The sequence below is a fragment of the Streptomyces albireticuli genome (assembly GCF_021228125.1).
GTDB classification, from domain to species: domain Bacteria; phylum Actinomycetota; class Actinomycetes; order Streptomycetales; family Streptomycetaceae; genus Streptomyces; species Streptomyces albireticuli.
Genome location: NZ_JAJQQS010000020.1, coordinates 1 through 56,775 on the forward strand (window position 1 = coordinate 1; position 56,775 = coordinate 56,775).

Annotated in this window: 45 protein-coding genes and 2 pseudogenes (1 of these 47 only partly in view); 28 read left to right on the forward strand and 19 right to left on the reverse strand. The window is 73.3% G+C overall.

Annotation, left to right across the window (positions count from 1 at the left end; genetic code table 11):
* The first annotated feature begins 164 nt into the window (after nt 1-164).
* Complete coding sequence (locus tag LUZ64_RS29530) at nt 165-2,867, forward strand: ATP-binding protein (protein ID WP_095584305.1); 2,703 nt, start codon at nt 165-167, stop codon at nt 2,865-2,867.
* Between the two features lie 27 nt (nt 2,868-2,894).
* Here LUZ64_RS29530 and ku read toward each other — a convergent pair whose 3' ends face one another.
* Entirely contained in the window at nt 2,895-3,890 is a 996-nt protein-coding gene (gene ku / locus LUZ64_RS29535) for a non-homologous end joining protein Ku (RefSeq protein ID WP_308251446.1), read from the reverse strand.
* A gap of 41 nt (nt 3,891-3,931) precedes the next feature.
* On the opposite strand from ku, the gene ligD (LUZ64_RS29540) reads away from it, so the two are divergent.
* Nucleotides 3,932-4,834, forward strand: a complete 903-nt coding sequence (gene ligD, locus LUZ64_RS29540; protein ID WP_095584308.1) for a non-homologous end-joining DNA ligase — start codon at nt 3,932-3,934, stop codon at nt 4,832-4,834.
* Between the two features lie 16 nt (nt 4,835-4,850).
* Here the strand turns inward: ligD (LUZ64_RS29540) and ligD (LUZ64_RS29545) are convergent, their stop codons facing one another.
* On the reverse strand, nt 4,851-5,804 hold the full coding sequence (gene ligD, locus LUZ64_RS29545; protein ID WP_095584310.1) for a non-homologous end-joining DNA ligase: 954 nt from the start codon (nt 5,802-5,804) through the stop codon (nt 4,851-4,853).
* Nucleotides 5,805-5,864: 60 nt separating this feature from the next.
* Entirely contained in the window at nt 5,865-6,887 is a 1,023-nt protein-coding gene (locus LUZ64_RS29550) for a PHP domain-containing protein (protein WP_095584311.1), read from the reverse strand.
* A 300-nt stretch (nt 6,888-7,187) separates the two neighbouring features.
* Between LUZ64_RS29550 and LUZ64_RS29555 the strand changes: the two genes are divergently transcribed.
* Nucleotides 7,188-8,624, forward strand: a complete 1,437-nt coding sequence (locus LUZ64_RS29555) for an FAD-dependent monooxygenase (RefSeq protein WP_095584312.1) — start codon at nt 7,188-7,190, stop codon at nt 8,622-8,624.
* Between the two features lie 3 nt (nt 8,625-8,627).
* On the opposite strand, the gene LUZ64_RS29560 is transcribed toward LUZ64_RS29555, so the two are convergent.
* A complete protein-coding gene (locus LUZ64_RS29560; RefSeq protein ID WP_095578439.1) occupies nt 8,628-10,055 on the reverse strand; it encodes a lipase maturation factor family protein in 1,428 nt (475 codons plus the stop codon).
* A 70-nt stretch (nt 10,056-10,125) separates the two neighbouring features.
* Between LUZ64_RS29560 and LUZ64_RS29565 the strand changes: the two genes are divergently transcribed.
* The 5 genes from LUZ64_RS29565 (at nt 10,126) to meaB (ending at nt 18,689) form a co-directional block, all read left to right on the forward strand.
* The gene (locus LUZ64_RS29565; protein ID WP_095578438.1) at nt 10,126-12,267 is read left to right on the forward strand and encodes a SpoIIE family protein phosphatase; all 2,142 of its coding nucleotides are present in this window, start codon (nt 10,126-10,128) and stop codon (nt 12,265-12,267) included.
* A gap of 161 nt (nt 12,268-12,428) precedes the next feature.
* Nucleotides 12,429-13,457 (forward strand): CinY protein, encoded by a 1,029-nt coding sequence (locus LUZ64_RS29570; RefSeq protein WP_095578437.1) that lies wholly within the window; start codon nt 12,429-12,431, stop codon nt 13,455-13,457.
* A gap of 99 nt (nt 13,458-13,556) precedes the next feature.
* Nucleotides 13,557-15,464 (forward strand): methylmalonyl-CoA mutase small subunit, encoded by a 1,908-nt coding sequence (gene mutA, locus LUZ64_RS29575; protein ID WP_095578436.1) that lies wholly within the window; start codon nt 13,557-13,559, stop codon nt 15,462-15,464.
* Nucleotides 15,464-17,677, forward strand: coding sequence for a methylmalonyl-CoA mutase (gene scpA / locus LUZ64_RS29580; RefSeq protein ID WP_095578435.1), 2,214 nt, complete (start codon nt 15,464-15,466; stop codon nt 17,675-17,677). The genes mutA and scpA overlap by 1 nt, the downstream gene beginning before the upstream one ends.
* Nucleotides 17,678-17,690: 13 nt before the next feature.
* Nucleotides 17,691-18,689 carry a methylmalonyl Co-A mutase-associated GTPase MeaB gene (gene meaB / locus LUZ64_RS29585; RefSeq protein ID WP_095578434.1) on the forward strand — a complete coding sequence of 333 codons (999 nt, stop codon included), beginning with the start codon at nt 17,691-17,693 and terminating at the stop codon, nt 18,687-18,689.
* Here meaB and LUZ64_RS29590 read toward each other — a convergent pair.
* Both LUZ64_RS29590 and LUZ64_RS29595 read right to left on the reverse strand, forming a co-directional pair.
* Nucleotides 18,686-19,909 (reverse strand): cation:proton antiporter, encoded by a 1,224-nt coding sequence (locus LUZ64_RS29590; protein ID WP_095578433.1) that lies wholly within the window; start codon nt 19,907-19,909, stop codon nt 18,686-18,688. The two genes, meaB and LUZ64_RS29590, sit on opposite strands and share 4 nt — an antisense overlap.
* Before the next feature lie 523 nt (nt 19,910-20,432).
* Nucleotides 20,433-20,993 carry a hypothetical protein gene (locus tag LUZ64_RS29595; RefSeq protein WP_143593465.1) on the reverse strand — a complete coding sequence of 187 codons (561 nt, stop codon included), beginning with the start codon at nt 20,991-20,993 and terminating at the stop codon, nt 20,433-20,435.
* Nucleotides 20,994-21,482: 489 nt separating this feature from the next.
* Here LUZ64_RS29595 and LUZ64_RS29600 point away from each other — a divergent pair, with 489 nt between their 5' ends.
* Entirely contained in the window at nt 21,483-22,313 is an 831-nt protein-coding gene (locus LUZ64_RS29600) for a glycoside hydrolase family 16 protein (RefSeq protein WP_095584458.1), read from the forward strand.
* A 12-nt stretch (nt 22,314-22,325) separates the two neighbouring features.
* Here the strand turns inward: LUZ64_RS29600 and LUZ64_RS29605 are convergent, their stop codons facing one another.
* The 3 genes from LUZ64_RS29605 to LUZ64_RS29615 all read right to left on the reverse strand — a co-directional run bounded on the left by LUZ64_RS29605 (nt 22,326) and on the right by LUZ64_RS29615 (nt 24,540).
* Entirely contained in the window at nt 22,326-23,201 is an 876-nt protein-coding gene (locus LUZ64_RS29605) for an undecaprenyl-diphosphate phosphatase (protein ID WP_095584459.1), read from the reverse strand.
* Nucleotides 23,202-23,385: 184 nt separating this feature from the next.
* Nucleotides 23,386-23,706: a hypothetical protein gene (locus LUZ64_RS29610; RefSeq protein ID WP_095584460.1), complete on the reverse strand. Its 321-nt coding sequence runs from the start codon at nt 23,704-23,706 to the stop codon at nt 23,386-23,388.
* Nucleotides 23,707-23,832: 126 nt separating this feature from the next.
* The gene (locus LUZ64_RS29615; protein WP_095584461.1) at nt 23,833-24,540 is read right to left on the reverse strand and encodes a TVP38/TMEM64 family protein; all 708 of its coding nucleotides are present in this window, start codon (nt 24,538-24,540) and stop codon (nt 23,833-23,835) included.
* A gap of 287 nt (nt 24,541-24,827) precedes the next feature.
* On the opposite strand from LUZ64_RS29615, the gene LUZ64_RS29620 reads away from it, so the two are divergent.
* Both LUZ64_RS29620 and LUZ64_RS29625 read left to right on the forward strand, forming a co-directional pair.
* Nucleotides 24,828-25,982, forward strand: a complete 1,155-nt coding sequence (locus LUZ64_RS29620; RefSeq protein WP_095584462.1) for a GTP-binding protein — start codon at nt 24,828-24,830, stop codon at nt 25,980-25,982.
* Between the two features lie 4 nt (nt 25,983-25,986).
* Entirely contained in the window at nt 25,987-26,832 is an 846-nt protein-coding gene (locus LUZ64_RS29625; RefSeq protein WP_095584463.1) for a spermidine synthase, read from the forward strand.
* Nucleotides 26,833-26,913: 81 nt separating this feature from the next.
* Here the strand turns inward: LUZ64_RS29625 and LUZ64_RS29630 are convergent, their stop codons facing one another.
* Nucleotides 26,914-28,017 (reverse strand): DUF8017 domain-containing protein, encoded by a 1,104-nt coding sequence (locus LUZ64_RS29630; RefSeq protein WP_095584464.1) that lies wholly within the window; start codon nt 28,015-28,017, stop codon nt 26,914-26,916.
* An 82-nt stretch (nt 28,018-28,099) separates the two neighbouring features.
* On the opposite strand from LUZ64_RS29630, the gene LUZ64_RS29635 reads away from it, so the two are divergent.
* Together LUZ64_RS29635 and LUZ64_RS29640 are read left to right on the forward strand one after the other, a co-directional pair.
* The gene (locus LUZ64_RS29635) at nt 28,100-28,552 is read left to right on the forward strand and encodes a DUF4442 domain-containing protein (protein WP_095584465.1); all 453 of its coding nucleotides are present in this window, start codon (nt 28,100-28,102) and stop codon (nt 28,550-28,552) included.
* 297 nt (nt 28,553-28,849) lie between these two features.
* Nucleotides 28,850-29,338, forward strand: a complete 489-nt coding sequence (locus tag LUZ64_RS29640; protein WP_095584466.1) for a MoaF-related domain-containing protein — start codon at nt 28,850-28,852, stop codon at nt 29,336-29,338.
* Between the two features lie 25 nt (nt 29,339-29,363).
* Here LUZ64_RS29640 and LUZ64_RS29645 read toward each other — a convergent pair whose 3' ends face one another.
* Both LUZ64_RS29645 and LUZ64_RS29650 read right to left on the reverse strand, forming a co-directional pair.
* Nucleotides 29,364-29,840, reverse strand: coding sequence for an SRPBCC family protein (locus tag LUZ64_RS29645; RefSeq protein ID WP_232390445.1), 477 nt, complete (start codon nt 29,838-29,840; stop codon nt 29,364-29,366).
* Nucleotides 29,841-30,020: 180 nt separating this feature from the next.
* Nucleotides 30,021-30,899 (reverse strand): RICIN domain-containing protein, encoded by an 879-nt coding sequence (locus tag LUZ64_RS29650; protein WP_170116935.1) that lies wholly within the window; start codon nt 30,897-30,899, stop codon nt 30,021-30,023.
* Between the two features lie 308 nt (nt 30,900-31,207).
* Between LUZ64_RS29650 and LUZ64_RS29655 the strand changes: the two genes are divergently transcribed.
* Nucleotides 31,208-31,816 (forward strand): NADPH-dependent F420 reductase, encoded by a 609-nt coding sequence (locus LUZ64_RS29655; protein ID WP_095584473.1) that lies wholly within the window; start codon nt 31,208-31,210, stop codon nt 31,814-31,816.
* A gap of 58 nt (nt 31,817-31,874) precedes the next feature.
* On the opposite strand, the pseudogene LUZ64_RS29660 reads toward LUZ64_RS29655, so the two are convergent.
* Nucleotides 31,875-32,140: pseudogene (locus LUZ64_RS29660) on the reverse strand (NAD(P)/FAD-dependent oxidoreductase); the annotation flags it as partial.
* 45 nt (nt 32,141-32,185) lie between these two features.
* Nucleotides 32,186-32,599 (reverse strand): arsenate reductase ArsC, encoded by a 414-nt coding sequence (locus LUZ64_RS29665; protein ID WP_095584469.1) that lies wholly within the window; start codon nt 32,597-32,599, stop codon nt 32,186-32,188.
* Nucleotides 32,600-32,687: 88 nt separating this feature from the next.
* Here LUZ64_RS29665 and LUZ64_RS29670 point away from each other — a divergent pair, with 88 nt between their 5' ends.
* The 4 genes and pseudogenes from LUZ64_RS29670 to LUZ64_RS29685 all read left to right on the forward strand — a co-directional run.
* Nucleotides 32,688-32,996 carry an ArsR/SmtB family transcription factor gene (locus LUZ64_RS29670; protein ID WP_095584470.1) on the forward strand — a complete coding sequence of 103 codons (309 nt, stop codon included), beginning with the start codon at nt 32,688-32,690 and terminating at the stop codon, nt 32,994-32,996.
* On the forward strand, nt 32,993-34,093 hold the full coding sequence (arsB, locus tag LUZ64_RS29675; RefSeq protein WP_095584471.1) for an ACR3 family arsenite efflux transporter: 1,101 nt from the start codon (nt 32,993-32,995) through the stop codon (nt 34,091-34,093). Before LUZ64_RS29670 ends, arsB begins: the two co-directional genes overlap by 4 nt.
* On the forward strand, nt 34,090-34,284 hold the full coding sequence (locus tag LUZ64_RS29680) for a hypothetical protein (protein ID WP_095584472.1): 195 nt from the start codon (nt 34,090-34,092) through the stop codon (nt 34,282-34,284). The genes arsB and LUZ64_RS29680 overlap by 4 nt, the downstream gene beginning before the upstream one ends.
* Nucleotides 34,285-34,377: 93 nt before the next feature.
* Nucleotides 34,378-34,866, forward strand: a pseudogene (locus LUZ64_RS29685) (hypothetical protein); the annotation flags it as partial.
* A 168-nt stretch (nt 34,867-35,034) separates the two neighbouring features.
* Here the strand turns inward: LUZ64_RS29685 and LUZ64_RS29690 are convergent.
* Entirely contained in the window at nt 35,035-36,072 is a 1,038-nt protein-coding gene (locus tag LUZ64_RS29690) for a helix-turn-helix transcriptional regulator (protein WP_232390442.1), read from the reverse strand.
* A gap of 94 nt (nt 36,073-36,166) precedes the next feature.
* On the opposite strand from LUZ64_RS29690, the gene LUZ64_RS29695 reads away from it, so the two are divergent.
* Together LUZ64_RS29695 and LUZ64_RS29700 are read left to right on the forward strand one after the other, a co-directional pair.
* A complete protein-coding gene (locus tag LUZ64_RS29695; RefSeq protein ID WP_170116684.1) occupies nt 36,167-36,340 on the forward strand; it encodes a VOC family protein in 174 nt (57 codons plus the stop codon).
* Nucleotides 36,341-36,383: 43 nt separating this feature from the next.
* Complete coding sequence (locus LUZ64_RS29700; protein ID WP_095579548.1) at nt 36,384-36,707, forward strand: TfoX/Sxy family protein; 324 nt, start codon at nt 36,384-36,386, stop codon at nt 36,705-36,707.
* A gap of 93 nt (nt 36,708-36,800) precedes the next feature.
* Here LUZ64_RS29700 and LUZ64_RS29705 read toward each other — a convergent pair whose 3' ends face one another.
* Nucleotides 36,801-37,400: a TetR/AcrR family transcriptional regulator gene (locus tag LUZ64_RS29705; RefSeq protein ID WP_095579547.1), complete on the reverse strand. Its 600-nt coding sequence runs from the start codon at nt 37,398-37,400 to the stop codon at nt 36,801-36,803.
* A gap of 330 nt (nt 37,401-37,730) precedes the next feature.
* On the opposite strand from LUZ64_RS29705, the gene LUZ64_RS29710 reads away from it, so the two are divergent.
* The 4 genes from LUZ64_RS29710 to LUZ64_RS29725 all read left to right on the forward strand — a co-directional run bounded on the left by LUZ64_RS29710 (nt 37,731) and on the right by LUZ64_RS29725 (nt 40,162).
* Nucleotides 37,731-38,114, forward strand: a complete 384-nt coding sequence (locus LUZ64_RS29710) for a VOC family protein (protein WP_095579546.1) — start codon at nt 37,731-37,733, stop codon at nt 38,112-38,114.
* 5 nt (nt 38,115-38,119) lie between these two features.
* The gene (locus LUZ64_RS29715) at nt 38,120-38,533 is read left to right on the forward strand and encodes a VOC family protein (RefSeq protein WP_095579545.1); all 414 of its coding nucleotides are present in this window, start codon (nt 38,120-38,122) and stop codon (nt 38,531-38,533) included.
* A 148-nt stretch (nt 38,534-38,681) separates the two neighbouring features.
* Entirely contained in the window at nt 38,682-38,927 is a 246-nt protein-coding gene (locus LUZ64_RS29720; RefSeq protein WP_095579544.1) for an NAD(P)-binding domain-containing protein, read from the forward strand.
* Between the two features lie 35 nt (nt 38,928-38,962).
* A complete protein-coding gene (locus LUZ64_RS29725; protein WP_095579543.1) occupies nt 38,963-40,162 on the forward strand; it encodes a winged helix DNA-binding domain-containing protein in 1,200 nt (399 codons plus the stop codon).
* 396 nt (nt 40,163-40,558) lie between these two features.
* Here LUZ64_RS29725 and LUZ64_RS29735 read toward each other — a convergent pair whose 3' ends face one another.
* From LUZ64_RS29735 to LUZ64_RS29745, 3 genes are all read right to left on the reverse strand, one after another.
* On the reverse strand, nt 40,559-41,662 hold the full coding sequence (locus LUZ64_RS29735) for a carbohydrate binding domain-containing protein (protein ID WP_095579542.1): 1,104 nt from the start codon (nt 41,660-41,662) through the stop codon (nt 40,559-40,561).
* A 196-nt stretch (nt 41,663-41,858) separates the two neighbouring features.
* A complete protein-coding gene (locus tag LUZ64_RS29740) occupies nt 41,859-42,968 on the reverse strand; it encodes a glycosyltransferase family 4 protein (protein ID WP_372472047.1) in 1,110 nt (369 codons plus the stop codon).
* Nucleotides 42,969-43,008: 40 nt separating this feature from the next.
* Nucleotides 43,009-43,917: a hypothetical protein gene (locus LUZ64_RS29745; protein WP_095579541.1), complete on the reverse strand. Its 909-nt coding sequence runs from the start codon at nt 43,915-43,917 to the stop codon at nt 43,009-43,011.
* Between the two features lie 858 nt (nt 43,918-44,775).
* Between LUZ64_RS29745 and LUZ64_RS29750 the strand changes: the two genes are divergently transcribed.
* The 4 genes in view from LUZ64_RS29750 to LUZ64_RS37300 are tightly spaced (at most 38 nt apart) and all read left to right on the forward strand, a layout consistent with a single transcriptional unit that may run on beyond the window.
* Nucleotides 44,776-45,576 (forward strand): ribosome-inactivating family protein, encoded by an 801-nt coding sequence (locus LUZ64_RS29750; protein ID WP_170116683.1) that lies wholly within the window; start codon nt 44,776-44,778, stop codon nt 45,574-45,576.
* 38 nt (nt 45,577-45,614) lie between these two features.
* Complete coding sequence (locus LUZ64_RS29755; RefSeq protein WP_095579539.1) at nt 45,615-50,732, forward strand: DUF6603 domain-containing protein; 5,118 nt, start codon at nt 45,615-45,617, stop codon at nt 50,730-50,732.
* Nucleotides 50,729-53,068, forward strand: a complete 2,340-nt coding sequence (locus tag LUZ64_RS29760) for a hypothetical protein (protein WP_232390441.1) — start codon at nt 50,729-50,731, stop codon at nt 53,066-53,068. The genes LUZ64_RS29755 and LUZ64_RS29760 overlap by 4 nt, the downstream gene beginning before the upstream one ends.
* A 34-nt stretch (nt 53,069-53,102) precedes the next feature.
* Nucleotides 53,103-56,775 carry the 5' portion of a hypothetical protein gene (locus tag LUZ64_RS37300; protein ID WP_269755753.1) on the forward strand. 206 nt of this gene lie beyond the right edge of the window, so 3,673 of the gene's 3,879 nt are visible here — the first part of the coding sequence; its start codon is at nt 53,103-53,105; the stop codon falls past the right edge of the window.

Here is a 56,775-nt window from a genome sequence, read left to right on the forward strand (position 1 = left end):
ATACGGCTCGACAAACCCCCACCCCTCGTCCGTCAGTTGCGCACGCGTCATGTGCACTGGACTACCGGTTCCGCCCTCAGAGCGAGGGCGGAACCGACAAACTGATCACGACTCGATACACGCCCTAGGCTCGCCCCCACCACATCCTCCCGGGAGTCAACGCCATGTCAGGGCCTCAGCGTGAACAGAACGCAGCCGCCGCCCTGTTCGAGCGTGAGCTTGAACTTGAGACAGCGGAACAGGCGGTGCACCGCCTGTGCGGGCACGTGAGTGAAGGGAGGAGCCGGCTCGGCGGACTTCTGCTCTACAGCGGCGAAGCGGGCCTGGGCAAAACGTCGTTGCTCTCCGAGGTGCGCCGCATCGCCACCGAGACGGAGCGCTGCACCGTGCTCTTCGCGCGCGGCAGCGAGTCCTCGCGCTCCGTCCCCTTCAATGTCGTGCGCCAGCTCCTCCAGCCGGCCCTCGCCCCGATGACCACCGCCGCCCGGCAGGACCTGCTCAGCGGCTGGTACGACATCGCCGGCCCCGCTCTCGGCATCTCGCCGCCCACCGGTCCGCAGGACCCGCAGGGCGTGCGCGACGGACTCGACTGGCTGGTCACCCAACTCGCCATGAAGGGCGACCCGGTGGTCGTCATCATCGACGACGTCCACTGGTCCGACGCGGAGTCGCTGACCTGGCTCACCTCCTACGCCGTACGGCTGCGCGAGATGCCGCTGCTGGTCGCCCTCTCCTACCGTCCGAACGAACTGCCCGACCACACCCCGGCCTTCCGCGACCTCGTCGAGGGCCGCAGCGTCCGCCCGGTGGAGCTGCGCAACCTCACGCCCGACGCGGTCGCCGGCCTGGTGCAGACGGCCTTCGACGGCAAGGCGGACGCCCCCTTCTGCCGTGAGGTCTGGGCCGTCACCGGCGGCAATCCCTACGAGGCCGTGGAGTTGATCGCCAAGGCCCGGGAGCGGGACCTCAAACCGCTCGACGAGTCCGCCGCGCTCCTGCGGGCCCTCGGCGCCGCCGCCCGGGGCACCGGTCTCGTGGCCCGTCTGGACGGCCTGGGCAACGCCGTCACCCGGTTCGCCTTCGCCGCCGCCGTCCTCGGCACGGAGATCTCGCCCACCCTCGCCGCGAACCTCGCGGGCATGGGCCCGGCACAGGGCGCCGACTGCGCGGACAAGCTGCGCAAGGCCCGTATCCTCACCGGCGTCAGCCAGCTGGAGTTCGTGCACCCCTTGATCGCCACCGCGGTCTACAGCGCGATCCCCGCGGCCACCCGCACCGCGATGCACGGCCAGGCCGCCTGGGCCGTCTCCGAGGCGGGCCAGGGCGCCGCCGTGGCCTCCCGCCATCTGCTGGAGGTCCACCCCGACCACGACCCCGAGCTGGTCGAACAGCTGCGGGTAGCGTCCCGCGAGCATCTCGCCGTCGGTGCCCCCGACGCGGCGCGCCGCTGCCTGGAGCGCGCCCTGAGGGAGCCCCCGCCCGAGGAGGAGCGCGCCTCCGTCCTCTACGAGCTGGCCTGCTCCACCCTGCTCACCTCGCCGTCGACCACCATCAACCACCTCAAGTCCGCCCTGGCCCTGCCGCACCTCACCGAGGAACTGCGCGTGGACGCCACCTACCGCCTCTCCCAGGTGTACGCCCACAACAACCAGCTCAAGGAGGCCGCCGAGGTCCTCTCGGTGCAGGCGGCCCGCACCCCGCCGGGCGCGGGGCGGATGCGGCTCCAGGCCGCCCACTACCTCTGGAAGGGCATCCAGTCCGAGGAGGTGGACGCGCCCGCCCGGTCCCGGCGGATCTCCGAGCTCGCCGACCACCTGCGGGGCAGGGACGACGCCGAGCGGGCCCTGCTCGCCATCCGCGCCTTCGACGGCGTGATCCGCGGCGAGGACGCCGTCCAGGTCCTCGACCGGATCGAGCGCGCCCTGGTGGACGGCCGGCTGGCCGACGGCATGAGCTGGACCAACACCGAGTGGGGCTTCGAACTCCCCAGTATCGTCGGCATCAGCTTCCTCTACACCGACCGGCTCGACCGCGCAAAGGAGCTCTTCGAAGAGGCCATCCGGGCCTTCGAGATCTCCGGCTGGAGCGGTATCCACCTCGCCTTCGCCCATGACTTCCTCGGCTACGCCCACCGCCGCCTAGGTGACCTCAACCAAGCCGAGAAGCTGCTGCGCGAAGGACTGCGGCTGGCCTACCGGCTCGGCCCGGGCCTGCCCATCCAGTGGGACGGCACCTGCATGCTCATCGACACGCTGCTCGCCCGCGGCGATGTGGAGGAGGCGCAGGTCGTCGCCGACGAGAACGGCTTCCGGCCGCCCTACACCCCGGCGGTCGTCCTGCCCGACGCCATGTGTCTCGCCGGACGCCTGATGCTCGCGCAGGGGCGGCGCAAGGAGGCCGTCGCCGAACTGGAGGCGGCCGGGCGCAGACTGGAGGAGCGCGGACGGCACAACACCGTCTGGGCACCCTGGGCCCTCGATCTGGCCGTCGCGGTCGCGCCCGACGACCCGGAGCGCGCCCGTACGCTCTCGACCCAGGCCGTGCGGCACGCCGCCCGGTTCGGCACGGACTCCGCGCTCGGCGAGGCGCTGCGCATGGCGGCCAAGGTCGCGGAGCCGGAGGACGCCCTGAAGATGCTGGACCAGTCCGTGGGGCACCTGCGCAAGTCCCCGTGCAAGTACGAGTTCGCGGCCGCTCTGGTCGACCACGGCGTGGCGCTGAACGCCGCCGGTCGTACGGCCGAGGCCGAGGGGCGGCTGCGCGAGGGCCGGGAGGTCGCCGAGACCTGCGGTGCGCACGGTCTGGTCCGTACCGCCGGCGCGCTGCTGCCCGACGCCGTGTGCGAGGAGGCCGAACCGGCGGGCTGACGGACGGCCCCGCGGGGCCCACGGCGCTCAGGAAGCGCGGCGGCCGGTCTTCTTCGCCGCCGTCTTCTTGGTGCTCTTGGCCGTGGTGCTTCCCGCTGCCGTGCTCTTCGCCGTCGTCTTCCTCGCCGTCGTCTTCTTCGCCGTGGCGGACGGGGACTTCGCGGACGCCGTGCTCTTCTTGGGCGCGGCGGCCTTCTTCGTGGCCCCGCGCGCCGGTTTCGCCGCCGGTGCCTTCTTCCCGGCCTCTCCCTCCGGCGTCTTCTTTCCCGCGGAGTCGATGGACGCCTGGAGCGCGGCCATCAGGTCGATGACGTTGTCGGGCGCGGGAGCCGTCTTCTTGCGGGGCACGGGGCGGTCGGACAGATGGGCGTCGATCAGTTCGCGGAGGGCGACCTCGTACTCGTCCTCCTGCTCCTCGAGGTCGAAGTCCTCGGAGAGCGTGTCCATCAGGCTGGTGGCCATCTTCAGCTCCTGCGGACGCACGGTGACCGAGCCCGGAGGGGCCAGATCGCCGCTGTCGCGGACCTCGTCGGGCCAGTACATGGTGTGCAGGGTCAGCAGGTCGCCGTGGACGCGCAGCAGCGCCAGCGACTCCCGGGTGCGCAGCGCGATCTTGGTGACGGCCACCCGGTCGGTCTGCTTGAGGGTCTCCCGCAGCAGGACGTAGGGCTTGTTCGCCGCCGCGCTCTCCGGCGCCAGGTAGTAGGAGCTCGCCAGCTGGAGCGGGTCGATGCGGTCGGAGTCGACGAAGGCCAGGACGTCGATGAGCTTCTTGCTCGGCAGCGGCAGCCCCGCCAGCTCGCCCTGGGTGACGACGGCGGTGTGGCCCTCGTCGTCCTCGAAGCCCTTGGCGATGTGCTCGTAGTCGATCTGCTCACCGCACACGTCGCAGACGCGCTTGAGGTGGATCCGTCCGCCGTCCTTGTCGTGGACCTGGTGCAGCCGGACGCCGTGCTCCTGGGTCGCGGCGTACAGCCGGACCGGCACGGACACCAGCCCGAAGCCGATCGCACCTTTCCACATGGTTCGCATAGTTTGTTCCCTCCACGGGGAATTCCTACCTTATGCCCGCATCCTCGGACCGGCAGGCGGTGGAGATCGAGGGGCACCGGCTGTCCCTCTCCCACCTCGACCGGGTGCTGTTCCCCGCCTCGGGCCACACCAAGGCGCAGGTGCTGCACTACTACGCCCGGGTCGCAGGGGTACTGCTGCCGCATGCCACCGGCCGGCCCGCCTCCTTCGTACGCGCCCCGGAAGGTCTCACGGGCCAGAGCTGGGTGGCCAAGAACCCGCCGGGCGGGGTGCCCGGCTGGGTTCCCGTGGTGCCGGTCGAGCACCGGGAGGGCGTCACCGAGCAGGTCGTGATCGACTCCGCCGCCGCGCTGATCGCCATGGCGAACCTCGGCGCGTACGAGGTGCACGTCCCGCAGTGGACGGCGGCGGGAGGGCCCGACGCGCACGACCGCCTCGTCCTCGACCTGGACCCGGGGCCCGGCGCCGACCTGGTGCTGTGCTGCCGGGTCGCGCAGCGGTTGCGTCAGCTCCTCGCGGACGACGGCCTGACCGCCCACGCCGTCGTCTCCGGCTCCAAGGGGCTGCACCTCTACGCCGCCCTGAGCCCCACGCCCGGCAGGGCGGCCTCCGCCTACGCCAAGGAGCTGGCCGGCCGGATGCAGGGGGAGCACCCGGGGCTGGTGGTCGCCTCCATGGCCCGCGCGGCCCGCCGGGGCAAGGTGTTCATCGACTGGTCGCAGAACGCGAGCGCCAAGACCACGGCCGCGCCCTACACCGTCCGGCTGCGCGACCGCCCCGGTGTCGCCGCGCCGGTCGGCTGGGACGAGGTCGCCGCCTGTACGAGCACCGGCGAGCTGGCCTTCACACCGGAGGAGGTGCTCGACCGGGTCGCCGCCCACGGCGACCTGCTGGCGCCGCTCACCGGGGACGACACCCGTCGTCCGCTGCCCTGAGCGGCCGGCGGACGCCTCACAGCCGGGTCAGGTCGGGGCGCAGCCGGTGCCAGGTCGGGTGGCGCAGATGGCCGGCCGGGGTCCAGCCGGAGAAGGTGACCTCGGCGACGAGCCGGGGCTCGACCCAGTGCGCGCCCGCCACCCCCGTGGGGCCCGCGAAGGGGGACGCGGGGCGGGCCAGTACGTCCAGGTAGCGGGCGAGGTCGCGCCGCTCGCGCTCGGACAGCCCCGAGCCGACGGAGCCGGTGAACCGCAGGCCGCCGGGTTCGTCCAGCCCGGTGAGGACCGCTCCGGGCAGCCCGGTCAGCGCGCCCTTGCCCTCCGCCCAGCCGCCGATGATCACATCGATGGTCGTCACATGCTTCGTCTTGCGCCACTCGGGTGAGCGGACGCCCGGGAGGTAGAGCGAGGAGAGCCGCTTCGCCAGGACGCCCTCGAAGCCGCCCTTGAGGGTGGCGTCCCACGCCCGCCTGCCGTGCCCCTCCATATAGGCGGGCACCGACCAGTGCGTACCGCCCAGGCGGAGCCCGGCCAGGACGGACCGGCGGTCCCGGTAGGGCAGCTTGAGGAGCGACCGGTCGTCCAGATGCATGATGTCGAAGAGCATCAGGTGGACGGGGTACTCCATCGCCAGCTGGGCGGCGCGGCGCGGGTTCAGCACGCCCATCCGGCGCTGGAGCAGCCCGAAGTCGGGCCGTCCGTGGGCGTCGAGGACGACGACCTCGCCGTCGAGCACGGCCGCGTGGCGGCGGAACCGCTCGCCGAGCGCCCGGAGCTCCGGGTAGGTCGCGGTGGCGTCGTTGCCCGTCCGGGTGGTGAGGCTCACGCTGCCGTCGCCGGGCGCCGTGACGACGCAGCGTACGCCGTCCCACTTGACCTCGAACGCCCACGCCGCCTCGTCCCCCGGGGCGGGCAGCGGGCCGGGGGTGGCGAGCATCGGCTGGATCACGGGGATCGTGGCGTGGCCCATGTCTCCGATGATCAGGGGGAGCCCGGCCGCGCGCAGGTCGGCGCCGCCGCCCGGCGGCGGTCACCGGGAGCGGGTCCACTCCAGGAGCTCGTCGGCGGTCCAGGTGGTGATGATCCGCTCGGCGGGCACCCCGCACTCCTCGGCCCGGGCGCAGCCGTGGATCTGCCAGTCGAGCTGGCCGGGGGCGTGCGCGTCGCTGTCGACGGAGAACAGCGTGCCCGCGTCAAGGGCCTCGCGGATCAGCCGGCGCGGCGGGTCGAGGCGCTCGGGGCGGCTGTTGATCTCCACGGCGGTACCGAAGCGGGCGCACGCGGCGAAGACCAGCGGCGCGTCGAACTCCGATTCCGGGCGTCCCCGGTCGGCCAGCAGCCGTCCGGTGCAGTGCCCGAGGACGTCGACGAGCGGGTTGGCGACGGCCGCGACCAGCCGGCGGGTCATGGCCTCGGCGTCCATCCGCAGCTTGGAGTGGACGGAGGCGACGACGACGTCCAGCTCCTCCAGCAGTTCCGGCTCCTGGTCGAGCGATCCGTCGGCGAGGATGTCGCACTCGATGCCTGTCAGCAGCCGGAAGCCGCCGCCCCCGGCGGCCAGCAGCTCGTTGACCTCCGCGACGACGGCGAGCTGCGCGCGCAGCCGTTCGGGGGAGAGGCCGCGGGCGATCGTCAGCCGGGGGGAGTGGTCGGTGAGCACCGCCCACTCGTGCCCGAGGCCGCGGGCGGCACGGGCCATGGCCTCGATCGGGCTGCCGCCGTCGGACCAGTCGGAGTGCAGGTGGCAGTCGCCGCGCAGCGCCGCGCGCAGGGTCTCGCCGCCCTCCGTGAGCGGCTCGGCGGCTTCCTCCTCCAGCCGCGCCAGATAGCCGGGGACGGTGCCGGCCAGGGCCTCGGTCACGACGGCGGCGGTCTTGGGGCCGATGCCCTTCTCCCGGGTGAGGGTGCCGGATTCGGCGCGGCGGCGGAGTTCCGGGGCGGGGAGGGCGGCGATGACGTCGGCGGCGGTGCGGAAGGCTTTGACGCGGTAGGTGGGGGCCTGGGCGCGTTCGAGGAGGAAGGCGATGCGGTCGAGGGCGTCCAGGGGGTCCATGGGGTCGCCTTTCGCCGCGTGCGGGTCGATTCCACGGTGCGGGACGGCGGGGCGGGGCGCATGTGGTGGCGGGGGGCTTTTGCCTGCCTGTGATTTCCGTAACGGGGCCGCGTCCCCGGCCTCGGCGTCCGTTCCGCGCTGCCGCGGTGTCCTCAATCGTCGGCCGGCCGGAGTTCGCCCAGGTCGGCTGACTCCTGTGGCAACCGCGTTCCGGCCCGTCAGGTCAGGAACCGCGCCCCGGCGCCGCCACGCCCGGGTGAACCGTGCGTATCCCCCTTGCCGGAAGGGGAGGGTCCGGGCATGCGTACGTCTGGCGAGAGCCCTGCCCGTGACAGCCGGCCCCATGACGGCCGTACCCGTGCCGTCGTGCTCGGTGGCGGGATGGCCGGGCTGCTGGCCGCCGCCGTGCTCGTCCGGCACGTCGACGAGGTCGTGGTCGTCGACCGGGACCTGATGCCCGCGGGGCCGCTGCCCCGCAAGGGGCTGCCGCAGGCCCGGCACGCGCACCTGCTGATGTCCGGGGGCGCGCGGGCGGTGGAGTCACTGCTCCCGGGCGCCCTCGACGGGTGGGTGAGCGCGGGCGCCCGGATGAGGGCGCTGCCGACGGGGCTGGTGGCCCTGGGCCCCGGCGGCTGGTTCCCGCGCTGGCCCGGCGCGCAGTACCTCCTGGCGTGCACCCGTGACCTGCTGGACCTGGTTGTCCGCGCGCGGGTCCTGGCCCTGCCCGGCGTCGTGCTGCGGGAGGGCACCGAGGCGGTCGCCCTGCTCGGCGACGTCCGCCGGGTCACGGGCGTACGGGTCCGGGACGCCGGTACCGGCGCCGCCGAGACGTTGGAGGCCGATCTGGTCGTCGACGCCTCCGGGCGGGGCTCGCGGGCCGCGCGCCGGCTGACCGAGCTGGGGCTGCCGGTCGTCCACGAGGAGACCGTGGACTCCGGGCTGGTCTACGCCACCCGGATCTTCCGGGCGCCGCCGGAGTCCGAGCGGTTCCCGGTGGTCAGCGTCCAGGCCGACCCGCGCCTGGGGGGACCCGGCCAGGGCGCCGTGCTGGTCCCCGTCGAGGGCGGCCGCTGGCTGGTCACCACCTCCGGCACCCGGGGCGGGGAACCCTCCGGGGAGGCGGGGGAGTTCGAGCCGTTCCTCCGCGCCCTGCGCGACCCGCTCATCGCCGACCTCATCGCGCGCGCCGAGCCCCTGACGGAGGTGGCGCTCACCCGGAGCACGGTCAACCGGCGCCGGTTCTTCGAGCGGCTGCCCGCGCCGCCCGAGGGGTTCGTCGCGATGGGGGACGCCCTCGCGACCTTCAACCCCGTGTACGGGCAGGGCCTTTCGGTGGCGGCCCAGAGCGCCGTGGTGCTGCGCGACGCCCTCGCCCGGCGGGGCGTCCGCGCGCCGGGGCTGGCCCCGGACCTCCAGCGGCGGCTCGCCCGCGCGGCGAGCGGCCCCTGGGACCTGGCCACCGGCGAGGACATCAACTACCCCGGCGCGATCGGCGCGCCGCCGCCGGCGGCCGCCAAGCTGCTGCGCGGCTACGTCCAGCGGCTGATGCGGACGGCCACCGGCGACCCGGTGGTGCTGAAGGCGCTGATGGACGTGATGACGCTGTCCGCGCCGCTGACCGAGCTGCTCAGACCGTCCGTGGCGCTCTGCGTCGCGCGCGGCCCCGGGCGGGCGGGCCGGGGCGGGCCGCCGATCACGGCGTCGGAGCTCGCGCTGTGCGGGCTGCCGCCGCGCTGAGGGTCAGCGGCGCAGCGCCACCGGCGGGAGGAACTCCCGCTCCAGCGTGCGGTGCCACCAGGCGCCGGTGGCCCGCCGCTCCCGCCACGTGGTGAAGCGGTAGAGATAGACCCGGGCCCGTACGTATGTGGGCGGGGCGTCGGGGAAGGGGTTGTGGCGCAGCAGCCGCAGGGTGTCCCGGTCGCCCTCCAGGAGCCGCTCGACGAACGGGCCGAACCAGGACTGCGCGTAGGCCGGTGAGATGCCGGCGAACCACATCATCCAGTCGAGCCGCAGGTGGTACGGGGCGAACTGGCGCGGCAGCCGCCGGGGGTCGCCGGGCTTGCCCTTGAAGCCGTACTCCCGCCACACCGTGCCGGGGCCGACCTCCGCCGCGTCCGTGCCCTCGACGACCACCTCGTGCCGGCGGCGGTTGACGCTGCCGAAGGCGCCGTAGGTGTTGACCAGGTGGAAGGCGTTGAAGGACATGTTCATGCGCTGGTTCCGCGAGAGCATGTTGCGCACCGGCCACCGGCTGAGCACGACCACCAGGGCGGTCGCGGCGAGCACGAGCACCTCGAACCAGACCGGGGCCGCGGCCGTGGGTCCGTGCGCGGGCAGTCCCAGCGCTTCGGCCATGGCGTCCCCGTCGACGGCGGAGAAGGCGAGGACGATCGTCACCCAGTTGAGCCAGGAGAAGTTGCCGGAGGCGACGAGCCAGAGCTGGGTGCAGATGATCACGCCGGCGGCGACGCTCGCGACGGGCTGCGGGGTGAAGAGGCCGAGGGGCACGACCAGCTGCGCGACGTGGTTGGCGGCCACCTCGACGCGGTGCAGGGGCCGGGGCAGGCGGTGGAAGAACCAGCTCAGCGGGCCCGGCATCGGCTGTGTCTCATGGTGGTAGTACAGGCACGTCAGCTCCCGCCAGCAGCGGTCCCCGCGCATCTTGATCAGCCCGGCGCCGAACTCGACGCGGAAGAGCAGCCAGCGCATCAGCCACAGCACCAGCACCGGCGGGCCGGTCCGGGCGTTGCCGAGGAAGACGGCGAGGAAGCCGGCCTCCAGCAGCAGCGACTCCCAGCCGAAGGCGTACCAGGTCTGGCCGACGTTGACGATCGACAGGTACATCACCCACAGGGCGGCCCACATCAGCATCGACGTCCACAGCGGCACCGCGTCCGCCGCGCCCGCGACGACCGCCGCCGAGAGGGCGGCGCCCGCCCACGCCCAGGCGGCGAAGAAGCGGTCGGAGTAGTGCAGCACGAAGACGCCCGGAGCCCGGAGGAACGGCAGCCCGCGCACGTGGCGCGGCACCGGCAGCATGCCGCGCTCGCCGATGAGCGCGCGGAACTGGAGGGCGGCGGTGAGGAAGGCGACCAGGTAGACGGCGCCGAGCGCGCGCTGCACCACCAGCCGGCTCAGCCAGTACCCGGAGACCGTGAACCACTCCATGGCGTATCCGTACCACCCTGGAGCGCGCAGTCACATCGAAGAAACGGGCAAAAGGTGTCAGAGTAGCTCTATGGTTGATCGGGGAGCGACGCCTGCCGCCGTGCCGGCCGGATCGGTGCCGGACGACTGGCCCGCTCGCCCGGAGCGGTGTGCCGCCCTCAACCGCGTCGGCACCTTCGACTGGGACCTCGTCAGTGGCAGGCTCCACCTGGACGGGACGGCCCTGGACGTCCTGGGCGTGCCCCCGGGCCGGTTCGAGGGCCGGATCGGCGACCTCGCCGGGCGGCTGCCGCGCGCCGACGCCTCCGGGCTCGACGCCCTCGTCTCCCGCGCGCTGAAGGACGGCAGCGAGACCTACGGCGCCTACTACCGGGTCCGCCAGGCCGACGAGTCCCTGCGCTGGACCTACACCCAGGGCCGTATCCGGCGCGACGACCAGGGCCGTCCCTTCCGTATCGTCGGCATCGTCCGCGACGCCACCGTGGAGCTGGAGGCGGCCGGGCCGCGCGCGGCGGACCCGGAGGCGCGCGACACCACCACCGTCGTCGAGACGCTCACCGCGGCCCTCGCCCACGCCAGGACCGTCCAGGACGTCATCGACTTCTTCAAGGACTCCCAGGCCGTCCAGCACATCGGCTGCGACCTGCTCGTCCTCGGCCTCGTCGAGTCCGGGCGGATCCACCTGGTCGCGGAGGGGCCCGAGGAGCACTACATCCCCGGCACCCGCTACACCCGCATCGACGACGCGTTCCCGATGAGCGAGGTCGTCCGCACCATGGCACCGCGCTTCATCGAGTCGCGCGAGGACTTCGCCGCGTCCTACCCCTGGCTGTGGGAGAACATCGAGGACATCGGCATCTCCTGCGCCGCCTACCTCCCCCTCATCGCCCAGGCCCGCCCCATCGGCGCCCTGGGCCTGCTCTACCGCGGCACCCGCGGCTTCACCCAGCAGGAGCGCAACCTCTTCATCGCCCTCTCCAGCAGCCTCGCCCAGGCCATCGCCCGCGCGATGCTCTTCGACCAGGAGCACGACCTCGCCGAGGGGCTCCAGCAGGCCATGCTCCCGCGCCGGATCCCGGACGTCCCCGGCGCGCAGATCGCCGTCCGCTACCGCGCGGCCCGGATGGGCCGGGACATCGGCGGCGACTGGTACGACGTGATCCCGCTGCCCGGCGGCCGGGTCGGCGCCGTCATCGGCGACGTCCAGGGGCACGACACCCACGCCGCCGCCGTCATGGGCCAACTGCGCATCGTCCTACGGGCCTACGCCAGCGAGGGCCACGCCCCGGCCACCATCATGGCGCGCGCCTCCTCCTTCCTCCACGAACTGGACACCGACCGCTTCGCCACCTGCTCCTACGCCGAGGCCGACCTCTCCACCGGCGTGGTCCAGCTCGTCCGCGCGGGCCACATCGACCCGCTGCTGCGGCACGCCGACGGCACCGCGCGCCGGCTGCCCGTCGCCGGGGGCCTGCCGCTCGGCCTCTCCGCCGAGTTCGGCCGCCTCGACTACCCCGTGACCACGGTGGAGCTGGACCCCGGCGAGACCCTGCTGATGTTCACCGACGGCCTCGTCGAACAGCCCGGCGCCGACCTCGACGAAGGCATGCAGTACCTCACGGGCCTCGTCGGCGAAGGCCCCTACGACCTGCACGAACTCGCCGACCGGCTGTGCGACGTGATCCAGGAGCGGGTCGGCGAGGACGACATGGCCGTCCTGCTGCTGCGCCGGCAGGGCTCCGCCGCCCGGCACGGCGGCCGGCTCCAGCAGCACATCGCGCCCGCGGACCCCGAGGCGCTCTCCGCCGGCCGGCACATGATCCGGGCGGCGGTACGGGCCTGGGGCGCCCGGGAGCGCTCCGACGAGATCGAACTCGTCGCCGACGAACTCGTCACCAACGCCCTCCTGCACACCGACGGCGCGGCCGTGGTGACGATCCGTATGCTCACCGGCCCCGAACGCCGGCTGCGCGTCGAGGTGGAGGACCGCTCCAGCGCCCTGCCGCGCCGCCGCGAACCCGGCGAGTCCGGCGTCTCGGGGCGCGGCCTGCTGCTGGTGGACCGGCTCGCCGACGTCTGGGGGGTCGAGTCGCGCGGCACCGGCAAGTCGGTGTGGTGCGAGTTCGTCGTCCCGGGGCGGCACGAACTCGCCGAGCCGGAGGCCGCGCCCGATCCCGCGCCCGATCCCGCGCCCGATCCCGCGTCGGCGTGAACCGCCGGGCGAGCCCCCGCCCGACGGGAGGGCCGGGGACCTCAACGGCCCCACCGATAACGTGGGACACTACAAGCAATATTGCATATTCCGTCGCTTGCCGGTGCACTGTCGTCTTTACGCCTTTTAACCCCCCTCGACGTAGCGAAGGCCGAAGACCCATGTGGCACAAGAGACCCACCTCGATCCGCCGCGGCGTGCTGTTCCTGGCGGCCGCGACCCTGGTGGCACCGATCCTGACGCTGACTCAAGTGACGTCAGCTCAGGCATTCGGCACCATAGGCAAGTTCGGACAGCAGACCGAACACGAGCGCATCACCCGCGCCGCCCTCGCCTGCCGGCCGAACACCCCCTCCGACGGCACCTGCTTCGAACCCCGCTCCCTGGACCAGATCGCCGGCCGCTCGGGCACCTTCGGCGCCGTCGGCGCCCCCGACACCGACGAGGTCTTCACCCCCGCCGCCCACTGCGACGACGCCGACCACCTCACCTCGCCCGGCTACCCGCGCGACCGCGCCGAGGCCACCCGCGCGCTCCAGGGCTGCGTCAGTCAGCTCCAGGGCCGTTTCGCCGCGGGAGTCACCGCCGCCGCCGGCACCCTGAAGGCCGACGGCACGGTCGCGCCCGGCGAGAGCGACCTCGGCAAGGACTGCACCTTCTCCCTCGGCGTGCCCGGCCGCGACAAGTGCGAGGCCATCGAGGGCCTCGGCCGCGCCCTGCACGGCGTCCAGGACTTCTACAGCCACAGCAACTGGACCGACCGGGCCGCGCCCGACCGCCCCGTGGGCCGGACCAACCCGCCCGGCCTCGACCTCGCCGCGCCCTCCCCGCTGCTCTCCCTCACCGGCGGCCGGCCGCTCCTCGCCTCCGCCGTCCCCGACGGACTCACCACCGGCTGCTTCTCGCTCGTCCCCCTCGGCTGCGGCAAGCGCGTCCAGCACGCCGACCTCAACAAGGACACGGGGACCATCGACCCGGCCACCGGCGCCACCAGCGGACCCACCACCCCGCGCGGCCGGACCGGCGGCAACTTCGACCGCGCCGTCCAGGGCGCCGTCGCCGACACCCGCCGCCAGTGGGCCGACTTCCGCGCCGCGCTCACCGACCGCTACGGCAAGGAGCGCGGCGAGCGCATCGCCTGCGTCCTGACCCACGACACACCCGTACGCGACTGCGCGCCCCGCGGCTGACCGCCGTTCGGAGGGAGCCGGCGCGGAACGATGTGAAGAGGTCAAGGTCACAGCGGCTGCCACTGCTGCCGGGCGCACCGGCTCCCCTAGCCTTCCCCCATGACGGTCCTGCCTGACGAAGGCTTCTCCCTGGCCGCCGAGTTCCCGGACGCTTCCCGTGAGCAATGGCAGCGCCTGGTGGAAGGCGTGCTGCGCAAAGCGGGCACAACGGATGCATCCGGCCCGGCGGCCGAGGCCGCGCTGGCCACCCGGCTCCAGGACGGGCTGGCGACCAGCCCCCTCTACACCGCCGAGGACGCCGGCACCGCCTCCGGACGCCCCGGATACCCCGGCTTCCCGCCGTTCGTCCGCGGCGGGCGCCCGGAGGGGACCGCGGTCACGGGCTGGGACATCCGCCAGCGCCACGCCCACCCCGACCCCCGGCGGGCCAACGAGGCCGTCCTCACCGACCTGGAGAACGGGGTCACCTCCCTCTGGCTGACCGTCGGCGACCAGGGCCTGCCCGTGGACGGCCTCGCCACCGCGCTCGACGGCGTCTACCTCGACCTGGCCCCCGTCGTCCTCGACGCCGGAGCCGCCTTCGAGGACGCCGCCCACGCGCTCCTGCGCCTGTACGAGGAGCGCCGGGTCCCCCGCGGCGACGCCGCCGGAAACCTCGGCGCCGACCCGCTCGCCGTCCTCGCCCGCACCGGCGGCGACACCGACCCGGCCGGCCCGCTCGCCGCGGCCGCCGGCCTCGCCGCCCACTGCCACCAGGACCTTCCCGGCCTGCGCGCCCTCACCGTCGACGCCCTGCCCTACCACGACGCCGGCGGCTCCGCCGCCCAGGAACTCGGCTGCTCCCTCGCCACCGGCGTCGCCTACCTGCGCGCCCTCACCGCCGCCGACCTGAGCGCCGACGCCGCCTGCGCCCAGCTGGAGTTCCGCTACGCCGCCACCGCCGACCAGTTCCTGACCATCGCCAAGCTGCGCGCCGCGCGCCGGCTGTGGGCGCGGGTCGCCGAGGTCAGCGGGGTCACGGGCACCGCCGCCGCGCAGCGCCAGCACGCCGTCACCTCCGCGGTGATGATGACCCGCCGGGACCCCTGGGTGAACATGCTGCGCACCACCGTCGCCTGCCTGGCCGCCGGCGTCGGCGGCGCCGACGCCGTCACCGTCCTGCCCTTCGACGACGCCCTCGGCCTGCCCGACGCCTTCGCGCGCCGCGTCGCCCGCAACACCTCCTCGATCCTGCTGGAGGAGTCCCACCTCGCCCGGGTCGTCGACCCGGCGGGCGGCTCCTGGTACGTCGAGCGGCTCACCGACGAACTCGCCCACGCCGCCTGGTCCTGGTTCCAGGAGCTGGAGCGCGCCGGAGGACAGGCCGCGGCGCTCCGCACCGGTCTGGTCGCCGACCGGCTGGCCGGCACCTGGGCCCACCGCTCCGCCGGCCTCGCCACCCGCCGCGAACCCATCACCGGAGTCAGCGAGTTCCCGAACCTCGGCGAGCAGCCCGTGGTCCGCGAACCGCTCCCCGCCGGGACCGGGCCGCACCCGGGCGGCCTGCCGAAGGTCCGCCGCGACGAGGCGTACGAGGCGCTGCGCGCCCGCTCCGACGCCCACCTGGCCGCCACCGGCGCCCGCCCCCGGGTGCTGATCGCCGCGCTCGGCCCCGCCGCCGCCCACACCGGCCGCGCCACCTTCGCCGCCAACCTCTTCCAGGCGGGCGGCATCGAGCCCGTGCACGACCCCGTGACCGTCGACGCGGAGACCGTCGCCGACGCCCTCGCGCGCAGCGGCGCCACCGTCGCCTGCCTGTGCTCCGGCGACAAGGTCTACGCCGAGCAGGCCGAGGCCGTCGCCGCCTCCCTCAAGAAGGCGGGCGCGCGCCGGGTGTTCCTCGCCGGCCGCCCGGGCACGGACGAACAAGAAGCGTATCTACGGGCCGGGGTGGACGAGTTCGTCTTCGCGGGCGGCGACGCCGTCGCCGTCCTCTCCTCCGTCCTCGACCGCATGGGAGTGGCGTGATGCAGGGCAGCCCGATCCCGGACTTCGGCGACATCGAGCTGGACGGCGCGGCGCCCGGACCCTCCGCCGACGCCGGACAGTGGCGCGCCGCGCTGAAGGAGAGCACCGGCAGGAGCGCCGAGGACCTCCTCTGGGAGACCCCCGAGGGCATCGGCGTCAAGCCGCTCTACACCGCCGACGACCTCCAGGGCCTGGACTTCCTCGGCACCTACCCCGGCGTCGCGCCCTACCTGCGCGGCCCGTACCCCACGATGTACGTCAACCAGCCCTGGACCATCCGGCAGTACGCCGGATTCTCCACGGCCGAGGAGTCCAACGCCTTCTACCGCCGCAACCTGGCGGCCGGTCAGAAGGGCCTGTCCGTCGCCTTCGACCTGCCGACCCACCGCGGCTACGACAGCGACCACCCGCGCGTCACCGGCGACGTCGGCATGGCGGGCGTCGCCATCGACTCCATCTACGACATGCGGCAGCTCTTCGACGGCATCCCGCTGGACAGGATGAGCGTGTCGATGACGATGAACGGCGCGGTGCTGCCCGTCCTCGCCCTCTACATCGTCGCCGCCGAGGAACAGGGCGTACCGCCCGAGAAGCTGGCCGGGACCATCCAGAACGACATCCTCAAGGAGTTCATGGTCCGCAACACCTATATCTATCCGCCGACGCCGTCGATGCGGATCATCTCGGACATCTTCTCCTACACCTCGCGGAAGATGCCGCGGTACAACTCCATCTCCATCTCCGGCTACCACATCCAGGAGGCCGGCGCGACGGCCGACCTGGAGCTGGCGTACACCCTCGCCGACGGGGTGGAGTACCTGAAGGCGGGCATCGAGGCGGGCCTGGACGTCGACGCGTTCGCACCACGGCTGTCCTTCTTCTGGGCGATCGGCATGAACTTCTTCATGGAGATCGCCAAGCTGCGGGCCGCCCGCCTGCTGTGGGCCAAGCTCGTCAAGCGCTTCGAGCCGCAGAACGCCAAGTCGCTGTCGCTGCGCACCCATTCGCAGACCTCCGGCTGGTCGCTGACCGCCCAGGACGTCTTCAACAACGTGGCGCGCACCTGCGTGGAGGCGATGGCCGCGACCCAGGGGCACACCCAGTCCCTGCACACCAACGCCCTCGACGAGGCGCTCGCGCTGCCCACCGACTTCTCCGCCCGCATCGCCCGCAACACCCAGCTGCTCCTCCAGCAGGAGTCCGGGACCTGCCGGGTCATCGACCCCTGGGGCGGCAGCGCCTACGTCGAGAAGCTCACCCACGACCTCGCCCGCCGCGCCTGGCAGCACATCGAGGAGGTCGAGGCGGCCGGCGGCATGGCCAAGGCGATCGACGCGGGCATCCCGAAGCTCCGCGTCGAGGAGGCCGCGGCCCGCACCCAGGCCCGTATCGACTCCGGCCGGCAGCCCGTGATCGGCGTCAACAAGTACCGCGTCGACAGCGACGAGCAGATCGAGGTGCTCAAGGTCGACAACTCCTCCGTCCGCGCCCAGCAGATCGACAAGCTGCGCCGGCTGCGCGCCGAGCGCGACGAGGCCGTCTGCCAGGACGCGCTGCGCGCGCTCACCGCGGCGGCCGCCGCCGGCCCCGGTGCCGGGCTGGAGGGCAATCTGCTGGCGCTCGCCGTGGACGCGGCCCGCGCCAAGGCCACCGTGGGCGAGATCTCGGACGCCCTGGAGAAGGTGTACGGGCGGCACGCCGGGCAGATCCGTACGATCTCCGGTGTGTACCGTGACGAGGCCGGACCGTCGTCCGGGGTGGAGCGCACCCGCGCCCTGGTCGAGGCGTTCGAGCGGGAGGACGGCCGCCGTCCCCGCATCCTGGTCGCCAAGATGGGCCAGGACGGCCACGACCGCGGCCAGAAGGTGATCGCCACCGCCTTCGCCGACCTCGGCTTCGACGTCGACGTCGGCCCGCTCTTCCAGACGCCCGAGGAGGTCGCCCGGCAGGCGGTGGAGGCCGACGTGCACATCGTCGGCGTCTCCTCGCTCGCCGCGGGCCACCTCACGCTCGTACCCGCGCTGCGCGAGCAGCTGGCCGAGCAGGGCCGGGAGGACATCATGATCGTTGTCGGCGGGGTCATCCCGCCGCAGGACGTGCCCACGCTCCTGGAGATGGGCGCGGCCGCGGTGTTCCCGCCCGGCACGGTCATCCCGGACGCCGCCCACGACCTGCTGAAGACCCTGGCCGGCGTCCTCGGCCACGAGCTGTGAGCCCGGACCGCTGATGGCGCGCGTGATCGACATCGACGCCTACGTCAAGGGCGTGCTCGACGGCAAGCGGGCGGTGGTGGCGCGGGCCATCACACTGGTGGAGTCCACCCGGGCCGACCACCGCGAGCAGGCCCAGCGGATGCTCACCGAGCTGCTCCCGCACGCGGGCGGGGCCCGGCGGATCGGCATCACGGGCGTGCCCGGCGTCGGCAAGTCCACCTTCATCGACGCCCTCGGCACGATGCTCACCGGCCTCGGGCACAAGGTCGCCGTGCTCGCCGTCGACCCGTCCTCCAGCAGGACGGGCGGCAGCATCCTGGGTGACAAGACCCGGATGGAGCGGCTCGCCGTCGACCCCGCCGCGTTCGTCCGGCCGTCGCCCACCGCCGGCACGCTCGGCGGGGTGGCGCGGGCGACCCGCGAGACGATCGTCGTGATGGAGGCCGCCGGCTACGACGTGGTGCTGGTGGAGACCGTCGGCGTCGGTCAGTCCGAGACCGCCGTCGCCGGCATGGTCGACACCTTCCTCATGCTCACCCTGGCCCGCACCGGCGACCAGCTCCAGGGCATCAAGAAGGGCGTCCTGGAACTCGCCGACCTCGTCGCCGTCAACAAGGCGGACGGCCCGCACGAGCGCGACGCCAAGGCCGCGGCCCGCGAACTGGCGGGCGCGCTGCGCCTGATGCGGGCGCCCGACGCGGCCTGGAACCCGCCGGTGCTCACGTGCAGCGCCCGCGAGGGAGCGGGCCTGGACACCCTGTGGGAGCGGCTGGAGCAGCACCGGCGGGTCCTCGACGCGACCGGGGAGCTGGCGGGCCGGCGCCGGGAGCAGCAGGTCGACTGGGTCTGGACGATGGTGCGCGAGCAGCTTCTGGAGGAGCTTCGCGAGCACCCCGGCGTCCGGCGGGAGACCCCGGGGCTCGAACAGCGGGTCCGCGAGGGCACCTTGCCGGCGAGTCTGGCCGCCGAGCGGCTGCTGGCGGCGTTCCGCTCGCCGCCCGGCCGTCCCTAGGGCGTCCCGGAGGCCTCGGGCTCGCGGGACGTCCTAGGGGCGGCCGGTGGCGTGGTCGCGCGCGGCTTCGCGAGGTGGCCGAGCCGGTGGGCGAGCGGCTCGGTCCAACGCATGGCGAGCGGGCCGAGCAGGACGAGCACCAGGACGTACGCGGTGGCCAGCGGGCCCACGCGCGGCTCGACCCCGGTGGCCAGGCCGGCGATGACGATGGAGAACTCGCCCCGCGCGACCAGCGCGCCGCCCGCCCGCCACCGCCCCGCGGCCTCGACGCCCGCCCGGCGTGCCGCGTACCACCCGGTGGCGATCTTCGTGAGGGCCGTGACGGCGGCGAGGAGCAGCGCCGGGGCGAGCACGGGCGGGATGTCGGCGGGGTCGGTGCTCAGACCGAAGAACACGAAGAAGACGGCGGCGAAGAGATCGCGGAGCGGGGCGAGGAGACTGCGGGCGCCCTCGGCGACCTCGTCCGAGAGCGCGATGCCGATGAGGAACGCGCCGACGGCCGCCGAGATGTGCAGTTCTTGCGTCAGGCCCGCGACGCACAGGGTCAGTCCGAGGACGACCAGGAGCAGGAGCTCGGGGTTGTCGGAGGAGACGGCGCGGCTGATGTGGTGGCCGTGCCGCACGGCGACGTAGAACACCGCGCCGACGGTGCCCAGGGCGATCAGCAGGGTGAGCCCGCCCTCGGTCAGGCTCAGCCCGGCGAGGAGCGCGGTGAGGACGGGCAGGTAGACGGCCATGGCGAGGTCCTCGATGACCAGCACGCCCACGATGACCGGGGTCTCGCGGTGGCCGAGGCGGCCGAGGTCGCCGAGGGACTTGGCGACGACGCCGGAGGAGGAGATCCAGGTGACGCCGGCCAGGGCCACCGCGGCGAGCGTGCCCCAGCCCAGGAGGAGGGCGGCGAGGGCGCCGGGGAGGGCGTTGAGGACGAAGTCGACGGCGCCGGAGGGGTACTGGGTGCGGAGGCTGGCGGCCAGTTCGGAGCCGGTGTACTCCAGGCCGAGGAGGAGCAGCAGCAGCGTGACGCCGATGTCGGCGCCGGTGGCGACGAACGACTCGCTCGCGCTGAGCGGGCGGATGCCGCCGTGCCCGAAGGCGAGCCCGGCGAGGAGGTAGAGGGGTATCGGGGAGAAGCCGATCCGGCCGGCGAGGCGGCCGAGGAGTCCCAGGCCCAGGATGACGGCCCCGAGTTCGATGAACAGCGCGGTGGTGTGGTGCATGGGCGGCTGACCTCCGGCGGTCGAAGCGGCAGTGTCGTCCGTGCTGCGCGGATGCCGGCGACGGGACGTGCGCCATCGCCGTGGGGGTGGGGGCGTGCCGGGAAACGGGTGCGGGGGGCTGGTGCGGGGGCGGCCCGGAGCCGTGGGCCCGGCGGGCCGGGGTGCGGCGTGCGTCAGCCGGTGATGTCCGTATCGGGCACGCCGTTCCGCGCACGGGTGTCGATGCGCGTGGAGCGGGGGAGGCGTGAGGTCGCCATCGCATGTCCCCCTCGTCGAGCCGGCGCCGGGGCGCCGACGGGTCCTCCCCTGGAGCGAGCGCACGACCGTGGGGACGCTCGATGGAGCGAAGTCTTGGCTCGTTTGCACTCTAGCGGGCAATACAATTGGATAAACGGCGGCATTTCACCTAAGAGCGGTAAGACTGACGCGTGTTGTGCTCTCGTGCGCCGTGGAGGTCCGAGGGCGCACACAGGGCGTGAAGCCATGGCCGGACGCGGCCGGGTGGTGCCGTGAGGGCCGGGGTTCAGGCGGGGCGGCCGACCCAGTGCACGCCGTAGTACGCGGCGCCGAAGTCGGGCCGCACCTCGACGTCCACCTTGCTCATCGCGTTCGCCGGGATGTCGAAGGCGAAGGAGGACGTCCCCGACGCGCCGGCCGCCAGCGCGCCCGTGAACGGGTTGCCCACGCCCCGGGCGCTGTCGAAGACCTGCCGGGCGGGGACGCCCTGCTCCCCGGCCTTCACCCGCACCAGGACGCCGGCCACGTCGAAGGTCTTCCCCGTGCCGTTGGTGAGCGTGACCGTGAAGGCGGCGGGCGAATGGCCCGGCTGGTGGCCGAGGGACGTGTCGCTCGGGGTGAACGCGACCGGCCGGGTCACCTTCACCTTCAGCCCGTTCCCGTAGACGAAGGTGTCCTCGAACGCGACGACGCGGGAGCCTTCGGCGGAGGTGCGGGCGGCGGAGGGCGACAGGGTCTGCCCCGCGGTCACCTCGTCGTCGGGGCTGCCGCACGCGGTGAGGACGGTGGCGGCGGCCAGGAGGGCGGCGGCCATGCGCGCCGTCCGTACGCGGGGTGGCGGTCCCATATGGCCAGGGTGGGGGCCGGGGGGCCGGTGTGCATCCTGGGTGTGGCGGGTGGGTGGGGGTGCGGTGGGTTGCCGCTGCGCGGGGCTTTGTCCCCTACCCGCCCCTTCCCGAACCGGGGCTCCGCCCCGGGCCCCGGTCCTCAATCGCCGGACGGGCTGAAAATCAGCCCGTCCGGCGATTGAGGACACCGCGCGTCAGCGCGGAAAGGGGGCCCGGGGGCTCGCCCCCGGTTCCGGGAAGGGGCGGGGTGGGGAAAGGCCCCGCGCGGCGGCACCCACCCCGCCGCACCGCAACACCCCGCCCTCGTACGCCGCCGTGCCCCCACCCGTGCGACCAGGGGTACCCCGCCACGCGGCCCCGCGGTCCGGCGTGAGTGTGTCAGGTCGGGGTGCCGGCCGGCCGTCGGGTGGGCCCATCGGGGGGAAGATTCGCGCGTTCCCGGGTGCGCACCCGCCCACCGGGGCGCAGCCACCCGTAGAAGTCCATGCATGCGCTCCCCGCGACGCCCGGCCCGCCGTCTGCTCGCCGCCGTCCTCCTCGCCGCCGCTCCGCTCGCCCCGCGCGCCGCCCCGCCCGCGGAGGCCGCCGCGCCGGAGTGGCACCTGCGCTTCGCCGACGACTTCGACACCGACGTCCCGCGGGGGGCCTTCAGCGACTGCGCCCACGACCCCGACACGCCGCGGGCGTACTGCGGCGGCCTCACGGGCGCCATGCGCGAGAACTGGTGGGCGTACCCCGAGGGGTGGCCCGACACCGCGACCCAGCGCGGCCTCCCCGTCGGTGGTCACTACGACCCGGCCACCACCCTCTCCGTCTCCCGCGGGAAGCTGCGCATCCGGCTCTGGCGCGGCCGTACCGGGGGCGTGCACAGCGCCACCGTCGTGCCCAAGAAGCTGATGGGCCTGCGCTACGGGCGGTACGAGGAGAGGTGGCGGGTCTCCCACGTCAGCCCGGGCTACAAGAGCGCCCATCTGCTCTGGCCGGTGGCCAAGGGCGGGTGCGCCGAGATCGACTTCCCCGAGCTGGAATGGAACGCCACGGTCGCCGGCTTCGCCCACCCCGCGGGCTGCGGCCGCCAGTTCGCCGTGGACACCGGCGCCCGCTGGAGCCGCTGGCACACCTCGGTCATCGAATGGCGCCCCGGCGACCTCCGCTTCCACCTCGACGGCGAAGAGGTGGGCCGTACCACCCGCGAGGTCCCCGACGCCCCCATGACCTGGGACATCCAGAACGAGTCGGCCCTCAACGGCGAGCGGGCCGCACCCGGGTCGTGGTCCCGGATCGACATCGATCACGTACGCGGCTGGAGCCGGGACTGAAAGGGGGCTCCGTCAGCCCGCCGACTCCCCGGCGTGCGGGCTGAGGACACCCGCACCGACCAGCGCGAACAGGAGGAGGCCCAGCAGGATCCGGTAGATCACGAAGGGCATGAAGCTCTTGGTCGTGATGAACCGCATGAACCACGCGATGACCGCGTACCCGACCACGAACGCGATCACCGTGGCGAAGACCGTCGGGCCCCACGCCGTGTGGCCCTCGCCCGCGTCCTTCAGCTCGAAGAGGCCCGACGCCAGGACCGCGGGCACGGCGAGGAGGAAGGAGTAGCGGGCCGCCGCCTCACGGGTGTAGCCGAGGAAGAGGCCCCCGCTGATGGTCGCGCCGGAGCGGGAGACCCCGGGGACCAGGGCCATCGCCTGGCAGACGCCGAAGACCAGGCCGTCCTTGACGTTCAGGTCCGTCAGCTCCTTGCGCGGCCTGGCCGCCCGGTGCCGCCCGCCGGCCCTGTCGCGCGCCGCCAGCCGGTCCGCGACGCCCAGCACGACGCCCATCACGACGAGCGTCGTGGCGATCAGCCGCAGGTCGCGGAACGGCCCCTCGATGGCGTCCTTCAGTACGAGCCCCAGCACCCCGATCGGCACCGAGCCGACGATCACCAGCCAGCCCGTCCGCGCGTCCGCGTCCTCCCGGGCCAGCCGCCGGTCGGACAGGGAGCGGAACCACGCCGAGACGATGCGCGCGATGTCCTCGCGGAAGTACAGGAGCACGGCGGCCTCGGTGCCGATCTGGGTGACCGCCGTGAAGGCCGCCCCCGGATCCGGCCAGTCCGCGAAGGCGGCGGTCAGCCGCAGATGGGCGCTGGAGGAGATCGGCAGGAACTCCGTCAGCCCCTGGACGAGCCCGAGGACGAATGATTCGAACCAAGTCATGAGGCTTGTGCCATCCCGGTGACGATCGCGGACACGTCCCGGCCGCGGGGGCGCACCCGACGCGGGCCGGCCGCCCGCCCCGTTCGAGGTGCCGGTCGGAAGGGATCATCCACCGGGCGGTGGGCAGCCCGGCGTCCTGCGGGTGAACGGCGGGCGAAGCCGGGGGCCCCGGGCCGGGCCGGCGTCAGGCCTGGCCGGTCTCGAACCGGCTGACCTTGCCTCCGTCGACCGTGAACCGCCACGCGGTCCGCATCTCCCCCCAGGTGTCGTTGCGGTAGCCGACGACGAGGGACCGGCCGTCGTCGGCCTCGGACTCCACGTCCATATGGCCGCCGGAGGAGAAGATCTCCCGCTCGGACCAGTCCTGGAGGTCCCGGTCCGAGCCGTCGTCGGACATCGTGGCGCCCGGGGTCAGCGCGGCCTGGAACGCCGCGCGGTCGTTGGCGTTGATCGCGGTGACCAAGGCGCGCACCGCCGGGTCGGACAGCTGGTCGGTGGGGATCACGGGCTCTCCTGGTCGGCCGGGGAAGGGACGCCCTCACGCTAAGCACCTGCGGTACCCCCTGCCACTCGGACGATCCACCATGGCCCGGCTCCACCCACGCGTCCTCCGGCGCTCCGTGCCGCCCGGCTACGCCCCCGTGCGGCCGCGTTTGCGCCACGCCACCACGACGGCCGCGAGCCCGGTGACCCCGATGAACGCCATGGCGGCCAGGAAGGCCGGGGACGTCGGCGTCGACGCGTGGCTGCCCGCGATCACGTACGCGGCGGTGTTGGGCACGCTACCGATGCCGGTCGCCAGCAGGAAGGGCGCCCAGCCCATCCGGGACACGGCGGCGCAGTAGTTCGCGGCGGCGAACGGCACGCCCGGGAACAGCCGGATCGCCAGCATCGACCGGAAGCCGTGCCGGCTCAGCTGCCGGTCGGCGGCCGTCAGCCACCGCCCGCGCAGCAGGGGCCGCAGCGCGTCCTGCCCCAGCAGCCTGCCCAGACCGAAGGCGAGGCCCGAGCCCAGCACCGTGCCCGCCACGGCGGCGGCCGTGCCGAACGGGGAGCCGAAGAGCGCGCCCGCGGCGATGTTGAGGATCGGCCGGGGCACGAACGCCGCCGTGCACAGCCCGTACGCGACGGCGAACAGCACTACCGCGGCACCGCCGGACAGCTGGGGCGGCCAGCCGTCGGCGAGCAGCCGCTCCGGGCGGACGGCGACCACCGTCGCCGCGGCACCGGCGAGCAGCACCACGAGCAGGCCGAGGCGGAACCACGGGGACAGCAGCGCACGGGAACCGCGTGCGGCGAATCCGGTGGGTCCGGCGGGGGGCGCGGCGGATCGGAGCATCGATGGAGCGTAACCGACGGGGGCGGGCGGCGGCCCCGAAGTCCGCGAGCCGGTACGGAACCAGCACATTCCGGCACCGGCGGTTCGTCCGCCCGCCACCACGCCGACCGGGTGGGCGCGGCGCCGCCCGCCGGGGCCGGGGGAGGCGCCGGACCAGGGCGGGAACCGGGAACGGGCGCCCACGGCGAAAACCGTTCGACGTCCCGCACCCCGGGCGCCAGCATCGACGGTGTGCGCCGGGCTGTGCTGGTCACGCGCCCCGCACCTCGGCTCCAGGGAAAGGAACCATGCCCAAGCAGGCCTACGCCCGTACCAAACCACACCTCAACATCGGCACCATCGGCCCGCAGGGCCACGGCAAGACCACGCTCACCGCGGCCCTCGCCCGGAGCCTCGGCTCCGCCGCCCGCCCCATGAGCGGCACCACGACCGGCATCACCCGCGTCGCCTACGAGACCGGCACCCGCCACTACGCGCACGCCGACCTGCCCGGTCACCCTCGCTACACCACGAACCTGCTCACCGGGGCCGCCCCGCTCGACGGGGCCGTCCTCGCGGTGTCCGCGCTCGACGGCGTCGTCCCCGGCACCGCGGCCCACCTGCTGCTCGCCCGCCAGGCCGGGGTGCGCCACCTCGTCGTCGCCCTCACCAAGGCGGACGCCGGCGGGCCCGAACTCACCGACCTCGCCGAACTCGACGTCCGCGCGCTGCTGACCGCCCACGGCCACGACGGCCGGCACGCCGCCGTCGTCCGCGTCTCGGCGCTGCGCGCGCTGGAGGGTGACCCGCGCTGGACCGGCGCGCTCGAAGCGCTCCTCGACGCCGTCGACACCTACGTACCCACGCCCGCGCGCCGCACCGACGCGCCCCTGCTCCTGCCCGTGGAGCGGGCGTTCGCCCTGGCCGGGCGGGGCACCGTCGTCACGGGCACGATCGAGCGCGGCACCGTACGCCCCGGCGCCCGGGTCCGGCTGCTCGGCCCCGGCGGCGGACCCCGGGACGCGTTGGTGACCGGTCTGGAGACCTTCGGCCGGCCCATGGAGGTCGCGGAGGCGGGCGACTGCGTGGGGGTGCTCCTGCGCGGGGTCCGGCGGGAGGACGTGCGCCGCGGCGACACCGTCACCGCCCCCGGCGGCGCCGCGCCCCGGCGGCGCTTCACCGCCCGCCTCCGGCTGCCCGTCGCCGCGGACGGCGGCCGGCACACCCCCGTGGCCACCGGGCACCGGGCGCAGTTCCACTTCCGTACGGCCGATGTCACCGGCACCCTCGGCCTCGGCCCGCGCGGGTACGCCCGGCCCGGGGAGACCGTCGCCGCGACGGTCGTCCTGGACCGCGCCCTGCCGCTGGAGACCGGGCTGTCCTTCGTGGCGCGCGAGGGCGGCCGGACGGTGGGAGCGGGGACGGTCACGGCCCTTCCGGAGGGCCGGCGCCCGGCACAATAGGGGCGTGGAAGAACCGATACCCGTGACGCGGGACGTGGACTGCGGCACGGCCAAGCTGATGCCCGACGTGGACCGGCCGCGCGCCTGGCTGCTCACCGTCGACGGGGCACCGCAGTCCTATGTGGACCTGGACGACCCGGAGCACCTCGAATTCGAGTACGCCCGCCGGATCGCCCACGTCCTCGACACGGCGGCGGAACCGCGCCGCGCCCTGGACGTGCTGCACCTGGGCGGCGGCGCCCTCACGCTGCCGCGCTACGTCGCGGCCACCCGGCCCGGATCCCGGCAGCTCGTCGTCGAGGCCGACCGCGGACTCCTCGCGCTCGTCGCCGAGCACCTGCCGCTGCGCGAGGGCTCCGGGGCCGAGGTGCGCGCGGCCGACGCGCGCGCCGAGCTGGAGGCCGCGCCCGGCGGCTCCGCCGATGTGATCGTCGCGGACGTCTTCGGCGGCTCGCGGGTGCCCGCCCACCTGACGTCGCTGGAGTACGCGCGGGAGGCCGCCCGCGTCCTGCGCCCGGGGGGCCGCTACGCCGCCAACCTCGCCGACGGCGCGCCGTTCACCTTCCTGCGCTCGCAGGTGGCCGGCTTCGCGGCGGTCTTCGCGCACGTGTGCCTGATCGCGGAGCCTGCGGTGCTGCGCGGCCGCCGCTTCGGCAACGCCGTCCTCGTCGCCTCGCACGGCGAGCTGCCGGTGGCCGCGCTCGCCCGCCGGGCCGCGGGCGACGCCTTCCCGGCCCGGGTCGAGCACGGGGAGGCGCTGGAGCGGTTCACGGCCGGGGCCGCGCCGGTGCGCGACGCGGACGCGGTGGGCTCGCCGGAGCCGCCGGGCGGGGCGTTCGGCATCGGCTGACTCCCGTGCCCGGCGGCCCGGCCGGGCCGCCGGGCACGGGAGTCCCCTGTCCGGAGCGCTCCGTCCGTCCGGAACTCCGGGTCAGGAGCTCTTGAGCGGCCGGAGCGAGCTCATGATCTTCTTGATGGTGTCGTCCGACAGATCGTCACCGGTCCCGGTCGCCGCGTGCAGCACCCAGGTCGCGAGGTCCCCGGCGGAGTCCTTGTACGTCACCGTGAAGGACTTGCCGTCGGTGTCGCACTTGTCGTTCTTGGTCACACCGGTCACCGTCGCGGTGGAGGTGTAGCCGGTGAGCCCGTGGTCGCTCTTGAAGGGCTTGGCGTCGGTGCTCTCCAGCTTGCCCGTCTGCTTCAGGTCGTAGCCGGCGATGAGCCAGTTCTCCGCCTCGATCTTGGCGGCGCTGGCCATGCTCTTGGCGCCCTGGGCGCCCTTCGTGCCCGCGGCGCCCAGGCTGCCGTTCGGCCGGCCGGCGCAGCCGGCCTTCTTGTAGCGGGCGGTGCCGCTCATCAGGACCAGGCCCTTGCCCTTCTCGTCCTCGAAGCCGATGGACTGCGAGGGCGACTCCACGGTCCAGTCCGCCGGGACGTCGAAGGCGTCGTGCCGCTTCTGGTTGGTGACGACCTTCCAGCCGTCGATCACCGGCTTGACCTCCTCGCCGCCACTGCGCGGGTTGTCGAGGGGAGCCTCCGAGCCCGACGGGGACGGGGCCGAGGAGGCGGGCGCGGGCGCGGACGACGAGGGCTGTGTGTCGCTCTGCGCCACGTTCTCCTTGTCGTCGTCCTTGAGCACGACGACACCGGTGACCACGGCCGCGACCACGACGGCCACCGCCGCGCCGATCGCGATCACCGTGGTGCGCTTGCGGTTGTCACCCGGCGGGCGCGGCGCACCGGGCGGGCCGCCGGCGTTCCACTGCGGCACCGTGCCCGGCTCGACACCGGGTTGCATCGGCTGTCCCGGCTGTCCCGGCTGTCCCGGCTGTCCCGGTTGCCCGGGCTGACCGGCCGGCTGGGCGCCGACGGGCTGCTGGTACGGGTTGGGCTGCTGCCCGTAGCCGGGCTGCGCGTACCCCGGCTGCTGATACGGGTTCGGCGGTGGAAACCCCGGCTGAGGCCCCGGCGTCTGGTACGGGTTCTTGTCCTGCGGGTTCTGCTCGCCCCCGGGCGGCTGCTGTCCTGGCCACATGGCCGATAACCATAGAGGCAGTCGGTGTCTTGTGTGACGGGCGCCCCTTCCCGCCGAGGCTACCGACTGGTAACTTGCGGCTATGTCTGAGACCAAGCCCTCGATCGGCGACATGCTCGCGGCCACCGTGCCCATGGTGCGCACCCTCAACCTCGCCTTCGGCGAGATCACCCCGGAGCGCGCCGTCGTCAGCCTCCCCGACCAGCCCGACTACCACAACCACGTCGGGGGCCCGCACGCCGGAGCCATGTTCACCCTCGCCGAGTCCGCGAGCGGCGCCATCGTCCTGGCCGCCTTCGGCGACCAGCTCGGCCGCGCCGTGCCGCTGGCCGTCAGTGCCGAGATCGGCTACAAGAAGCTCGCCAAGGGCCCGGTCACCGCCACCGCCGAGCTCGGCCGCCCGGCCGCCGAGGTCGTCGCCGAACTGGACGCGGGGGAGCGCCCCGAGTTCCCGGTCCGCGTCGCGATCACCCGCGAGGACGGCGCGGTGACCGGCGAGATGACGGTCGTGTGGACCCTGCGGCCCAATTCATAGCCTCTGACCTGCGAAGGCGCTGATCTGCCGCTTTCGCGGGGCACATTGGGGTCACACTGCTACCGGGCCGTCGTCACGGGCCGACCGGTACTCGCCGCCTCTCCCGCGCCGGAGTGGGGATCATGCCTGCGCCCATGGCCGCGCGCTCCCCGACGTTGTCCGCGTCGCCGGCGGGCCTCGATGCCGACGGCGCGCCCTTGGAGTCGCCGTCCGGGGGAGGCCGTGGTGGAATGCCGGTGCAGCCGATCCGGCCAAGGAGGGCTGTGTTCCTGACGGTAGGGGGTGTAAGGAGCCTCCATGAAGATCGCCCGGTTCATCCGCGTGGCCGTGCCCCTGTCCCTGGCCCTGTGCTGCACGGGCACTCTCCCCGCCGAAGCGCAGGAGCTCCCCGCGCCGCGTGGCGGGGTGGAGTGCCGCGGCTGGGAGCGGGAGTACGAGGACGCGGCGATGCCCGCCGTCGGGCAGACGTGGACCCTGGACTTCGGCAGCGACACTCCCATCGGCCCGGGTCCGTTCGTGGCCACGATCCACTTCACCGATGAGAGCCGGGCGACGATCAAGGTGACCCAGGGGCCGGCGGGGACCCAGGGGCTGACGCAGGACATCACGTACACCAGCACGCGGTTGCGGCCCTGCCAGTACGCCGTGACCTGGCACGAGCCCAAGACGGGGCTGTTCGTCACCCAGGTGGAGGATTTCGCCCAGCACCGGGCGTACGACACGATCGTCGACCCCGCCAAGGGCACGATGATCCATATGACGGCCACGTTCTTCCGCGGCCAGTGAGCCGACCGGGGCGGCTACGGGTCGGTCAGTGGCGTTCCTCAAGGTGCTTCTTGAACATCATGGCCATCGTGTACTGCTGCCCGAGGTAGTTCTGGAACGAGTCGGCCTGGCTCTTCGGGGCCGATTCGAGGAGGCCGTCGGGGAAGTCGACGCGGATGGTGCGGGTGAAGAGGGTGCCGGTGCCGGAGGGTGCGAACTCGTAGGTGATGGTCTGGCAGCAGTGGTTCCCGGTGCCCAGTTCCGCCTGCGAGACGATGGTCAGGCGGGTGTTCGGGGTCGCTTCCTGGACCGTCCAGGGGAAGGTGTACTCCGTATCCTCCGGCCCCGCGGCGTGTTCGACGAACGTGTCCCCACCCGCCAGGAGCCGGGACGGATCGCCCGTCACCGGGGTGATCCGCAGGGTGACGCCACGGTTGATGGCGGGCCAGTTGCCCGCGTCGGCCAGCACGGCGAAGGCCGCCTCCGGCGAGCGCTCGATGTACACACTGGCGGTACCGCTCATGGTGGGCACGAGCCTCTCCTCACGTCCGGCCCCCGGCAGTGTTTCCACCGTACGGCCGGGCCCGTCACTCCGCCGCCCGTCGTGGACGGGCGGCGGCCGGGGGCGGCTTCGCCCGGCATCGGCTTCGCGATCCCGGCCGCCACGGTCCGCCGCGGGCGCTTCAGGCCGCACCGTCAGCTGTCAGACGCGCTCCAGGCGCCATTTCTGCGCGTCGGTGTCGTTGAACGTGTACTGCTGGACGTTCGCGCTGTTGTCCATCGACATGCCGGCGACGTCCACGGCCTTGCCGCTGAGGACGTTGCTGATCACGAAGACGCCGTCGCCGACCGGGGTGACCCACCAGCGCTGGTTGGTGCCGCCGTTACCCGTCCACTGCTGGATGTTGGCGGTGTCCTGGAGACCGGCCTTGTCGACGTCGAGGAACAGTCCGCTGGCCTTGGACGTGATCTCGTACACGCCGGTGACGTCCCACGGGGACTGGCGGCCGACGCGCCGTACGGCCTTGAACGTCCACTGCTGGTTCGCTCCGCCGTGGCGGGTGTACTGGCCGACGTTCGCGCCGCTCTCCTGCTCGTTGCCCAGGATGTCCAGCACCTTGCCGCTGGCGACGTTGGTGAGGATGTAGGTGCCTTCCTCGACGGGCAGCTTGTTCTTCTGCACCTGGGCGGCGTCCGTGCCGTGCGGGAAGACGCGTATGGAGGCCGTCCGGTTCTTCAGCGCCGGGCCCAGGGTGGTGCGGGAGGCACCCACGATGGCACCGAGGTCGTCGATCTCCCGTGTGTCCTTGTCCGCGATGGACGCGAGCTCGTCGCGCGGGCCCACCTGGGCGGCGAAGCCCTTGAAGTCCGCCTCGACGTGCAGGGCCAGGCTCTGCTCGGTGTGATCCACCACCGACAGGACACGGCCTTCGAAACCGAACGCCCGCACATCGCCCAGCGACTGGTCGGCCAGCAGGACGCGGCCACGCTCCTTGGCGTTGAAGTCCTCGTGCTCGTACAGCGCGTACCAGCCCTTCGGGCACACCACGACGCCGCTGCCCTCGAAGATCTTGACCGTCACCCTGGATCCGTCCTTCTCTGATCGCAACTCCCGCGCACCGCGGGCCACATGATCACCCTAGGGTCCCGACCGCATCACCAACAGTGATCAAATCCAGTCACTGGCCTGAGTCGACATGTCCACCGGCAACGCGGACGCGGACCTGCCGGTGCGGCGTGTCCTGGCACTATCCCGTCAGAGGCGTCCACGTCACCCAGGTGGAGGACTCCACAGGGCGCCGTGTGTCCGACACGTTCCTCAACGGCACGTGGTTCTTCCACAGGATCCGTCGGGAGGCGAGGTGCGGGAAGGTGTGTGACGGTGGGGCCATGAAGGTGGGAATCATCGGCACCGGCCGTCTGGGCAAGGCGCTGGCCGGGCATTTCACACGGGCCGGGCACCAGGTGAAGGTGGCGAACTCTCGCGGCCCGGACACCCTGGCTCCGCTCGTCGGTGAGCTCGGCGAGAACGCGTCGGCCGGGACGCCGCAGGAGACGGCCGACTTCGGGGACGTCGTCGTTCTGGCCGTCCAGTGGGACCAGAAGGAGAGCGCGATCGCCTCGGTCTCCTCCTGGCAGGGACGCACCGTCCTCGTCCCGGTCAACCCGCTGCGGGAGACGGCGGACGGTCTGGAGCACGCGGACACCGGGGGCCGTGCGCCCACCGAGGTCGTCGCCTCGCTCCTTCCGGGCGCCCTCGTGGTGAAGGGTTTCAACACCTATCCGGCCCAGGTCCTCGCCGAGGATCCCGTCGTCGACGGCGGGCGCCGCCTCGTCCTGCTCGCCGGGGACGACGCCGCCGCGAAACGGAAGGTTGCCGACCTGGCCGACAGCGCCGGCTTCCAGGCCGTCGACACCGGAACCCTCGCCGAGGGCGGCCCCCTGTTCGACAGCGGCGGCCCGCTCGGCGGCCCCCGCAAAGACCTGCTCGCCCTCTGACCCGCGCGCCGGCGAGCGAACCACGTGAGGCGGCCTGCCGCACGCCCCCGGGCGGCTTCTACAGGGCCACGGCCTCCCTCTCGGGTTCGGTCGGCTCGCCGTCGGCCGGTGCGGCGAGGTACCGCTCGGCGTCGAGGGCGGCGGAGCAGCCGGTGCCGCTGGCGGTGATCGCCTGGCGGTAGGTGGCGCCCCGGCACCGTGGTCGACCGCGTCGCCCGCGGCGAACACGCCCGGGACGTTCGTACGGGTCGAGGGCGCCGTCACCTTCAGGTAGCCGTCGTCGTCAGTGGCGAGCCGGCCGGTGAACAGCTCGGTGCGAGGATCCGGCGGGGCCGGAGCCTGTGACGATGACGTCGCGGACCTCGCCGCTCATGCGGATGTCTCCGGGGCGATCTCGGCGATCAGGCCCTTGATCAGGACCTTGATCCGGTCGCGGATCGGGCGGACGGCCTCGACGCCCTGGCCCGCCGGGTCCTCGAGCTTCCAGTCCAGGTACCGCTTGCCGGGGAAGACCGGGCAGACGTCGCCGCAACCCATGGTGATGCACACATCGGACGCCTGGACGGCGTCGACGGTGAGGATCTTCGGGGTCTGGGAGGTGATGTCGATGCCGACCTCGCGCATGGCCTCGACGACCGCCGGGTTGACGCTGTCGGCCGGGGCGGAGCCCGCGGAGCGGACCTCGACGCGGTCGCCCGCCAGGTGGCTCAGCCACGCGGCGGCCATCTGGGAGCGGCCGGCGTTGTGGACGCAGACGAAGAGAACGGAGGGCTTCTCGGGCATCAGGGTCTCTCTTGTCTCACAGAGGGAAAGGAAGCGTGGTATCAGCATCCACTGGTATCAGTCGCCACTGATGTGAGAGTATCAGTCCATGATGACGTCAGTCGACACTGATCTGATCCGGGTTCTCGCGGACCCGCTCAGGCTGAAGATCGTGACCCTGCTCGCCCACGAGACCCTGTGCACCACGCACCTGGTGGAGGAGACCGGCGCACGGCAGACCAACCTCTCCAACCACCTGAAGGTGCTGCGGGAGGCCGGTGTCGTGGAGACCGAGCCCTGCGGGCGGTTCACCTACTACAAGCTGAAGCCCGAGGTCATCGCCGCTCTCGCCGGGCAGTTCACGGAGCTGGCCGAGCACGCCCGCACCGCCGCTGACCGGAAGAGGTCCTGCCCGTGACCCGCACCGAGGCCCCCGCCTCAACGGGAGAAGCCTCGGTCGTCGCTAAGCTCTCCACCCTCGACCGCTTCCTCGCGGTCTGGATCCTCATCGCCATGGGCCTCGGCCTTGGGCTGGGCCGCCTGATTCCCGGGCTGAACGACGCGCTCGCGAAGGTCGCGATCGGCGGCATCTCGCTGCCGATCGCGGTCGGCCTGCTGATCATGATGTATCCGGTGCTGGCCAAGGTCCGCTATGACAAGCTCGACGCCGTCACCGGCGACAAGAAGCTCATGGTCTCGTCGCTGGTCATCAACTGGGTCCTGGGCCCGGCCGTGATGTTCGCACTGGCCTGGGTCTTCCTGCCGGACCTGCCCGAGTACCGCACCGGCCTGATCATCGTCGGCCTGGCCCGCTGCATCGCCATGGTCATCATCTGGAACGACCTGGCTCGCGGCGACCGGGAGGCCGCCGCTGTCCTGGTCGCGCTGAACTCCGTCTTTCAGGTCATCGCGTTCGGCCTGCTGGGCTGGCTCTACCTCGACCTGCTGCCCGGCTGGCTCGGCCTGGGCGACGGCGAGCACCTCGACATCTCCATGTGGAAGATCGCCCTGAACGTCGTCATCTTCCTGGGCGTCCCGCTGCTGGCCGGCTTCCTGACCCGTCGCATCGGCGAGAAGAAGATGGGCCGGGCGGACTACGAGAACAAGTTCCTGCCGAAGATCGGCCCGTTCGCCCTGTACGGCTTGCTGTTCACGATCGTGATCCTCTTCGCCCTCCAGGGAAAGACGATCACCTCCCGGCCCGGCGACGTCGCCCGTATCGCGCTGCCGCTGCTCGCGTACTTCGCGATCATGTGGTTCGGCACCTTCGCTCTAGGCAAGGCCGTCGGCCTCGCCTACGACCGCACGGCGACGCTGGCGTTCACGGCGGCGGGCAACAACTTCGAGCTGGCCATCGCGGTCGCCATCGCCACCTTCGGCGTCACCTCCGGCCAGGCCCTCTCCGGCGTCGTCGGCCCCCTCATCGAGGTGCCCGTCCTGGTCGCCCTGGTCTACGTCTCCCTCGCCTGGCGGCGGAAGTTCACCGCGCCCGAGCCGGCCGGGGCCGCCGGGTGAACCGCCTGGACTGCCACGACCGGGACCGGACCGTCCCGGTCGTCGGCATCTGCCTGACCTGCGGCGCCGCCATATGCCAGGCCCACGCCGGCACCGGCCGGGATCTGCAGGACCGGCACCTGGGCAGTGGCCGGGCGCCGCTGCGGTGCCGCCCCTGCTCGCCCGTACGCGAACGGGCGGCGGCCTCGTGAACCGGCTGGTGGACGTGGTGGACGTGGTGGTGATCGGCGGCGGCCAGGCGGGGCTCGACGACACCGCAGGTGTCGCCGCCCTCGGCGACATCGCGCCCCGCCCTGGCCCACCTCGCCCCACTCGGCCTGCGCGACCCTCGCGGGAGCATCCCCACCGACGGCGCCAGGGCGTCGGCCGAACCGCGCCTGCGCCTGCTCGGCTACGGCGACTGGACCGGTCCGGCGTCCGCCACGCTGATCGGCTTCGGCCGGCCTGCCCGGGGCGTCTACCTCGTCGGCATGAAGTCCTACGGCCGTGCTCCGACGTCCCTGGCCATGACCGGCTACGAGCGGGTCCGCTCCGTCGCCGCCGCCCTGGCAGGGGATCAGGAGGCGGCCGAGCGCGTCGAGCTGACCTTGCCCGAGGCCGGCGTGTGCGGCGGCGCCGGGCTCTTCGACCAGCGCGAAGCCGACCAGCGCGAAGCCGACCAGCCCGAAGCCGACCAGCCCGAAGCCGACGAGACTGCGGGCCGCGGATGCTGCGCGGCCCTGGCCACACTCCGGATCGGCGTCGGCGCCCCGGCCCCCTCGGGCGGCTGCTGACGCTGTGTACGGTCCACGTGGCGCTGCTCGCACGCGCGGCCGTGGTCTATGGAGTAGATGTCGCAGCCGCGGCCCAACGCGTGGCCTCTGGCCGGGAAAGGCTCTGATCCGCTGCTTTCGCAGGGCGTGTCGAGGCCGCACTGTCATGCGGGGCCGTGGGTCCGTGTTTCACGGACCCACGGCCCCGTTCCCGTTCGTCCTGCCGGCCCCGCCACCCTCGTCGTCCTGCCCGGCGAGGGCGCGTGCGGCGCGCAGCAGGCGTTGTCCGCACTGTTCGAGGTGTGAGGCGAGTTCGGGGGTGCCCCCGATGGTGTCGGAGGGGCCGAGGTCGACGGTGAGGAGCTGCTCGACGATGTGGAAGGGGTTGTCGGCGGCGAGGTCGAGGGTGCTGGTGTGGTCGTCGAGGGGGCGTACGCGGTCGGGGAGGGAGTGGGTGCGGGCGCGGACGGTGGCGGCGTCGGCCGGGACCACGGCGTGGAAGGCGTAGCGGGCGGGGGCGGCGGCCAGGCGCGCGGCGACGTAGGCGGCCGCGTCCGCGGCGGGCAGCGCGCGAGGGGTGACGCGGTGGCCGGTGGGGGCGGGGTCGGTGAGGCGGTCGGCGCGGAAGAGGCGCCATTCGCCGAGGCCGGTGTCGTAGGCGACGAGGTACCAGACGGGAGTGGCGGCCACCAGGGAGTGCGGCTCGGCCCGGCGCGGTCCGGTCTCTCCCTTGCCGGTGCGGTAGGTGAAGGTGACGGTCTCGTGGTCGTGGCAGGCGGCGGCCAGGGTGGCCAGGACGGTGGGGTCGGCCGTCGGGCCGGTGCTCCAGGGGACGGGGAGCGGGGCGGTGGTGGCCTGGATCGCGGCCACCTGGTGCCGTAGACGGGCTGGCAGGACCTGTTCGAGCTTGGCCAGGGCGCGCACGGCGGTCTCCTCGATGCCGGCGACGCCGCTGGTGGCGGTGCGCAGGGCGACGGCGACGGCCACGGCCTCCTCGTCGTCCAGGAGCAGCGGGGGGAGGGCGGCCCCGGCGGCCAGGCGGTAGCCGCCGGCGGTGCCGGTGGTGCCCTTGACGGGGTAGCCGAGCGTGCGGAGCCGGTCGATGTCGCGGCGGATGGTGCGCAGGGTGACGCCGAGCCGTTCGGCCAGTTCGGTGCCGGACCAGGTGCGGCGCGTCTGGAGCAGGGAGAGCAGGCGCAGCATGCGGGCGGGCAGGTCCTGGGTCATGTTCTCCAGGCTGCCAGGCATTGGTGACGTGAGGTGTCCTAAAGGGCCTCTAGCGTGGGACACGTCCGGATGTTCCGCGCAGATAGAAAAAATCATGATTACTGGGCTGAACACGGCCACCGTCCGGGTGCTCGACCAGGACACGGCCAAGGCGTTCTTCACCGACAAGTTCGGCCTGGAGATGCGCGCGGCTCCGGCCGCCGGGAGGGCGATCCCGCCCTCCCGGCGCACGACCGTTGGCCGCACCGGCGGCCGGTGGAAACGATGACCACAGCGGGCCCTTCCGGGCTGTCCGACGACAGGGTGGAGCCATGGCTTACGACGAAGTACTCGCGGAACGCGTGAGGGAACGGCTGGAGCCGGAGGGGGTGGTCGCGAAGAAGATGTTCAGCGGGCTGACGTTCCTCTTCCAGGGGAACGCGCTGGCCAACCTCTACGACGAGGGCCTGATGGTGCGTGTCGGCAAGGAGCGGACCGCCGAGGCCCTGGAGCACCCCGGGGCCAGGCCGCTGGTGATGCGGGGCAAGGAGCAGCGGGGGTGGGTCGTGCTGGCGGAGGAGACCCTCGACGACGACGTTCTGGACGGCTGGCTGCAATGGGCCATGGACGTCACCGCGGAGCTCCCGCCCAAGTGAGCGCGCGGCCCGGCACGGCCGCCCGGGCCAGGGGCCTGCCGGGGTGAAGGCGCTCCGGGGCGCGGTGCCTGCCGGGAGTCCGCCGTTGTCGCGTCAGACGCGGCTGTCGTGCGGGGGAGCGGGGGGCAAGGGGGTGAGGAGGCGGCGCAGGCAGGTCTCGATCTCGGTGCGGGTGGGGGTCTGGGTGCCGGCGAGGCCGCGCAGAGTGAGGCCGGTGATGGCGACGGCGGCTGTGGTGGCGGTGACGGGGTCCGTGTAGTGGGCGAGGGTGTCGATGGTGAGCTGGATGTACTGGTCGGCGACGGGGCGCAGGGCCGGCCGGCGCAGGGCGGCGAGATAGAGCTCGAATTCCAGGACCTGCTGGTCGCGCTGGGGGCCGAAGCAGTCCAGAAGGGCGTCGGTGAGCAGGACGGTCAGCTGGTCGGCGGTGAGGCCGGGGCGTCGGGCGGCCCAGTCCTGAAGGTAGGCGGCGTAGCGGTCGACGGCGCGCTGGAGGGCCGCGGTGATCAGGTCGTCCTTGGTGGCGAAGTGGTAGGTGGTCGCTCCCAGGGGGACGCCGGCCTTCTCGGCGACGGCACGGTGCGTGAGGCCCTCGATGCCGCGCTCGGCGATGACTTGCTCGGTGGCCGCGGTGATCTCCTCGATCCGCTTCTGAGGGTCACGCCGGCGGCGGGCGGGCTGGTCGGTGGGCATGTCCGGTCCTCTCCACGGAGACGCTTCAACTTTACAGTACATGTGTACTTCTTTGCTCGCCAAACCCCGTTCCGCCGGCTCCCGTCTCCAGGGGGCGGCTGGGGTCGCCTGCCCTTATCGCCCGCGCGGGGATTTGCCGCACCTCTCCGGGGCGAGGCTTCCATGCATCCCAAAAAGGTGTGATGTCCGTATTGCGCAATCCCTTGGCGCTCCAGTACGGTACTAATGTACTGAACGGCGGAGGCGAGTGCCCCGCGACGTTCCCGCGGGACGGGCCCCCGCTTCTGAAGGCCCCCGCGGTTCCCCCTCAAGGCTCAAGGAGTGCCCCCCATGAAGGCTCCCGCTATCGCCCCCTGCCTCGGTGTGAAGGACACCGGCGCGTCCGTCGGCTTCTACGAGAAGCTCGGCTTCACGGCCCTGCCGGCCGGCGACGACCCGAACGATGACATCCGCTCGCTGCTCTTCGGCGACGCGTTCGCGCTGATGGTCTACCGCGACGCGCACCTGCGTGACTGGCTGCCGGTCCTGAAGGACACCCCGGTCGGCGCGTTCGGCATGTTCTACCTGGCGGTCGACGACTTCGACGCCTACGTCGCCGGGATCCGCCCCCTGGTGGACGCCGTGAAGGAAGGCACCCACGACGGCCAGCCGATCTTCTACTTCGCCGACCCCGACGGCTACGTCATCGGCGTCGTGCAGAAGCGGGAGTGGTGAGCGCCATGACCACGACCGCAACCTCCGCCGCCACCGCCAAGGTCGCCTCGTACGCCTTCTGGGCCCGCGACGGCAAAGAGCTCGCCACCTTCTACGCCGCCGCCCTGGGCTACCAGCTCGTGCGGGAATACCCCAACGAGGAAGGCGTGCCGACCGCGTTCCTGGTCAGTGACGCCGACGGCAGCGTCCTTTACACCTTCTACACCGCCCGCGACTACCAGGCGCCGAACTGGCCGCAGGACGAGCTGCCCTTCCACCTCGACCTGTCCTTCGACGACGTCGAGGCGGGGGAGAAGCGGCTGCTGGAGCTGGGCGCGACCAAGCCGGACCACCAGCCCGGAGGCGGACAGTGGACGGTCCTGCTCGACCCGTCGGGCCAGCCGTTCTGTATCAGCCCTGCCGCCAACTGGCAGTACTGACGTCCCTTTTGGGATCCGGTGCCGGGTCCTGCCCCACCTGCGGCCCGGCACCGGCCCGCGCTTCCCTCCCGCATCCCGCCCCCGGCGGCTGTCCGAAGCCCTGCCGAAGGAGACCTTCCCCGCCGCCCGTGTCGTCAAGACCTTCAACATGGCCGCCCGTCTCATGGCCGACCCCGCCTCCCTCGCCGGAGCGGACCACACCATGTTCCTGAGCGGCGACGACGCCGACGCCAAGGCCCAGGTCCGTGAACTGCTGACCGCCTACGGGTGGAAGGACATCGTCGACCTGGGCGAACTGACCACCGCACGTGCCACCGAGATGCTCCAGCCCCTCTACCTCACGCTCGTACGCGCCCTGGGCCACGAGCACTTCAACCTCAGCCTGGTCCGCTGACCACACCGCCTCCGCGAACCCGAAAGACCCGCACGATGACCGCCCTGCGCCGTATCACTCCCGCCGAACGCCGTGCCCGGCTCGCCGCGCGGCACCTCCTCGCTCCGGACCGCCGGGCCGCGGGCCCGCGGGAAGTGGCGGAGGCCCTCATAGGTCTGCACGCCACCGACCCCGCCACCGTCTTCCTCTCCGCCGCCGCCCGGATGTCCGCCCCCACGGCCGCGGCCGTCGACCACGCCCTCTACGGCGCGACGCCCCCGCTCGCCCGTATCCGGTGCATGCGCCGCACCATGTTCGTCACGCCCCACCACCTCGCGCCCGCCCTCCACGCCGCCACCGCCAAGGACGCGGGTCGCGACCGCGATGCCGCCGTGGAGCACCTGCGCGCCACGCTGGGCTGGTCACCGGCCCGCTACGCGGCCGTGGAGAAGGCCACCCTCGCCGCCTTGACCGCCCGCGGCCGGGCCACCGCCGCCGAACTCGCCGCGGACGTCCCCGACCTGCGCGAGGACTACGCCGTCAACGCCGGCAAGCCGTACGAGACCCGCCGGCGCGTGAGTGCCCCGGTCCTGGGCACCCTCGCCGCCGAAGGGCGCGTCCGCCGTACCCGCCCGGCCGGTTCGTGGACCTCCGCGCAGTACCGCTGGGAGCGGGCCGAACCGTTCCCCGCCGTGCCCGCGGCCGAGGCGAGGGCCGTGCTGGCCCGGCACTACCTGGCCGCGTTCGGGCCTGTCACCGAAGCGGATGTGAAGTGGTGGACGGGCTGGACGCTGACCGACACCCGCAAGGCCGTCGCCGCCACCGGCGCCGAAGCCGTCGAACTCGACGAGGGCACCGGCTACCTCCTCCCCGAGGACAACCAGCCCCCGGCCGAGACCGACAGCGAGCCGGAGCCGTGGGTGGCCCTGCTGCCCGGCCTGGACCCCACCCCCATGGGCTGGCGCCACCGCGACTTCTACCTCGACCCCGCCCACACCCCGGCCCTCTTCGACCGCAACGGCAACATCGGCCCCACCATCTGGGCCGACGGCCGCATCATCGGCGCCTGGGCCCAGCACCCCGGCGGCCATATCAACCACCACCTCCTCACCGACCCCGGCCGCCACACCCGCGCCCTCATCAACAACGCCGTCCAGCGCCTGTCCATCTTCCTCGACGGCACCCGCGTCACCCCCTGCTATCGCACCCCCCTCGAACGCGAACTCGCAGCCGCACGCCCCGCCCGCCACGGCTGAAGCAGCGGCGTTCCTCAGCGGCTGCGGCCCTGGCGTGGGGCTTCCGCAGGATCCGTCGGGAAGCGGGGTGCGTGAAGGTGTGTGACGGTGGGGTCTCCCTCGCCGAGGACGGACCCCTGTTCGACAGCGGGCGCCATCCCGCACCTCGTCACGCCGCAGTGCACCGCACAGGCCCGCGACACCCTGGGGGACCGGCCCTTCCTCGGGCCGGAGATGAGGGCCGTGTCCAGGTCGTACTGCGACGGGGGCAGGGGAGAGCCCCCGGAGCACCGATGCGCTCCGGGGGCTCCGGCCGGTCGGCCCGGGGTGCCCGCTCGTGTCAGCCGCCTGCTCCGCCACGGCGTCGCGTGGCTCCGGCTGCTCCGTGGCGGTCCTCCGGCGGGAGGACCGCCAAGGTCATCCGGCCTGAACCCGGAGGGAGGTGGAAGCCGACTTCTTGGTGCCCACGACGAAGGTCAGGCTGGTGTCCCGGGCCGGACCGTGGGCGAGAGCCTTCACCGCGATCATCACCAGGGAATTCGAGCCCTTCCCCGACAAGGCCAGGTCGATGTTCTCGAAGGTGACGGTCTGGCCCTGCCGCGGCAGGGTCTCGTCGTAGCGCGACTCGTTCCCGTAGTCGTCCCGCACGATCAGCTGAACCAGGTTGTTGTTCTCGGGGACGAACTGCAGGCCCGTCGCCGGCGGGAGGGTCACCCGGACGGTCTGCCGGGAGACGTCGCCCTCTTCACCGGCCTGCAGGTGCACACCCGGGTAGTAGGTCTTGCCGTCGCGTGGCAGCGGCATCGGGTCCCCGCTCGGTGACACGGAGAAGCCCGAGTCGTGGAGCCGCACGGACACATCCGCCAGCTGCGCGCCGGAGTAGAACCCGAGCTGGGTGTCGTCCGCGAACTTGATGTAGGCCTCCGTCGACACGGCGGTGAAGGAACGCCGGTGCTGCTCCCAGTACCGCGCCCAGATACCGCCCACGACCGTCGTGTCGGCGGCCCGGACCTCGACGAGAGCCCTGTCCAGTGCCGAGGTCCTGTCCGCGTACGGGGAGGAGCCGTCCGTGATGCTGTACTGCATCCGCACCGGATGCGGGCTGCCTTGGGCGAACGCGGCCCCCGCCAGGAAGGCGACGTCGTACCGGGCTCCGGGGATCAGCCCGGAGACGCGTTGGCCCACGAAACCGTGCCACAGGTCGCCGGCGCCGATGAGGTCGACGCAGTTGCTGCCGTGGGACGCGTCCCGCCAGGGGTTCTGGTCGAACGCGTAGCTGTGGCTGCGGACGTCGATGTAGTTCTCCCGCGGTCCCCGGTCGTTGCCGAGGTTCTCGCCGTTGCTGCCGTAGTCCCACTGGGCGAGGTAGACGTTTCCGGCGTGGGCGACCGCGTTGAGGTAGTTGTACTCGGATTCCAGGAACTTGGGCGCGTCCTGGAATCCGCCGTCCCTCACCAGGTTGGGATTGGGGTTGCCGCTGTCCGCGGTGGGGGTCTGCAGAACGGGGAAGGTCGTTGTCACGGTTTTCTCCTTCGTCGGACGGCGCGGGCGACTTCACGTCGCCTCGCGGGGTGACGGCACATCACCGCCGTCTCTTCGACCCACAGGGCCGCGGTTCGCGCGGGCACGGAGTGCCGCGGCCGCGACTCGTGGAGTTTCCCGGCGGCCGGGTCGGTCCGACCCGGCGCGGGGCCGGCGCTCCTCCCGGACGCGTCGCTCAGCTCGCGGAGAGGGGCGTCGAGGCGTGCGGCGCGCCCGCCACGCGGAAGGACTTCCGCCGCCTCGCGTCGTACAGCGACTCGACGGCGTCGCACCAGAGGCCGAGGTCGGGGGTCGCGCTGAGCTCGGCGGAGCGGGCCTTGGCCCGGCGGGAGGCCTTTTCCCAGTTGTCCGGATCCCGCAGTGAACGGAGGGCGTGCAGCCACGCGTTGAGGTCGTCGCGGTAGGCGAAGATCCCCGCGTCGCCGAGGGCCTCGACCAGGCCCGGGGTGGGGTGGGCGATCACCGGGATGCCGGACGCGAACGCCTCCACGGCCACGCGCCCCCAGGACTCGTACAGGCTGGGCATGAGTATCACGCGCGAGCGGCCGTAGACGTGCTCGCGCATCTCGTTCCCGGGTACGCCGTCGACGATCTCGCAGTTGGGCAGGCGCGTCGGTGGCTCGGTCTGCTTCCCGTAGGCGCCGCGCACCCCCAGGAATTCCCATTCCGGCGACCAGGCGGCTATCTGCCAGAAGATGTCGCCGCCCTTGTCGGGGTTGAGGTTCACCAGGGTCACGCGGTCGCCCGGCGTGGTGCTGTAGTGCTCCGCGATGACGGGCGGGCGGACGACGATCGTGCGCCGGGGCAGGAACTCCTCGGGGTACCGCCCGTAGTGGATCTCGCCGTCGCGCCGGATCCACTCGCTGTTGTAGACGACGAGGTCCGCTCCGGCCGCGTCGTGGAAGCTGGAGGCGAAGTTGTCGTGGCAGATCACGACCACGGGTATCCGGCGGGCCTTGGCCAGACCCGACACGATGGGCACGTTCTCGTACTGGGACAGGAGAACGTCGGCCCGCTGGGCCTCGGCGGCGAAGTCGGCGCCCGCCTGGTAGGGGACGACCCGCACCCCGTCGATGTCGTAGGGCTTCTCGATGGTCCCGGGGTGCGACAGCCACACCGTCACGCGGTGGCCGCGCTCGGTCAGCGGGCGCAGCATCGAGTGGAGCATCCACTCGGAGCCGGCGTTGTGGGCCGGGGGGTATCCGTACACCCGGGCCACGATGGACATACCGCGCGGCCTGGCGGACGCCGCCGGTCGGGGCGGGCGGGCCGTCACCGTGTTCACCTGAATCTGCTCCTTCCGGATGGGCGCGAGGCGGCGGTCGTCAGGGCTGCTGGTCCACCTGGACGGGCGTGGAGGCCGAGGCGCGGTCGCCCACGCAGAAGGTCAGGGTCATGGGGTCCTTCGACGGCGGGGCGTTCTTGACGGCCTTCACCGCGACCCAGGCGACGGACGTCGAACCCGCTCCGGACAGCGCCGGATCGACGCCCTGGAAGGTGAGGGCCTGCCCGTGCGACCACGGGATCCCGTGGTAGGTCTTCTGGTTCCCGTGCTTGTCCTGGACGGTCAGCAGGTATCCGGGCCCGCCCTCGGCGAAGAACTGGAGCTCCTTCTGCCAGGGGAGCGCCACATAGACGTCCTGCGCGGAGACCGTCCCGTCGCTCCCGGCCGTCAGGACCACGCCCGGGTAGCCGACCGGATGGGCGTGATCGAGCGTCACGTCAGGCGGCCCTCCGGGAGCCACGGAGAAGGGGATGTGGTCCACGACGCGGACCGATGTGGACCCCGATGTCCGGTCGCCCACGCAGAAGGTCAGGTACGTGGCTCCCAGCCGGGCGTTGTCGGAAGCCTTCACCGACAGCCACGCCGTGGACGTCGATCCCTTCCCCGACAGGGCCGGGTCGACGTTCTCGAAGGTGAGGGCCCGGCCGTCCGACGACAGGATCCCGCGGTAGGTGGTCTGCCCCTTGGCGTTCATTACCGTCAGCAGGTAGTCGTTTCCGCCTTCGGATACGAACCGGAGGCCCTTGCCCCGGGGAAGGGCCACGTAGACGTCCTGCGACGGCACCTTGTCCGTGCCCGTCTGCTCCAGGAGCACTCCCGGGTACCCCGTCTCGCCGGCGGGTGTGAGCACCACCTCGGGCGGTCCTCCCGGGTTCACCGTGAACGGCGCGGTGGCCAGGGCGCCGGCGGGCGGCTGCGGGGCGAGCCCCGTGGTTTCGACAGCGGTCATAGCGGTTGTCCTTTCACTCCGGATGCAGGAATGAGGGAATCGATGATGCTCGGCGAAATTCGATGGGACGTGTTCGGCGGTCTCCCTGGGCGGGGGATTTGCCGGGTATTCGGTTGCGTTCACGAAGCGACCGCCGAACACGAGAGAAACGTACGGTCACCGGAAGGCGGGCGTCAAAGACGGGAATCGGCAAGGGCCGGTCAATGTGCCAGCTCCTCGGCGTTTCCGCGCCGGGCCGCGCGGTTTACCCGCACCGGCCCTCGAAATGCCCGCTGAGCTGCGGTGACGAGAGCCTCCGTCGTGAGCGGGCACGTGCGCAACGCGCGTTGACCCCAAGCGGCGTGCGATCTTCCGGTCTTTTCGCCGAGAGGTGAAGCGCCTGGTCCGGGGCGTGTGCACCACCGTTTACGCATGTCCGGCGCACCTAGGCCGGATACCGTCGGGGTTGTCACTTCGAGTGACTGCCGCCGGGTGTGTCGGGGTTTTCTGTAAGGAGTTTCCGCCGAATTGATTCCCGGTCGTTTATCAATACCGCCGCGAGGAGACGTGCGTCACCCCTGCGAACTCCTTCCGATTGATTTCCCGTGAATGTGTGCCGCGTCACTCCATCGGTATTCCGTGAGGTGTCGTCGCAGGTCGCACGGTGTGGCACGGCGCCGTCGGGAGTGGCGCGCCGGTCGGCAGGCTGATTTTCGGCGGCCGAAACGGACGTTCAGCGGAGCCCTCTATTTTGTTTAGGGTTCATCTATGTCCGGAAGGCGTCGCCGGCCCCTGGCGCATACTTGTCGGGCATACCCCCGATGTGACTTCATGAGCGGCCGGCGTATCGGCCGCACCTGGGGCGGGAGGGGTTTGTGCATGGCCCTGGTACAGGAAGACATCTTCGACAACGCATTGGACTTCAGTCCGGCGAGTGCCGCGGGGGCGAAACGGGTCAGCGAAATGCTGGTGTTCCTCCGTCAGCGGTACGCGACGTTCACGGCGGGGCAGGCCGGCGACGCGCGCTTCTTCAGGATCGGTGTCCGGCTGGATGCGGAGCGGACGGTCCAGCTCTACTTCCGGAAGCAGAACCTCTACCTGCGCGGCTGGACGCGTGACGGCGGCACGGACTTCATGGGCGCCTGGGACGACAAGGAGAGGAAACTCGACGACGCGGGCCGGGTGAGGCTGATCCCCGACGGCATGACCCTGCGGAAGGGCTCGGACTTCGTGCAGGCCGAGTACGGAAGCGGCGCGGACAAGGAAACCCTGTCGCGGGAGACGATGGAAGGCCGGCTGGCCAAGCTCCACGGCTACCTCGGGGACGTGGTCGCGGGCAGGGGCGGCGACACCGCGGGGGCCGAGGCCGCGCTGCACGTGATCGCCCGGATGACGGCGGAGATGGCACGGTTCGGCCTGTTCGCCAAGGCCTTCACACAGAAGTGGGCGGCGGGGCAGAAGCAGGACTACACCGTCACCGTCCAGCTCCAGTACTCCCCGGGGCAGTACAAGGACTACACCACTCCGCCTTTCCGGGACGCCATCCTGAAGTGGGCGAAGCTGACGAAGAAGTCGAACAGCGGGACGGACGACCTCAAGATCCTCGGCAAGGACGTCGTCCAGGTCGAAGCCGAAGCGATCATCGGCGGTGGCGCCAAGTGGCGCCCCGAAGCCGGCTGATGCCCCACCCCCTCCCTGCCGACAGAGCGGAGACCGGCATGAACGCACCGCACAGCGGTGGCCAGCCACTCGTTGACCTGGAAGCGTTGCGCGCCCACATCCTCACCCTGGGCTCCCCGCCCACCCTGATCTCCATCGACGAGGGGTTACCCGAGTCCTTACGGGACGCGCTCACCGCCTTCCCGCACGGCAGCCTCCAGGGCGCCGCGGGCTCCGGTCCCCCCGAGATCGACTCCGAGGGCACCCGGCTCACCCTTCCCCTGGTCATCGCCTCGCAGGAGTGGCCCGCCGGCACCACCATGGCCCTCGTCGCGACCGGCGTGACCGTGACCGTCACCGCCGAGGGCGCGACGACGCTCCTCCTCGACGCCGTCCACGACAAGACCGACGTGACCGCCACGGTCACCGCCGACGGGCCCGGCCGCCTCGCCGCCGCCGTACGGCCCGTCCAGCCCGGCGCCTACGCCGGAGCCCTCGAAACCCTCGGCCGCGCCTTCGCCGGCGACGCCGTCTGGGAAGCCACCGCCGCCGGTCTCCAGGAGTTCGCGCTCTCGCCCGACCAGGTCGCCGGGTTCGACTACCGGCTCGACCGGAAGGACGGGGCGTACACCGCGACGTCCATGGCCGTCGTCGCCGCCCTCGACCTCAAGGGGACCGGCGGAGCCACCGCCCTCGGCCTCGACATCTCCCTGTGGTTCCCCGACCTGCGCGTCACCGGCCGGCTGCGCGGCGGCGCCCCCGTCGACGTACGGGAGCTGCTCACCTCCTTCGGCATGCCCGTGGCCGAGGTGCCGGAAGGGCTCGGCAGCGCCGGGCTCAGCTTCGCGGCCGACCTCGGGGACGCCTACCTCGTCCGGGCGAAGCTCACCGGCTCCTGGGACATCGCGCCCGCGCTGACGCTGCGCGGCATCTCCCTCGACCTGTCCTACAGCCGCGAAGAGAAGTTCGTGGCCCGCTTCGGCGGGACCGTGGCGATCGGGCGGAACATCAGCATCGACGTCTCCGCCGCCCAGGTCGGCGGCGGTCAGGGCTGGTCCTTCTACGGCGGGCTCACCGCGGGCACCACCGTCGGCATCGGTGACGTCGTGACCGAGCTCGGCCTCACCGACGTACCGGGCCCCCTCGAGAGCATGACCCTCACCAGCCTCTGGGTCTCCCACACCACCGGCACCGGGCGCACCGAGTTCGTCTGCCAGGGCGATCTCGCGATCGCGGAGGGCCTCACCGCGTCCCTCGGCGTGGCCGTCACCCGGGATTCCAGCGGTACGCGCTACGGAGGCACCCTCGACGTCGACGGATTCCGCTTCGACCTCCTCTTCGACACCGCCGCGGGCGGCAAGGACGTCTTCGTCGCCACGTACCGGGCCTCCGGCGACGACCCGCTGCGTATCTCCCTGCGCGACTGGATCGCCGCCCTCTTCCCGGAAGCCGCGGACGGCGTCCCCGCCGATCTGAGCATCGCCCTCGACGGCGCCAAGTTCGCCCGCGTGAAACCCCCGGGCGGAGCCGCCCGCTTCTGCGTCGGGGTCGACCTCTCCGCCGCCCTCGACCTCTCCGCCCTCCCGCTCGTCGGCGAACACCTGCCCGCGGCCGGTGACCTGGGGATCGAGAACCTGCAGATCGTCTACAGCTCCGGCGACTTCGACGCCACCACCACGGCCGCGGTCAACCGCCTCCTCTCCACGGCCGGGGTCGGCCCGCTGCCCGCCGTCGGACTCAAGCCGGGGCCCGCCGCCCGCGCCGATCTGCGGCTGGGCCCGGCCGTCCTGGAGCTGTCCGCCGGCGTGTCCGCCCCGACGTCCCCGGGGAAGCCGCCCACCCGCGAGCTCCCCACCGCCGGCACGGACGGCGGCCTGCCCGCCGTGGTCTCCGCCGCGCCACCGCCCGCCGACCGCGGCGGCCTCTGGGTCGACGTGGGCCGCGCCTTCGGGCCCGTACAGATCCAGCGCATCGGGCTCTCCTACGACCACGGCAAGCTGTGGTTCATGTTCGACGGCTCCCTGGGCGCCGCCGGGCTCGACATCGCCGTGCAAGGGCTCGGCCTCGGCTTCGACCTCGGCGGCGACCCCCTGCTGCCGGAGCCCCGGCTCGACGGGCTGCTGGTCTCCTTCGAGCGGCCGCCGCTCCGGGTCGGCGGCGGGCTGATCACCCGCCGGCAGCCGGGCTACGACCTGATGGTGCAGGGCCAGCTCGCCATCGAGATGCCGACCTTCGGCGTCACCGCCGTCGGCGCCTACCAGCGCAAGACGGGCGGCGCGACGTCGATGTTCGTCTTCGGCCGGGCCACCGCCGCCTTCGGCGGCCCGCCGCCGTTCCGGGTGACCGGCGTGGCACTGGGCTTCGGCTACAACAGCTCGGTGCGCGTCCCCGCCCAGGACGAGGTCAGCACGTTCCCCTTCGTGGCCGGGCTCGACGGCGACCTGCCCGAGGACCCGATGCAGGCGCTCGCCCGGCTCACCGACGGGTCACCGCCCTGGGTCTCCGCCCGCGAGGGACAGATCTGGCTGGCCGGCGGGCTGGACTTCACGTCCTTCGAGTTCCTCCGCGCCCGGGTGCTGCTCCTCCTGGAGGCCGGCAACGACCTCACCATCGCCCTCCTGGGCCACGCCGTGGCGAGCTTCCCCAAGACCGGCAGGGCGTACGCCCGCATCGGCGTCGACCTGCGCGTGGTCTTCCAGTCGGCGCGCGGCGAACTCGCCGCCTCCGCACAGCTCGTCGACTCCTACGTCATCGACCCCTCGTGCGTCCTCACCGGCGGCTTCGCCTTCTCCTCGTGGTTCTCCCCGAGCCCGTACGCCGGTGACTTCGTCCTCACCGTCGGCGGCTACCACCCCGACTACAAACCGCAGAAACACTTCCCGGTCGTCCCCCGCCTCGGCTTCACCTGGTCCGTGGGCTCGGCCGTCTCCATCACCGGCGCCGCCTACTTCGCGCTGACCCCCAACGCCGTCATGGCCGGCGGCCTGCTCGACGTGCGCTACAACGCGGGCATCGTCGAGGCGTGGCTGACCGCGAAGGCCGACATCCTCATCCAGTGGGCGCCCCTGCACTTCCGGGCGGGCATCTCCGTCCGCGTCGGCGCCAAGGTCAAGCTGCTGTTCACGATCAGCGGCGAACTGGGCGCCTCGCTCGACCTCTGGGGCCCGCCCACCGGCGGCACGGTCACCGCGAAGTTCGTCTTCATCACCGTCACCGTGCGGTTCGGCGCCTCCCTGGCGGGCCCGCCGCCCCTGACCTGGAGTGAATTCCGCACCCAGCTCCTGCCGCCCGAGAAGCCGCTCACCGCCCACCCCCTCACCGGCCTGCTGACCGACTCCGACGCCGACCCCGAGCTGCGGGCCGCACGCGTCGAGGCCGGTGAGGAACCCTGGCTCGCCGACCCCTCAGGCTTCTCCTTCGCCGTCTCCACCGTCGTCCCCACGGCACGGGCGCGGTTCAACGAGCGCGAACCGGTCGGCCAGGGGACCGTCGACATCCGCCCCATGGGCGAGAAGGACATCGACGGCCTCCTGCACGTCACCGTCGCCTTCAGCGACACCCGGCGCGGACAGCGCGCGGAATGGCGCGCCGTGCCCGGCGAGGAGCTCTGGCGGGTCGAGGCCCAGCGCGGGAACGTGCCGTTCTCCCTCTGGGGCGACCCGGACGTCCCACAGAAGGACTCCCTCGGCCAGACGCCCCTGCTCGACCACGTCACCGGACTGCGCGTCACCGTGCCCGGCCCCAAGACCGTCGGCCAGGACCTCGGCCCCATCGCCGAGAGCGACCTCGCCCAGGAGTGGCTCGGCCCCGACGTCATGCTGCCCCTCGACCCCGCCGCCGTGCCCGGCGGCTCCCCCGTGCACCTGGCCGAGCCGGCCGGGGCGGGCGTCGGCGTCCTCGCCGACGAGCTCGCCACGCTCTCCGCCGGCACCGCCCGCACCCGGATGCACAGCGCCCTCGCCGGTCTGCTGCCCGGCATCCCGCTGCCCAACGGCACCGTGAGCGCGTACGCCGACGGGGCCCGCGCCCTCGGCCTCGACGCCGACCCGCTGCTGCTCACCGAGGACCCGGCACCGCCGCACCCCGACCCCGTCCTCCTCGTCCTCGACGACACCACCGGGCAGATCCTCACCGTCGACCCGCTCACCACGGCCGTCATCGGCCGGGTCCCGGTCGGCCGCCCCGGCCCGTACCTCGCCGTCACCTCCGCGGACGGCGCGAGCCTCTACGCGACCGGCCCCGACGGACAGGAGATCGCCGTCATCGACACCGTCGCCCAGCGGGCGAGGCCGCCGCGCGGCGGCATCACCCTCGGCGGCCGGCCCACCGTCCTCGCGGTCCGGCGCGACGCCACCCGGGCGGTCGTCGCCTGCCCGGCGCCCTTTGCCGCGGCCTCCGTCGACCTCACCGGGGACACCCCACCGGTGCACACCCGCGTCGACCACCAGGACGTACGCAACTTCGGCGGCATCGCCGTCGACGTCGAGGCGGGGCGCCTTTACGTCAACGCCAACGACGCCAGCAGCACCGTCACCTACGACACGGCGTCCGGCGAACTCCGGGGCAAGGTCTGGGGACCCGCGACACCCACCTTCGTCACCCCGGGCGAACCGGGCCGGGTGTACGTCTACGGGGCCGCCGCCGGCAGCAACGGCCAGGTGCAGGTGATGCCGGTGCCGACCAGCGGTGCCACATACACGCCGTACAACTTCACCGCGAGCGGCACGGCGCTGGCCATGCTGACCACCTCCGCCCGGCGGGCCGTCGTCCTGCGCGCCGTGGGCGACACCGGTCATGTCGTCACCCTCTACGAGCGGCAGGGCTCCCCGCCCGTCACCGTCATGGAGTCCGAGGTCGCCCTGGGCGCGGCCCCGCTCGGCCTCGCCCTGGACCCCCGCGACCGGGCCTGGGTGCGGCACGCGGCCGCCGTGTCCGTCGTGGCCGGCGGCGCGCTGCTCGCCGAACTCCCCCTCGGCGCCGCGCCGCTGTCCCTCACCTTCACCCCCGACGCCGGCCGGGCGTTCATCGCCTGCGACGACGCGACCGTCGCCGTCGTCGACCTCGGCGCCGACGGGCCGGCCCTCACCGGGCGCTGGCAGCTGCCGCCCGGCACCCTCGCCTCCGCCGCCCTGTTCACCACCTTCTCCGCCACCGCCTCGGAAGGGGCCGCACGATGACGGACCAGCTCGACGCCCCCGTCCGGACCGCCGACCCGGGCTTCGTCCTGCACTTCCGGGACAACCGCGAACCCGCCATCGACGCCGGAATGTACCGCGTCCACGCCGAGCAGACCCTGCCCGGCGTGGACACCGGCGACTACCTCACGCCCGTCGAGGAGACCTTCGAGGTCCGGGCCCCGCAGTTCGCGCTCGCCGACGACCAGGTGCACGCCGTCAACCCCGCGCCCGGCACCCACGCCGACCACTCCAAGACCCTCGCCCACCTCACCCTGGCCAACCCGCTGCTGCCCTGGATGCGCCGCCTGGACGAACCCGGCGTCCGGGAGGCCGCGCCCGCCGAACCCTGGCTCGCCCTGCTGGTGTTCGCCGAGGGCGAGCTACCCGCCGACCCCCGGTCCGACGCCCTGACCGTGACCCGGACCGCCGAGGAACTCCTCACCGCCGAGGGCGTACGGCACCCCCGCATCGCCCCCTCGCAGATCGAGGGCGACCCGACCGCACCGTGCCGGACCGTGGACATCCCCGGCGACGTCTTCGCCACCGTCGTGCCCCGCACCGAGGAGCTCCGGCACCTCCTGCACGTCCGCGACGTCACCACCGACACCGGCCTGCGCGGCGAACAGCTCGCCGAGGGCGCGTACGCCGTCGTCGTCTCCTCCCGGCTGCCCGACCGGGCCGTCCAGGCGCGGTACGCCGCCCACCTCGTCGCCCTGGAGGGCTGCCGGTCGATCCTCGCCGACGCCGACGCGGGCCGGCTCACCCACGACGTCACCGTCCGCCTCGCCGCGCTGCGCAGCTGGTCCTTCACCAGCGACCCGGCCCCCGGCGGCGGATTCGCCGGCCGGGTGCGCCACTTCCTCTTCGACGCGACCGGCGCGGAGCGCGACCTGCTGCTGCGCCTGCCCGAGCCCCCGGCCGGCGACGGCTCCGACGAGGCCCGCGCGACCGCCCTCGCCCGACTGGCCTCCGGCCGGGTGCCGCTGCCCCACCGGCTGGAGACCGGCGAGGACACCTACGCCTGGTACCGGGGGCCGCTCACCGCCGAACCCGCCCAGAAGCTCCCCGACACCCCGGAACCCGGCTGGACCAGCGCCGCACAGCTCATGGTCTACGAGCGGGCCTGGGGACTCTTCGACGCGGGCTGGGGCGCGGCCTGGACGCTCGGCCGGGCCCTCGCGCTCGCCGACGCCGACTTCGCCGCGACCCTGTCCGCCTGGCACGCCAAGGCCCGCGCCCGCGCGGCCGCCCTGGCCCAGCGGCTCGCCGCGCCCGGCCTCGGCGCCCCGGCCTCGGCGCGCGACACCGCCGCCTTCCACGCCCGGGCCCTGGGCCCGCGCCCCTTCGGCAGCCTGCTGGAGGAGCTCGCGGCCGACGGAACCGCCGCCCGCCTCCTGCGCGCGGCCACCCACCCCGCCGTCGCCCGGCCCCTCCCACCACCCCCCGACCCCGCCCGGCACGTCCCGACCGCCGGGCGCCGGGGCGCGGGCCGGGCCGCCCGTACCGCCGCCCTCCTCGCGGACCCGCCCACCGCGCTGCGCATCGCGCTCGCCGGCCACCTCGCCGAGGACGCCGAACCGGTCACCGCCTGGCTCCGCGAGCTGCGCCTGCTGCGCAACCTCCCCTTCCCCGCCCTCGTCCCCGACGAGAGCGCCCTGCCCGCCGAGTCCCTGCGCGTGTTCTACGTCGACCCCGGCTGGCTCACCGCCCTCGTCTCCGGCGCCGCCGGCATCGCGATCACCGGTGAACTCGACACCGCCGTCGCCCGGATCGCCGCCCCCTGGGCGCGCGGCGACGAGGCCGTCACCCCGCGCGCCGGCGTCCTCATCCGCTCCGCGCTCGTCCGGGAGTGCCCCGGCCTCCTCGTCCGCCCCTACGAGGGCCACGGCGCCGGCCGGAAGCCCATCGCCGTGCTGCGCCAGGACACCCTCGGTCCCGACGTGCTCCTCGTCCTGTTCGAGCGGGTGCCCGACGAGATCGAGCTGGCCGAACCCCCGGAGGGGCTCTCCTTCGGCATCGACACCGACCGGGAGGGCCGCCGCACGATCAACCTGCGGCGCGTCGACGCCCCCGTCGCCCGGGAGATCACCGACGAGGCGTTCCCGAACCCCCCGGGCCCCGACGGGCTCGACGCCCACCTGCGCCCCGACCCGGCCGGCCGCCCCGCCGTCCTCGACCTGCGGCCCTCCGCCGAGGCCGGGCTGCTGCGCGCGCTCGGCGCCCGGCTGACCGCCCTCGGCCAGCAGGCCGCCGCGGACTTCGGCCCCGCCGGGCTCGCCACGCAGCTCGTCAACGCGCCCCTCCGCCAGCTCATCACCCGCGAGCCGGCCCGATGACCGCACACCCTCCACGGAAAGGCAGGAAGGCGCAGTGACGGAAACCCCAGCGGCGGCACCACAGCCGCTCGTCGTCCCCATGCGGATCGAGGCCCTGGCCGTCAACGAACGGGTGCGCCTGGCGGAGGTCTTCCAGCGCTGGCAGGCCAACTACGCCCTCACCCGGCTGAACCTGTCGCCCGAACCGCCCGCGTTCTCCAACACGGACACCGCCTTCAACTCCGACCCCGCGCGCGAAGGCGTCTACCTGCACTGGCAGCTTCCCGAGGCCCTCACCCACGGCGTCGACACGGACGGCGACGGCGTCCCCGTCTTCCCGCTCGTCCCCAACCGGTGGCTGGTCGTCCGGCAGGCGGTCGCCACGGGGTCCGGTGAGCGCACCGACACCGGCTGGATCGTCGAGAGCGACCACCTCGACGCGGCCCTCGGTACCAGCCCCTACATGGACCGCGACGGGCGCCTCACCCGCATCGGGCGCCGCGTCGACCTGGCCACGGGGGAGTGGAGCGAGCCCGGCACTCCCGGCGGGCTGTTCCTCACCGCCGTCGGTCCCGGCCTGCCCACGTTCGCGGCCTACCAGCCGTACAACACCGACGTGTTCTCCGTGCACGACCGCACCGACGACCTCGACCCGCGGACCGCGTGGCAGCTGAACTACCTCGTCGCCGGCTGGTACGGCGACCCCGCGGCCGACCCGCTGGCCGGCGACCCCACCGCCCGGATGGCCGCCCTCCGGTGGGCCGCCGAGGGCACCGCCCCGGACACCGCCCGCACGGTCTGCCACGGCACCGTCCTCGACCTCGCCTGGCAGCGCCAGGGCAGCCCGATGCCCGCCTCCGACCGGCCCGACTACGTCACCATCGGCGTCGGCAACAACACCGAACACGCCACCAAGGCCGTCGAGGAGCACGCCGGCCGCCGGTCCGGCGCCCCGCCGGAGCTCGCCGCGCTCCTCTCCGCCGTCCACTCCGGAGTGCTCGACCTGCTGGAGGAGCCCGACGGGCAGTTCCAGGCCGAACGCGCCCTCCACGCCTCCTGGTTCACCCCCACCCACGCGGGCTACACCTGGGTCCTGGAGGACGTGCCGCCGGAGGCCCCCGCCCGGGGCGCGCGGCGCCGGACCCGTACCGCCAGGACCGCGTACGCCGAGGTCCTGGCCCGGCTCAACACCGCGCAGGCCGCCCACGACGCCGCCGTCCAGGACCTGATCGCCGCGCAGCGCAGGCTCTACGACCTGTGGTGGGCCGCCAACCTGCCCAAGGTCCCCGAGGCCCCCGGCGAACCCGCCGGCGCCTACCGCGACCGGCTCGACGAGCTGGTGCGGACCGCGACCGCGACGGCCGAGGCCGCGCGCGACACCGTCGCGACCCTGCGCGCCGCGATCCCCTGGGCCATGTCACCGGACGACCTCGCCGAAGCAGTCCGCGCCTACCAGGAGGCCCACGGGCTGCCCGTCGCCCAGGTCGTCCTCAAACGCGACGTCCTGCCCGGCTTCCAGCTGCCCAACGACCCCGTCGTCGTCATCCGCGGCACCAAGGACCGGCCCCTCCCGCCCGACCCCGAGCAGCCCACCACTCCCGACCTCTACACCGTGCCCGAGGGCGCCTACAGCGAAGAGGAGGAGGACGAGGACCCGCCGCTCGCCTGCCGCTGGCCGGCCGCGCTCGTCACCGGCGTACGGGTCGCCGGCGCCACCGTCACCGCGCCCCAGGCGAACACCCCCGCGCCTCCCCACCTGCCCGCGCCCGACGGCCTGGCCGGAGTGCTCGCCGCGCTGCTGCGGGAGCTCCTCCACCTCGCCCCCTCCAACGCCCGCGCCCTCGCCCGGGCCGCCGGCTACCAGGGCGACGTCACGGCGCTCGCCGAGGCCATGCGCGCCCCGGAGGAGAACGCCGTCGGCACCCCGGGCGCGTTCACCGCGCCCTGGCGCCAGCCCTGGTCGCCGCTGTTCTTCGAGTGGAAGGTCGACTACTTCCCCATCGAGTGGCAGGGCGACCCCGGCGGCGCGGGCGCCGGGCGCGCCAACTGGAGCTTCGACGGGAACTCCTACCGCTGGCTCGGCACCGGCGCCCACCCGGTCCCCGTCAGCCTGCGCGGCCGCCAGTTCCTCACGCCCACCCCCGGGAAGACCACGGCCGCGGCGCTGCGCCAGTACGCCCGCACCCACCCGGGACCGGCCGCGGGCGCCCTGCGCGCCCTGGCCCGGCAGGCCGACGACGCCGATCTGTTCGCCCAGCCGCTCGTCGGCTTCACCGAGCAGCTCACGGCGCGTGGCCACACCCCGGCCTCGCTCAACCCGCACTCCCGGCTCTCACCGGGCCTGCGCACCGCGCTCACCGAGGCGGCCGCCCGCACCCTGCCGCCCGACCCCGGCGCCCGGCCGCGCCCCTTCACCGGCTGGAACGCCTCCCTCTACCAGCCGCTGCGGGCCGGGCAGTTCGCCTTCGAGCGGCTCGCCGTGATCGACCGCTTCGGGCACACCCTCCCGGCGATCTTCCCGGACCCGCGGGCCCTGATGTTCGCGGCCGGCAACGAACCCGGCGACGTCATCGGCGTCGGCGTCCCCGCCCGCCGCTTCGCCCCCGAGCTCCCCGAGGAGCTCACCCCCTCGCTCCGGAACCCGGCCGCCCCCGCCGAGGGGCACCACACCATCAACCCGCCCACCTGGTACCGCTTCACCCAGCTCACCCCGCGCCTGGTCCAGCCGGCCCGCGCCGGGTTCACCCTGCTCGACGCCCTGGACGACCTCAACCCGCTCACCACGTCGAGCGACCCGGACACCACGGCCGTCGCGGCCTGGCTCGTCCCCGGCTACCTGGACCGTGCGCTGTACGCCTACGCGCCCGACGGCGCCCCGCTCGGCGAGCTGCGCACCACGCTCCCGCCCGACGGCGTCACCCGGGCCACCTGGCACCCGCTGCCGTACTCCCGCTACCGCACGATCGGCGAACTGCGCGACGCCTACCCGCACCTGCACGACTTCCTGGTGGCCCTGACCGCCCCCGACCGGGGTCCGGCCGCCCTGCGCGCCCTCCTCACGGTCATCGACCGCACCCTCTCCACGACGGCGCCGCTCGGCGACGCCACTCCGCCGCACACCCCGAGCGTGCTGCTCGGCCGCCCGCTCGCGCTTCTGCGCGTCCGCCTCGGCATCGACCTGGACGGCCCGCCGTACGCCGACCCCGCCTGGCGGAACCTGCGCGAGGGGACGCCGCCCGGCTACCCCTCCTACCGCTGGCCGGTCCGGCTCGGCGAGCGCGACGAACTCGCGGACGGCCTCGTCGGCTACTTCCACGGCGACCACCGCGCCACCGACTACCGGCTGCTGCACACCGTGCTCGACACCCCCGAGCTCCCCGACGAGGCCCGCGACTACTTCGCCCCGATCGGCACCGGCGCCTCCCTCACCCTGCCCGCCCGGCCGCCGGGCAGCGACCCCGACCACCGGGACGCGGCCTACCTCACCCTGCTCGCGGACCCGCGCGGCACCGTGCACGCCACCACCGACATCCTCCCCACGGCGGAGGTGCGGCTGCCCGCCCGGCTCGTCGAGCCCCCGCTCGCCGAGCTCCCGGTGTCCTTCCGGCTGGGCCCGCTGCCCACCACCCCGTACGCGCCCGAACCGGACCCCGCGGGCAACGGCGGCCGCGCCGTCCAGCCGCCCGCGCTCCAGCTGCCCCGGCCCTCCGACCGGCACGGCACCTGGA

Bases quoted from the DNA above. Each gene is read 5' to 3' on its own strand.
- LUZ64_RS29530 (WP_095584305.1), top strand. From the start codon at position 165: ATGTCAGGGCCTCAGCGTGAACAGAACGCAGCCGCCGCCCTGTTCGAG.
- ku (WP_308251446.1), bottom strand. From the start codon at position 3,890: ATGTGGAAAGGTGCGATCGGCTTCGGGCTGGTGTCCGTGCCGGTCCGG.
- ligD (WP_095584308.1), top strand. From the start codon at position 3,932: ATGCCCGCATCCTCGGACCGGCAGGCGGTGGAGATCGAGGGGCACCGG.
- ligD (WP_095584310.1), bottom strand. From the start codon at position 5,804: ATGGGCCACGCCACGATCCCCGTGATCCAGCCGATGCTCGCCACCCCC.
- LUZ64_RS29550 (WP_095584311.1), bottom strand. From the start codon at position 6,887: ATGGACCCCCTGGACGCCCTCGACCGCATCGCCTTCCTCCTCGAACGC.
- LUZ64_RS29555 (WP_095584312.1), top strand. From the start codon at position 7,188: ATGCGTACGTCTGGCGAGAGCCCTGCCCGTGACAGCCGGCCCCATGAC.
- LUZ64_RS29560 (WP_095578439.1), bottom strand. From the start codon at position 10,055: ATGGAGTGGTTCACGGTCTCCGGGTACTGGCTGAGCCGGCTGGTGGTG.
- LUZ64_RS29565 (WP_095578438.1), top strand. From the start codon at position 10,126: ATGGTTGATCGGGGAGCGACGCCTGCCGCCGTGCCGGCCGGATCGGTG.
- LUZ64_RS29570 (WP_095578437.1), top strand. From the start codon at position 12,429: ATGTGGCACAAGAGACCCACCTCGATCCGCCGCGGCGTGCTGTTCCTG.
- mutA (WP_095578436.1), top strand. From the start codon at position 13,557: ATGACGGTCCTGCCTGACGAAGGCTTCTCCCTGGCCGCCGAGTTCCCG.
- scpA (WP_095578435.1), top strand. From the start codon at position 15,464: ATGCAGGGCAGCCCGATCCCGGACTTCGGCGACATCGAGCTGGACGGC.
- meaB (WP_095578434.1), top strand. From the start codon at position 17,691: ATGGCGCGCGTGATCGACATCGACGCCTACGTCAAGGGCGTGCTCGAC.
- LUZ64_RS29590 (WP_095578433.1), bottom strand. From the start codon at position 19,909: ATGCACCACACCACCGCGCTGTTCATCGAACTCGGGGCCGTCATCCTG.
- LUZ64_RS29595 (WP_143593465.1), bottom strand. From the start codon at position 20,993: ATGGGACCGCCACCCCGCGTACGGACGGCGCGCATGGCCGCCGCCCTC.
- LUZ64_RS29600 (WP_095584458.1), top strand. From the start codon at position 21,483: ATGCGCTCCCCGCGACGCCCGGCCCGCCGTCTGCTCGCCGCCGTCCTC.
- LUZ64_RS29605 (WP_095584459.1), bottom strand. From the start codon at position 23,201: ATGACTTGGTTCGAATCATTCGTCCTCGGGCTCGTCCAGGGGCTGACG.
- LUZ64_RS29615 (WP_095584461.1), bottom strand. From the start codon at position 24,540: ATGCTCCGATCCGCCGCGCCCCCCGCCGGACCCACCGGATTCGCCGCA.
- LUZ64_RS29620 (WP_095584462.1), top strand. From the start codon at position 24,828: ATGCCCAAGCAGGCCTACGCCCGTACCAAACCACACCTCAACATCGGC.
- LUZ64_RS29630 (WP_095584464.1), bottom strand. From the start codon at position 28,017: ATGTGGCCAGGACAGCAGCCGCCCGGGGGCGAGCAGAACCCGCAGGAC.
- LUZ64_RS29635 (WP_095584465.1), top strand. From the start codon at position 28,100: ATGTCTGAGACCAAGCCCTCGATCGGCGACATGCTCGCGGCCACCGTG.
- LUZ64_RS29640 (WP_095584466.1), top strand. From the start codon at position 28,850: ATGAAGATCGCCCGGTTCATCCGCGTGGCCGTGCCCCTGTCCCTGGCC.
- LUZ64_RS29645 (WP_232390445.1), bottom strand. From the start codon at position 29,840: ATGAGCGGTACCGCCAGTGTGTACATCGAGCGCTCGCCGGAGGCGGCC.
- LUZ64_RS29655 (WP_095584473.1), top strand. From the start codon at position 31,208: ATGAAGGTGGGAATCATCGGCACCGGCCGTCTGGGCAAGGCGCTGGCC.
- LUZ64_RS29665 (WP_095584469.1), bottom strand. From the start codon at position 32,599: ATGCCCGAGAAGCCCTCCGTTCTCTTCGTCTGCGTCCACAACGCCGGC.
- LUZ64_RS29670 (WP_095584470.1), top strand. From the start codon at position 32,688: ATGATGACGTCAGTCGACACTGATCTGATCCGGGTTCTCGCGGACCCG.
- LUZ64_RS29690 (WP_232390442.1), bottom strand. From the start codon at position 36,072: ATGACCCAGGACCTGCCCGCCCGCATGCTGCGCCTGCTCTCCCTGCTC.
- LUZ64_RS29695 (WP_170116684.1), top strand. From the start codon at position 36,167: ATGATTACTGGGCTGAACACGGCCACCGTCCGGGTGCTCGACCAGGAC.
- LUZ64_RS29700 (WP_095579548.1), top strand. From the start codon at position 36,384: ATGGCTTACGACGAAGTACTCGCGGAACGCGTGAGGGAACGGCTGGAG.
- LUZ64_RS29705 (WP_095579547.1), bottom strand. From the start codon at position 37,400: ATGCCCACCGACCAGCCCGCCCGCCGCCGGCGTGACCCTCAGAAGCGG.
- LUZ64_RS29710 (WP_095579546.1), top strand. From the start codon at position 37,731: ATGAAGGCTCCCGCTATCGCCCCCTGCCTCGGTGTGAAGGACACCGGC.
- LUZ64_RS29715 (WP_095579545.1), top strand. From the start codon at position 38,120: ATGACCACGACCGCAACCTCCGCCGCCACCGCCAAGGTCGCCTCGTAC.
- LUZ64_RS29720 (WP_095579544.1), top strand. From the start codon at position 38,682: ATGGCCGCCCGTCTCATGGCCGACCCCGCCTCCCTCGCCGGAGCGGAC.
- LUZ64_RS29725 (WP_095579543.1), top strand. From the start codon at position 38,963: ATGACCGCCCTGCGCCGTATCACTCCCGCCGAACGCCGTGCCCGGCTC.
- LUZ64_RS29745 (WP_095579541.1), bottom strand. From the start codon at position 43,917: ATGACCGCTGTCGAAACCACGGGGCTCGCCCCGCAGCCGCCCGCCGGC.
- LUZ64_RS29750 (WP_170116683.1), top strand. From the start codon at position 44,776: ATGGCCCTGGTACAGGAAGACATCTTCGACAACGCATTGGACTTCAGT.
- LUZ64_RS29755 (WP_095579539.1), top strand. From the start codon at position 45,615: ATGAACGCACCGCACAGCGGTGGCCAGCCACTCGTTGACCTGGAAGCG.
- LUZ64_RS29760 (WP_232390441.1), top strand. From the start codon at position 50,729: ATGACGGACCAGCTCGACGCCCCCGTCCGGACCGCCGACCCGGGCTTC.